This window comes from Peribacillus tepidiphilus (genome assembly GCF_009466385.1).
In the GTDB taxonomy this organism is placed as follows: Bacteria; Bacillota; Bacilli; order Bacillales; family DSM-1321; genus Bacillus_BN; species Bacillus_BN tepidiphilus.
This window is the reverse complement of record NZ_WIAQ01000022.1, coordinates 1-47,222: the sequence shown is the minus strand read 5'-3', so window position 1 is coordinate 47,222 and position 47,222 is coordinate 1. Positions and strand designations below refer to the sequence as shown.

Genomic DNA, 47,222 nt, shown 5'->3' with positions numbered 1-47,222 from the left:
TGTTCCCTTCGCCCTTGATGGCCGTATCGCAACCTTTTTCGACTGTTTGTCAAGAGCGATTGCGGACTTGGCTATTCCTGAAATCCTGGCGGAGATGCCTAGAACTAGTTTTTCATAGAACTTTTGACACTACCTTTTTTAACAATTCTTTGATTTAGATGACGGATCACTAAGCATCACAAAAAGACTAAACAATCGTAAAAAGCTCGTTTATTTAACTCCACATATTTTTTTGTACCTGCAAAATTACCCCTTAGATGAACTACTCGTTTTACAATCACATATACATAAACACTTTGGAATCAAATTTAAGATTAATAGAAGACCGGACGGATTTGGTTATGTTTTGAGACTTACAACTGTTCTAGAAAGTCTGGATTTTCTTCAACTAATTCTTCCCATAGCAAACAGTTGTCCAAATATGGAGTATAAATATGACTGGGATAAGAGATTTCAAATAGAGAAGGGAAAATTAGAAAAACAGTTTCCTAATTATCGAATAGTGTCTTCCGATTCAAGTCGATGGAGTAATTATACAGATGAAGAAATAGCAAAGTTAATTCATTACAAAAGAGAAGGAAAAACAGATAAACAAATAGCACTTGAATTAAACCGTACCTACTGGTCCATTGTTTACAAATTAAGAGAATTAAGAAAGGATGGCCTCCTGTAAGGAGAACCATCCTTTTTTGGACAGATTAACGAAGAAGTTGAAGAACTCCTTGTGGTTGTTGGTTGGCTTGCTTTGCCGCTGTACCTTTCGGTGACAGAATAGACTATATCTTCATCCTTAAATTATAAGGAGCCGGGCACTTCGAACGGCTGAGCCGCCCTACGGATTTCATCGTCATAGCGGTTGCCTTAGACGGTATATCCTAGTCGTTGAACCTTCTCCACTCTTTCGAGACAGGAGCTTGGCTGCTGATTATCCATTGTAAAATCTTCTTTATTTTTCACCTTCACGCCTACCGTTTCCAGTTACGTTGTGGTTAAAGAAGCTTTAGGAAGTTCCAGCAATTCACCCGGTTATACTCTTATCCGTTACCAGATAAGACGCCCTTCAAAATCAATTTATCTCAAGAGTTGCAAAACTCCCTGAGGCAATTGATTTGATTGAGCCAACATAGATTGTGCTGCTTGAGAAAGAATGTTGTTCTTCGTGAACTCCATCATTTCCTTCGCCATATCTACGTCACGGATACGAGACTCAGCAGCAGTTAAGTTCTCAGCAGATGTACCTAAGTTGTTGATTGTGTGCTCTAAACGGTTTTGAACAGCACCTAGTTTAGAACGCTCAGATGAAACAGTTTTGATTGCTGAATCAAGGGATTTTAATGCATTTTGTGCACCTGCAGCTGTTGAAATATCTACACCAGAAATTCCTAGAGCAGCAGAACGCATGTCATTAATACCAAAAGTTATTGTTTGGCCCTTATTAGCACCAATTTGGAAAGTCATTCCACCATTTCCTGATGCTTCTGTTTGAGCCTGGCTTAAGCCTAAGTCAGAAACAAATGTATTACCAGGTAAGTCACTTAAAGTAATTGGCCCAGTTTCACTAACAATTTCTAAACGTCCATCTTTTAAGGCATTTACTTTAACATCTGCAATAAACCCTGGGTCAGCTGATGTTGTTGCCCCAGCTGTTGAGTTTGCGCTATTAATAGCTGAATTAATATCAGTCTGTAACTGTGTAGCAACATCTGACATATCATCACCATTTGTTATATCTGCAGAAAGAGTAACTTCCATTGTCACTCCATTAATATTGGCAATAAATTTACTACCATTTGCTATTGTAGTACCATTATAAGTACTTGTACCTGTTGTTTCAGTAGCTCCTGCACCCATTACTTTATTATAAATACCAGTACCAGATGTTAGTGCAATTTTTGAATCCGTTCCAGTAGTACCACTTTGAAGTGTAATAACCCCTGCAGTATGGTAACCTGAAATATGAGCTACATTCTTACCTGATTGATCAATTGCTTCATTAATTTTGCTAACAATTAAATCAACTGCTTTTTGTCTAGAAGTATCATCTGTAGTTGCACCAATAATAATATTCTGTTCTTCAGAACTTAAGTTTTGCCAGTTAACCGTAATATCAGTACCATCAATGTTAATTACCTCTTGTTGGAAATCTGCAGCTGCTGTTCCTGCTGCATCAATAGCTGCCGCAGCTACTGAAGTACCTGCTGCTAATTTACCAACTATAGCACCTGTAGTAGTATTTTGACCAACTGAAGCACCTGCAGCAGATTTTAGATTTCCATTCAACAGCTTCTGAGTATTGAATTCAGTAGTATTACCAATACGATCAATCTCATCTTTTAATTGTTTTACTTCATCTTGTAATGCTTTACGGTCGTCTGCAGTGTTAGTTCCGTTTGCTGATTGGTCAGCTAGTTCACGCATACGTTGAAGGATTGCATGGGTCTCGTTCAATGCACCTTCAGCAGTTTGAATTAAAGAGATACCATCTTGTGCATTACGAGAAGCTTGCTCTAATCCGCGAACTTGTGCACGCATTTTTTCAGAGATTGCTAGACCTGCAGCGTCATCTCCTGCTCGGTTGATGCGAAGACCAGAAGATAATTTTTCTAAGTTTTTAGAAGCTGCGCCAGCGTTAGCGCCTAATTGGCGGTAAGTGTTTAGCGCTGAGATATTGTGATTAATTCTCATTGTCTTTTCCTCCTTGAGTATAAACCCACATCCATGTGGTTTTTCAATTTCGAATGGTTCCAAAGTCGGCCGCCGTTGTTACCAATTCGACTTACACTTTTAATATCGTCTATGCTTACAAATGTTTAATAGTTTTGGAGGAAATTTTTATTATTTAGTTTGTATGGTTTTTAAATAACTTCGATAGTTCTGAAAGGGAAGATTTTTTGGAATGAATCGCCTCATTGTTTTCCTTTTGAATAGTCAAATAAATCTCTTTTCGATGAATGTCCATAGTTCGAGGCGCGTTAATTCCTATTTTTACTTGTTCCCCATCAATTTCTAAAATCGTAATCTCAATATCGTCATTGATCATGATCGATTGATTTACTTTCCGACTAAGCACAAGCATGATTACCCCTCCTGTCCTATGGAGGATATTACTTTGTAAATTCGTTCTTTTGTTTTATATTCTGTTTTATTTAAAATAATTTGCTTGCCAATTTTTTTATTATGATTAATAACAACTGGAGCTTTTAAATTTGCTGTTGTGTTCTGGATGTTACTTTCAACGGTCAATATAACAAAGACAGCAATATCTTCTGCTTTTTGAACCTGTAGCTTTTCTTGTTCCTCTTTTTCTAAAATAAATTCATAATCAGGAAAAAAAGTAAAAGGATCTGCTATTATAAAGGCAATTTCAGCTTCTTTTGTAGATTGTAATATATAAAAAAAGCTGTTTTCAAAAGGCAATATTACGAATTGTTTATGTTCATTAAACCCTGGTATCCCTAAAGGAAATTCAACTATTTCCCACTCTTGTATTTCTAGTTCCCCGAAATACTTTGTTTGTAATTTCATATTTTCACCACTTTAATTAGTTAGATTTACATAATCTATTTTCAAGTCATTCCAACGTTCAATGTGTCCTGTTACCATTCCAGGATGGTATTCATGGATTGGTTTATTTAATCGTACATCTATATTAGGCTTATTTAGTTTCCAATCAATTTTGACTTCAGCAGGCCGATAGTTCGTTTTCACACTAAAATAGGATGGGATCCAACCAATATTAAATTGTTTTTCTGGTCTTTCGCCATTAATCTTTGCTTGAGAAGCAATCACATTTCCTTTGTTTTCAATTTTCATTAACTCTTGACCTTGTTGAGCTCTTCTTTCTAATCCAGCTAACCAGCTTTCATAACCATAATCTGCAAACTCTTCTGTTCTTTTAAATATACTTTTCAAATCCATATCTTCCCATGCTTTTGACTGGTCGATTGTAAGCTTCGCTGGAATCGTTTCTATGTTTAGTTCAGGCCTTGGCTGTTCAATAGTTTGTTGAGCCTTTGGCTGCTCGATTGTTTGTACTGGCTTTTGAATGTTCAATCCCAATTTTATAAAGGTAGATTCCATTCTAATTTGAGGAAGCTTCATATGTTGCACCTCTTTAATACTTCAATTTAGTAAAAAGGGGCTATCCAATAAGTCAAATTTTCGGCTTTTGGATGCCCCTTTTTATGTTCAAGAATATTGGTATATCAACATTCTTGAATTTCAATTTTTAATGAAGTTGCCCTTTTCGGACAGCCCCTTATCTTAAGAAATCCATTAACGTAGGCTGCATAATTCTAGCCCCTATACCTAACGCTGCACGATGTATGCTTTCTTGAGTCGTCATTTCGACTATTACTTTTTCAATGTCTATGTCTTCATTATCTGAAAGAATACGAGAAGAAAAAACTTCTTGACTCGACAATCTTTCTTCCATAAGTTCTACTCGGTTCTGTCTAGCACCAATATTTGCTCTAGCGGTAATAAAGTTATCTATATGCTTTTCCATTGAGGCAATGCTATCACCTAGTGAAGATGTATTATTGCTATTTAAATCATTTAATAGTTTGTCAATATCGGACATTAAGCCAGAATCCTGGAAGAGTGCTTTACCGGAAGTGTTTACTTGAATTTTAATTCCTTGGAATACTTCTAATTGAATATCTCCGTCTTGAAATCCAACTTCAGAAGGAGCTTGATTGGTTTCCAATCCATTAAAAATATATTTCCCTCCAACTTTAGTATCGCCTATGTTGGACAAATGTTCTTTTAGCTGAGCAACCTCAGTTGCAATATATTTTCTTTGATTTTCTTCAAGAGTACCGTTATTTCCTTGCACCACTAGCTCTCTTATTTTCTGTAGAGCTTGTATTCCTTTATCCAAAGCGTCATCTGTACTATCAATCCAGTTTTTCACTTCACCAATATTTCTTTGATATTGCTGAATTCTATTTAAATCTGTACGATATCCCATACCTTTCATAGCTACAACAGGATCATCGGAAGGTCTGTTAATCTTTTTTCCTGTCGATAGCTGATCCTGAAGCTTTCCAAGTCTACTAAAGCTACTGCTTAAATTTCGCAAAGTATTATTAGATAACATCGATTGAGTGACTCGCATAATCTCACCACTTTATTCTAGTTTATCTTCCTACTACACCCATACCGTTGATAATCTTATCAAGCATTTCATCTACTACCGTAATATTTCGGGCCGCTGCATTATAGGCATGTTGAAACTTAATCATATTCGTCATTTCTTCGTCTAAAGATACCGCACTAATTGATTGACGGTTATACTCTACTGATTCTCTTAATGTCGTAGAGTTCGCAGCATCCTTGGCAGCTGCTTGGGAATTCACACCGAGTTTTCCGATGATTCCGGAATAATAGGTGTCCATATTGCCTGTTAAATCTTTAGGGAAATTCGGATCTGCAATTTTCGATAAATAGTTATCGAAATTCTTTGTTTTTATCGATGCAAGTAATAAAGCATTCTCATTATCTCCAGACTTTCCGCCAGGCTGCAGAGCAGCTGCAATTAATGAAGGATCATTAATAATATTCTTGTTAACCTTAATTAATTGAGCATAATTTACACTTGAATCGTAATTAGCGTTAATATCTGCTGGTGGATCAATAACAAAGAAATTATCTGTTGATTGAGTGGCAGAGCCTAATGCGTATCCTTGTTTATGTATGGTGTTAAATTCCTTTGCAAACGCATACGTCATTTTATTCAATTGATCCACCATCGTTGGATAATATCCAAAATCATCCGTACCATCAGTATAACCATAGCTTTCAATTAATCCAGCTAGTTCTCCACCAAAGGAATAGTCCGTAATTGCTTTCCAAGTACCGTTGTTTTGACCGACTTCAAGAGCAGTTACAAGACCTTCCATGGTCTCGTAATCCTGGGTAGCCGCTTCATCTTTTATTCGAAGATGATTTGTTCCAATAATCCCCGAACCTTTTGTAACCGAGATTAATTGAACCGGTGGCGAGTAAGGGCTGCCATCCTTCTTGGCTAATTCAATGTTATAAAGTCCTTCGGCAATATCAGAAGGTTTACCGTAATTATTTGGAATAACCTTTGTTACTTTTATATTTATAATCTTGGAAAGGTCATCCACGAGCTTATCTCTTTCATCATACAAATCATTAGGCAGATATCCATGAGGTTCCACATCGGCTATTTGTGCATTTATACTGGAAATCTTATCAAGGATCGCATTAGCTTCCTTAACCTTCACATTAATTTCTTGGCCTATATCGTTTTGAATACGTGTTAATGAATTGTAATAGTAATTAAGGGTATCAGCGACCATTTGACCACTTGCAGCTACCACGTCGCGTGCCCCTGTGTTTTCAGTATGGGACGCTAAATCCTGCAATGAGTTCCAGAACTTTTCCATTGTACTATGTAGACCGCTGTCAGAAGGCTCATTCAGTACTTCTTCCATTTTTCTTAATGACTCGCTCAGTGATCCGTAGTAGCCCACTTTATTGTGTTCTCCGCGATACTGTATATCTAAAAAACTTTCTCTAATTCTTTGAATGCTACCTGCTTTTACCCCTGTTCCAATTTGACCCGGTATTTGCGGCCTATTTATAGAACCTGTTGGAAATTTTTCGGTTTGCTCAAAATTCACACGCTGACGAGAATACCCAGGTGTATTGGCGTTCGCAATATTATGTCCCGTAACGTAAAGAGCAGCTTGCTGGGTACTCATACCTCGGCGAGCTGTTTCTAATCCATGAAAGGTAGAAATCATTTTTGTTTCCCCCGATTTAATTTTCGTTTCATCTTATGCTTTCGAATCAAACATACTTTTCCCCGGCTTATTAGCGTTTAGAGTATGATTAGGTTTTTCGTAGTTATAAGCCTGTTCTTGAGGTCTCAGCATATCAAGCGTTACATTCACAAACTGCAGCGACTGATAAATCAGCTGCTGGTTAAGTTGATTGCGATTTTTTAAAATAAATAGCTCTTCGATCAGCTGCTCTCTCAACGAGATGAGCTTGTCTTTTAGGTCTTTAGGAGCGACTTCAATGCACTCTAGTAATGTGTAAGAGTCTTGCTCATAGCCACGTTCCTTCATATATTCCGCTACTTGTTTTTCACGTTCATTTTCTATCAGCTCAATGGCTTTTACATGCTTTTGTTCATCGTTTAAGAGGCTGTTGAGCCCTTCCATGTCGCCTACTTTCACAACCTCTGTTTTTCTGACTGCCAGTTCGTTCAGGCTTTTGTGCAGCTTAATTAATTTTTCAAGTGACGTGATTAGTTTTTCTGCAGACATGGCGGCTCCTCCTTGTTAAGTTGAATCTATATACGGCTTTTTATCGTCCTATATGCCTCTCAAAACGAGGGGCTGTCCAATAAGTCGAATTTTCGGCTTTTGGATGCCCCTTTTTATGTTCAAGATATGGATAGATCATCATTCTTGATTTTCAATTTTTAATGAAGTTACTTCTTAAAATAAAAATCGATAATCCCTTTTGCCGTTTCTTTTGGATTTAGCTTATACGTTCCGTTTTCGACTTGAAGCTTTAGTTCTTCTACTTTTGCTTGTCTCTGAGCTGGAATTTGTGAAGATTGCTGAAGCTCTTTTGCGGTTGAGGAGATTTCCACTTTATCAGATACGTTAAAAGAAGATTTCTTTGCCTCATCCAATTTGTTCATATGACGCTTATACGGATTTATTCCGGAAGATCCAATATTATTAATTTTCATATACATCCCTCACTTTCAACCGTCACCATTGTTCTTATTATTTATATCGGCAAGGTTGAGATTATTTTTATTTTTTCCCACAAAAAATTATTGACACATCTATCATAAAAATAAAACTGCATGGAATTTATATTCCACACAGTCCATACATTTAATCTCTCTCATCTTTTGTATAATACGTCGCTTTTCTCTCTCTTTCAAGTAATTCACGCTTTCTTGCTTCTTCCTTTTGAAAGCTGCTCAACTCGCTTCTAAGCAGTTCTGCACAGCTACCACAAAGCTTTCCTTCTTTAATGGTTGCCCCGCATTTTTCACATGGGTATCCGAGATTCGGAAACTGGGCAAGCTTTAAACGTCCGGTTTTAACAAACTTAATTAAAAGTTCCTCATCCACTCCAGTATCTTCTACAACCTGAGCCATAGTAGCGGTGCGGTTTTCTTTTTTACGAATATACTTATATACCATTTCGAAAATCTTTTCTTCCTCTTTAAAGCATGTATCGCAAACGTCACGAAATTTTGTTTGAACAAAAAGCTTGTCGCATTTTGGGCAGTTTGTCAGTTCACCCATATTTGTTCCCCCTTATTTTAATAGGAAAAAAGCGCCTGCTTAGCTCTAACGAAGAAATGTTCTTCTTCCGAAGAAGGTTTCATAGGAGAAGAATATTTTACACCACGAGCTGACGCTTAGATCAAGACATTTTTAACTCTTTTAAAATGTTTATTTTAGAAAAGAGTTTTTCTATACTATTCATTATATTATAGCAAGGGGTAAATTTTGGATGATTTTTTGAAACTTTTCTTAAAGTCTTGTCTTACCCACGCGCAATGGTGATGGATATAACTTTTTCAGCACCGGCAAGCTTTAAAACCTTTGCAGCATGGTGCAAGGTAGAGCCTGTTGTATAGATGTCGTCTAGAAGCAGGATTTTTTTTGCTGGGAGGGTTTCTGTCATTTCAAAGACTGCTGCATTTTGAAGCCGCTCTTGTCTTGTTTTTTTGGATTGCTTTTCAGAGTGTGTTCTTTTTAGCAAGACTTTATAGGGAAGATTTGCAACTTGGAGAAGCGCCTCTGTTTGGTTAAACCCACGTTCTTGAAGCCTTTCTTCGCTAAGTGGAATCGGAATGATTACATCATAATCAACCGTTTTTATGAATTGTCTTATTTTCTCTGAAAAAATTTCAGCTAGGGCATAATCACCGCGGTATTTGAATTTGGCCAATAGTTCTTGTAAGAAATCGTTATATTCATAAAATGAGTGGTTTTGATCAAGTACTCCTTTCCATGCTGGATCCTTCTCCCATCGCTGGCAGTCCGCACACATCCCATGATCGATATATTCTTTGGCAAGCTTTCGTAAAGACCTGCTGCATTTGAAGCATGTTTCTCCTTCGATTTGGACTAGCTTGCTTTGACAGCTTTCGCATATCGTTTGCTTTTGATCTGTGTAAAGTAGAGTTTCCCATGTGATTCTAGAAACCACATCGGACAAGCAAACATAACATCGTTCATTACTAAACATCGATCAACCCCCTCTTTTTTGCTTCAAGATTCATGGATTTTATATGCGATATGGCCTCTAGCATCGCTTCTGTTTTCCCATAATGAAAAAAAGTCACGTCTCCAATCGGGTGTCCGGCACTTCTGCCGACACGTCCTGCAATTTGCACAAGAGCACTCTCCGTAAAAATGTCCTCTTCCGCTCCAATGACAGCTACAGCTAGCTTTGGAATGGTAACGCCCCTTTCCAAAATGGTCGTAGTTAGCAGACCTAAAACCTTTCCCATCCGCAAGGCTTGGACCTTTTCTTTGCGTTTAGGATCTTCAGCGTGAACAGACAGTAGTTCAGGATACAGCTTTTGAAAAAGTGGAAGGTATTTTTCCATCTGCTCAATATTGCCAAAGAAGAGCAAGAAAGGTGTTTTGTTTTGAAGCCTTGTTTGGATCCAGTGGAAGATTGGTTTTGGGATTTTTCCTGTCGCGAGGGACTTTTTCCAATTGCCTGTCCATTTTAATGTAGGAACTGGGATCGGATGGCGATGGTAACGGGCTGGAATTTTAACACACTCAATGATTCCTTTTCTAGCTTGGTGTTGGATTTTTTGGGACGGTGTGGCTGTCAGATAAATGGTGGTGGAATGAGTTTTTTTTGCTTTCTCTACAGCAAATTGCAGTGACGCGTCTGAGGAAAAAGGAAAGGCATCTACTTCATCAATGATGACAACGTCGAAGGCTTGATAAAATCTTAAAAGCTGGTGAGTAGTCGTAATGACAAGCTGGGCAGGTAGGTGCTTTTCTTCGCTTCCACCGTATAGGGCAGCGATAGCTGTGTGTGGAAAAGCTTTTTTAATGCGGGGAGCTAGTTCGAGCACGACATCTGTTCGTGGTGTTGCAATGCATACTGTTTTGCCATTTTGAAGGGCTTGGTCCATTCCTTGGAACAATACCTCTGTTTTACCCGCACCGCATACAGCCCAAACAAGGAGTGTCTTCTTGCTATGCACAACATCTAAAACTGCCTGCGACGCGCTTTGTTGCCCCTCAGATAGCTTACCATCCCATGAAAGCGGGTTTTGCTGTGGCTTATGGTGCAGGGGTGGCCCTGTCCAAACGTAGAGCTTGGAACATAGGGTTATTTTTCCCATCATGATACAGTTTCTGCAGTACACACATTGCTTTCCGCAGCGTGCGCAAGGGAAGGAATAAAAATGATGTTTTCTGCTGGTTCCACAGCGGCTACATTGGAATTGTTTTTTTGATGATAAAGTTTTTTCTGTTAGACCAGGTATGAAGCCTACATATCCATGTTCGAAATGTTCGTCAATCTCTTTTGAGGAAAAGGGAATTTCGTCCATCAATAATTTTTTACCATAAAGAATCTGCTGGAGTTCCTGAGAAAAAGAGAATTGGGGGTTAAATTCTTTGGTGATCGCGATTGGGGTGATCCATTTATCGTCTGAAAGCAAAGAAGAAATGTATGGAAGCAAGCGTGTACCTCCTTTTTAGGTTTGTTGAGGAAAAAATGTTAATGGGCATATGAAAACCCAAAGTGATTCAGTAAGACCTTACTCCCCCTTTTATGGAGTCTTTTGTTCAAGCTTTGTTTTGACATCAAACAGACGTTTATTCAAAACTTGAATTTGAGAGTCTTTTACATCCATTTGTTTTATTATGTTGCATGCTCGTCATGTCTCTCGGCTTTTTCTTGTCCTTGAAGCAGTTTCATTAAATTTTCTTCCATGTTTATCACCTCCTTTTGAAGATTGTATCATGAAAATACCCAATAACTTAACTACTTCTTTGCTCTAAATCAAGAGTTTTTACTTCATGCACTATAAAGGGTTATTCGAGTGGGGACAGATCCAAATAGTTTGGCAAATTTTTATTAGGTTGCGTCACAAATTTTTTAATACTCCGATAAAAAACTTTAATTTTTCCGGGGCGCTCTTTATCACCTCATAATAATCCCGCCAGTTTCAATTATAATCCCGCGAGTCTTGGCAAGAATCCCACGAGTTTCGGGAATAATCCCGCCGATTCTTGCAAGAATCCCGCCAAACGTTACTTTTTACATTTTTTTGAAAGGGATAAGAGATTAAGCTGGAGGCAGAGACAAAAAAGCCTTCCCGTCAAGACATCCTACCTCAAATAAAAAAGCCTGACCCCGGCGCATTAAAGCATTAATCCAGCGAGGGTCAGGCACATAATTAACATTATTTCTTATACCAGCCCATTCCCATCGCACCTTCACCTAGGTGGGTGCCGATGACAGGGCCAAAGTAGCTGATGGAGAATTTCACATTTGGAAATTGAGGTTGGAGCTCAGACATCCATTCTTTCGCTTCGTCTTCACGGTTTGCATGGATGATGACGGCTTCCATTTGATCTCCGCTTTTTGCGTCTTGCTCCAGGAATTCTACGATTCGTTTCATCGCTTTTTTCTTGGTGCGGATTTTTTCGAAAGGAACGATGACTTTGTTTTCAAAGTGTAGCAGTGGCTTTACCTGAAGAAGGCTTCCAATGATGGCTTGCGCACTGCTCAAGCGTCCCCCGCGCTGCAAATGGGAAAGGTCGTCCACCATAAAATAAGCGCGAACCGTTTTCTTCATTTCATTAAGGCGTGCTAGGATTTCGTCAGGTGTTTTGCCTTCCTGCGCCATTTTTGCCGCTTCCAACACATAAAAGCCTTGGACGTAGCAGCTAATTTCTGAATCGAAAGGAAATACTTGAATTCCTTCAACCATTTCACCAGCTGAAACTGCGCCTTGGTACGTACCGCTGATCCCGCTTGATAGATGAATGCTGATCACAGCATCATATTCTTTCGCCAGCTCCTCATATTTAGAAATGAACTCACCAATTGGTGGCTGTGATGTGGTAGGAAGCTTGTCTGACTTTCTTACTTCCTCATAAAACTCGTCTACTTTAATATCGATTTCCTCTCGATATGCTTCTTCTCCAAAAATCACATTTAAGGAAACCATATGTATATTGAACTTTTCCCGCAATTCCTTCGGTAAGTACGCTGTACTATCCGTGACAACTGCCGTTTTCATATGATGTATACCTGCCTTATTTTTTTCTTGTCTACATTATATTAACCATTTTATATGAAAATGAATGGGAATGCATTAAATTGTTATTGTACGCTAATTTCTGACAAAGTTCGAGCATTTAATTAGGCTCTTTTCGCACAGATTGTTGTTATTAGACGATAAAGTTTCCGTTGATCGCAGCGAGAGGCACTTGCTTTCCGCGGGGAGGGAAGTCACTCCTCGACGTTACCGCCTGTGGGGTCTCCCACTTCCCTCTTTTCCCGCAGGACGTTGAATAAGCTTCCTCGAATAAACACCGCACGAAGGAAATGCGAATGCATTTTCGAGGAGTCAAGTATCCTCCGCTACAATCATCTCAGATCGTGTCGTTACATTACACTAAAAAAGCAACAAACTTTACGAAAACAGCCTTTAATTAGAAACCAGAACTCTTAGTTTTACTAGAACAATGGAGGTGAAGAGTGGTAATCTAAAATTACCGCTTGATCTTGAGGATCGATGGACAAACTCTTTGAACAACTTTTTGAAATAACAATTCAAAACGAATATCTTTTGTTACCATCCCAATCTTAGGATTATACAAACACCGTTCATTGAAATAATTCAACCCATTCCCACGATAATTCAACCCGTTCTCGCGATAATTCAACCCGTTCTCAAAATAATTCAACCCGTCCTCAAAATATTTCAACCCGTCCTCGAAATTATTCAACCCATTCTCGCAATTATTCAACCCGTCCTCAAAATATTTCAACCCATTCCCACGATAATTCAACCCGTTCTTGAAATTATTCAACCCATTCCCGCGATAATTCAACCCGTCCTCGAAATTATTCAACCCATTCTCAAAATAATTCAACCCGTCCTTCAGATTATTCAACCCATTCCCAAAATAATTCAACCCGTCTTAAAAACAGGCCAAGCGCACTTCCAAATACCAAAAAATCAACACTTTAGCAGACTAAAAAAATCCCCAAACAAAAACCCAGCCCCTCCAATTGGAGAAGCCGGGCGTGAATAAATACCGTTATCTATTTTAATTGTTCCTAATTCAGCTTTAACAGAAACACCTTTAAAACCAATAACCCCAGAAGTTCCAGCTGGACAGCGTATCCAAAACGTCAGCTAGTTTTATCTCACTTCTACCCAACCGTTTTTGATGGCCATAACAACGGCTTGAGTGCGGTCATTTACGTTCATTTTTTGCAGGATGTTGCTGACGTGGTTTTTTACCGTTTTTTCGCTGATGAATAGTGTTTCGCCGATTCCGCGGTTGCTTTGTCCGTCTGCTAATAGCTGCAGAACCTCGCATTCACGGCGCGTCAGCAAATGAAGCGGTCTTCTAATTTCTGGTGCAAATTGACCGCCACCTTCAGAAGCATTTTCACAAGCCAATCTTCTATATTCTTTTACTAAGTTGTGAGTAACCTTTGGATGCAAATAGGAGCCGCCGTCGGCTACCACTTTTACAGCCTCAATCAATGCGTCTGCGTCCATTTCCTTTAATAGATAGCCTGTTGCACCTGTCTTTAAGGCATGTGTTACGTAGTTTTCGTCATCATGGATGGATAAAATGATGACCTTGGAGTCCGGATATTTGTCCACGAGTTCTTTTGTCGCTTCGACTCCGTTCATGTTTGGCATGTTGATGTCCATAATAATGACATCAGGATTATATTTTTCAACAAGCTCAACGGCATCTGCACCGTCATCGCCCTCTGCTACTACTTCAAAAGATGGTTCAAAATCAAGTATTCGCTTTACCCCTTCGCGAAATAGTTGATGATCATCTATAATTACGATGCTTGTTTTCAACGCCTTCGCCTCCCTTGTTCAACATTTCGTTTCATACTTTTCAGCGTTTCATTAGTAATGCGTCCACATTTATTATAGCTTGTCCGATATAACAAACTCCATCATAAACAGATGGAAATCCATTTTTTTCCTCAACCCTTTATAGGAACTTGAATCATGATGATTGTCCCGCTTCCCGGCTTGGAATCGATCGTTATTTCCCCTTCAAGAAGCTCAACACGTTCCTTCATGCCCATCAATCCAAAAGTGCCTTCCTTTTTTACCGCAACATCGAAGCCTTTGCCATTATCTTTTACGACGGCAAGTACATGAGTTTTCTTAATTTCAAGCTTTACTTGGATTTCACTTGCACCTGAATGCTTCAAGGCATTTTGGACAGATTCCTGGATGAGCCTGAATAAAGCGACCTCCAGATTAGTAGAGAGTCTTTTTTCCTCCCCAAGGTTAAAGAAAGTAATCTTTGTAGACCTATTATACTCTTCGACAGTCTGTAAATATTTTCTGAGGGTCGGAACAAGACCTAAGTCATCTAAAGCCATAGGTCTTAAATCGTATATGATCCGACGAACCTCGTATAAAGCATTCCGAACCATGCGCTTTAAGTCTTTGATTTCCTTCAATGCCTCTTCAGAGCCTCTTTCTCGATACACTCGATCAATTAGGTCTGATCTCATCATGACATTAGCAAGCATTTGAGCAGGTCCATCATGAATTTCACGCGAAAGCTTCTTTCTCTCTTCTTCCTGGGCCTCAATAATTTTAAAGCCAAACTCCTGCTTTCTTTTTGCATCTTCCAAAGCTTCGCCGACAAAGGCTAAATCACTTTTTAAAAAGTTTAAAACAATGCTGATTTGCGATACAAGGTGTTCTGCTCGTTCAATGGTTGCCTGTAAGCCATAGATCCTTCGTTCAAGATCATCTCGGCGATTGCGAAGCTGCTTTTCCATTTGACGGTTCATTTGAAGCTCCACCTGTAAGGCATGAGCTTTTTCATACGCCTCGCGAATTTGTTCTTCTGAAAAGCGATTAAACTGCATGCTGACTTCGGATAATCTTTTTCTCGCAAGCCTTGCATTTATTTCAAGCCGATCCCCTTTTTCTATCACTTGAACGACCAATTGTTTAACATGCTTAAGCTCCTCTGATAAAGTTTCGAACTCACGACGACTTTGTTCCCCAATTTGAAAAATTTCTTTCTTACTGCTATCAACCGTATCTACCATTTTTTCGAGGATTTTATCTAATGCTTTTATGTCAACCTTTTTCATTGTACCTAGTTCCTCCGCTTAAGAAAATAATTAGGTAGATTCGAGATTATGCTAAACTTAGGTCTTCCATCATGCCAGAATCGCGTAAGTTATTCTTAATACCCATCTGTTTTATATTTGTCTTCCTTTAATTTTATAGCTTTTCTCTGAGCATATCCAACCTAAGTAAGTAAATCCATATGTCTTTTATCCTGTTCTATTTCACACATATCTTTTCATAAATGCTCCTAATACGGAAAAATATTCCGAAAATGAGAACGAGAAATGAAATCCATTAAAAACTATGTAAGGGCTATAGCTCGGACTTTTATTATGTTAAAATAATATTTTCCTGCCGTTAGAGCCTTCCCTATTATATCATGCAATAACCTATTCTATATTAAAGTTTCATTACAGAACCTTCACGATTCGTTACAATATCGCTATTGTTAAATAATTTTATCAAACGAATAAACAATGAGTAAATCCTCACAGTACCGATTGCCTACAAACCCCTCCTTCATTGATACATTCACCGATTACCGATATAATAAATATTCGGGAAATAGCCCTAAGAAAATGGGTAATACCCTGCGAAAAGGAGAGATCATATGCTTCCAGAGTATTTAACAGTGAAGGGATATGGAGAGCATGAGATTGTAATCCAGAAATCCCGTTTTATTGCCTATATAGATCGAGCTGAGACAGAGGAAGAAGCTCAGGAGTTTATTCAAAAGATCAAGAAAAAGCATTGGGATGCAACGCATAATTGCTCAGCTTATCTAATTGGCGAGCATGACCAAATTCAAAAAGCAAACGACGACGGGGAACCAAGTGGAACAGCCGGCGTTCCGATGCTAGAAGTGCTTAAGAAAAAAGGCTTAAAGGATACAGTTGTTGTGGTGACACGCTACTTTGGAGGAATTAAGCTTGGTGGCGGCGGTCTTATCCGTGCCTATGGGAAAGCTACCTCTGAAGGGCTTGCAGCAACAGGCATTGTTCGCCGAAAGCTGATGCGTGTCATGCATACTAAAATCGACTACACCTGGCTCGGTAAAATCGAAAACGAACTTCGCTCCTCTGTCTATACGATTAAAGACATCCATTATCTTGACACCGTCGAAATAGAAACATACGTGGAAGAAGGGCAAAAAGACAACTTCCGCGCGTGGATGACGGAGCTGACGAATGGACAAGCTTCTATTAAAGAAGGTACACAGCTTTATAAAGAAATTTTATTAACATAAATGTTTAAATTGACTACAAAAAGAAAAAGAAGATAAAATTCTTTTATGTTAAAATGTTTGTGGATAATTTTTTATTAATAAAGAGGATGGCTTAGTTAATGAATAACAATAATAAATCGATGACAAGGATTGTCTATAAAAAGAAAAAGAAAAAAACTAAAAAACGCATACTAACATTTTTATTCCTTGTTCTCCTGACCGCTGTAACGTATTTCAGTTACATGGGAATTAAAACGTATCAAGCTCTTAACAATAGTTATAATGAAGAACGTAAAACCTCGGCATTAAGAGAAGAACCTGTTTATGTATCAAATGATCCCTTCTCTGTTTTAATTATGGGAATTGAAGATTACTCAGGAGAACACGATACTGGAAGAGCGGACACACTTTTAGTTGCTACGTTCAACCCCACAAAACAGACCATGAAGCTACTCAGTATCCCTCGAGATACGATGGTAACAATAGCTGATCTCGATAAAAAGGATAAAATCAATCATTCTTATGCAACTGGCGGCAAAGATAGGGTAATTCGTACGGTAGAGAACTTTTTAAATATTCCTATTGACTATTACGTTTCCGTCAATTTTAAGGGGTTTGTGAATATCGTTGATGAACTCGGCGGTGTTGAAGTAGAAGTACCTTTTAGTTTTAATGATATTAATAGTAAATGGGAAAGATTTTATTTTAAAAAGGGTTTACAAGAGCTAAACGGTGAAGAAGCTTTAGTTTATGCGAGGATGAGGAAGAAAGATCCTAGAGGAGATTTCGGTCGAAACGAAAGACAAAGGCAAATTGTGATAGGTCTTATTGATCGTCTTTCTTCTCCTAAAATCTTATGGAAAATAGATGATCTTGCTGAAGTAGTAGGAGAAAATGTAGAAACAAACATGTCAATCAAAGAAGCCATCGCCTTCCGGAAAAAATACTCTGAATTTAACACTTCAAAAATAAAACAATTGGAGTTAAAAGGTGAAGATTATTACTCTAAACGAAACATCTATTATTTTATTCCGGATGAAGAAGAGCTAGAAATGGTGAAATCAGAGCTAAGAAGCCACTTAGACCTTCCTACAGATGAATCAGACGATAATTCTCAGGAAGACGAACAATAAATTAAAAGGGACAGAGATACATTAAGGTATTTCTGTCCCTTTTTTCTTTCTCTTACGATCTTAAACGTGTAGACAAAGTATATTTCACACTCAATCCAACTGATTTAAACGCCTATCAGTCGGATAGATCGGTTACCATGTATCACATATCGGGCGTATGCGGTAAAATATCGGTTGTCAGATCCATTATATCGGTCGTCAGATTCATTATATCGGTCGTCAGCCCAATATATCGGTCGTCAGCCCAATATATCGGTCGTCAGCTCACACATATCGGTCATCAGCTTCAATTTATCGGTCGTCAGTCGAATATATCGGTCGTCAGATCCATTATATCGGTCATCAGCTGCAATATATCGGTCGTCAGCTCACACATATCGGTCATCAGATCCAATTTATCGGTCGTCAGCCCACACATATCGGTCGTCAGATCCAATATTTCGGTCATCAGATCCAATTTTTTTGGCATCAGGAGCGGTAAATCGTTCACGAAACTGTGTATTTTTATTAGAAAAAATGGAATAAAATCTTCAGATTAAAGAGGTTTGGAGCTAAAACGTTTATTATACAGATTCTATTTATTTTACTGCGTATAAAGGTTTTTACGGATATTTAATTATTGGTAGTAAACTTTAGATAACTGATGAAGGAGCTCAGGCTGTGCAAAAAAATTTTCGGGAAGACAGTATATTCGGCCTTTATTTGACCCTTTAAAAGGAAGATTCATCGACTTGAGTATTTTTTTGGCGATATCGGAAGATTGTAAATGAAGAAACCAACATAATTGCTTGTTTGTAATGGTGCGGTGCCCTAAGAGGAAATAATCCATGAGGGCCTGTACGTGGGAATTTTTAGAGCGGGTTTTGCAAATCGGACATTGCCAGGCTCTTTTTATTCTTTTCATCGAAAATCGAGAGCAGTTCGGACATTGAATACCAGTAAGCAGCTCTGATCTGTCTATATTATAGGATTCAAGTATATTTATCTCTTCAGAAATGTGGTTCTTTAATAGAAGACGAGCAGCTTTTTTTAACTCTTTTGGGGGTAGGATTTCTTTTTCAAATTGATCTTGAAATGATTGAAGTCTTTTCAATAGTTCAGAGACATGAAATACACATTGGTGTACATTCTTGGTATGGGGCGAAGTTTTTATAATGCTGGCAGGATTACTGATGATTACTGAATATTTAACTGGAAGCTCTACAATTTGCTGTTTTGCGAGCCATTTAATTAGATTGGATTTTTGATATTGAACTTGGGAAAGAGGATCTTGAAAGCCGTGCTCTTCGCCGTTTAAAGTACGGATCAGTTGATTAAATTGAGTATCAAAAAACAATGTACCGGAGATATTTTTCACTTCCAAAATGAGTGCAAAGCGAGAGGATATAATCAGAGTGTCTATTTGGAAAGGATTTTCTTCATTTATTAAACGAAGGTCATTGAGTATAAGGTACTCTTTTTGAGGAAGTTTTTTTAAATAGTAGTCCAAAGATTCTTCTCCATGAAATCCAGCTTTTCTTTTCGCCAAGTCTTCTTTAATTTTCCCCGTTTTTGAATGATTTAAGGGTAACCGCCTTTCTAATGCTTCAAGCATTAAAATCCTAATTGGAATTTTTCTCTCTTTTATTATCAAAAAAATCTACTCCTTTCATAATTCTATATAAAATTTCTTCATGTTTATGAACTTTCCTTCTAAAATTTCTTATTTTTTTAATTAATAGGTAATTAGAGGGAAGATACCCAGTCATCAGGATCGATATATTGGTCGTCTGCCCATTATTTCGGTCGTCAGATCAATATATCGGTCGTCAATCGAATATATCGGTCGTCAGCTCAATATATCGGTCGTCAGCAGCAATATATCGGTCGTCAGATCCATTATATCGGTCGTCAGCAGCAATATATCGGTCGTCAGTAGCAATATATCGGTCGTCAGCCCAATATATCGGTCATCAGCTTCAATTTATCGGTCGTCAGCCCAATATTTCGGTCGTCAGCTCACACATATCGGTCGTCAGCAGCAATATATCGGTCGTCAGATCCATTATATCGGTCGTCAGCAGCAATATATCGGTCGTCAGTAGCAATATATCGGTCGTCAGCCCAATATTTCGGTCGTCAGCTCACACATATCGGTCGTCAGCTCACACATATCGGTCGTCAGCAGGAATTAACCTGTGCGAGGAGCAGCCTTACCCCAAATGGTAATGAGCTCAAGAGTAGATTGAAATGTGAATACGACTATTATGTACAGAATTAAGTCCCAATTAAATGCGTTTTTTGTATATTTTTCCCTTTTATCAAAATAAATCACCCCTTTAAAGCAATGTTGCCCGAATAGGGTTTTTTCAACATCTACTTTAAGGGGTGCAGTTCATTACCCGAATAGGGATTTTCGACTCTACTTTAATAGGTGCTGTTCACTTACCCAAATAGAATTCCAACTTCTTCATTGCTCAATGTTTCCATATTAATCTCTATTCACAAATAGCTCAGGTACTATTACCAAAAAGGCACTTACCATTAAACCCATAATCAAGCCAAAGATTCCTCTTTTTAGAGGGTTTTTATAACCTTCTGATACAGTTACTGGTTCTAACACTTGAGTCTCTCTTAAATTAATTAGGGTCATTTCAAGGTCAAACAAAAACTCTTGTTTTTTAACACTTTCTTCAGGAGATTCAAGTTTTTCAGTTTTTGCAATCTTATCTTCAATAAGGTTTTTCTTTCGATCATAAAGCGATTTTGATTCAGTCATGAAAGCGTCCACTATTTTAGTTAGAACATGATCCGCTTTTTCTTTATCATTAGAAGTGTAATGGATTTGAAGGATGTCTTTATTATTTTGCGTGATTTCTAACTTGCCTTTAATTTCTTCAATTGATATTTCTTCATCTTTGAAAACTTTCCCAAGAAAATCGGACGACTTTATATAGGAATCAACCCAGCTTTGACTTGTAAGGCGTTCATTTTCCATATTACCGAGTCTTATTTCTGATTTTGCAGTATAAACTACCGGGGTTTTTAATTCCAAATAATACGATATAGCAGCAGTTAAAAGAGGGATTGCAATTAATAATAATGCAAGTTTTCTTATTCTATTCTTCATACGGTGAAAAGCTTCAGTTAGCATTGTTTCCTCCCGTTATTTTTTACATAATGATAATAAATATTGACATATCCAATCGCAAAAGCAACTAGCAGCCAATTATAATTCAACGCCATAAAAGAGTTAGGGCTGATGCTTGCAAAAATAAAAACAACCAAACTGCACAATAGGGCTTCACTAATCATGGATTGTTTTTCCTTTTGCAATGCCCGATTGATTTTTATCAAACAATAAATGAGATAGACAAAAATTAGAACATATCCGCCAAACACGATAAATCCATAATGAACAAATATTTCAGCCCACCAATTATGAATATTAAAGTCATTATGGGTATTAAAAACGCTATATTCCTTCATATATCGCTCTACAGTACCTGGGCTGATCCCAAAACCAAATGTATTCTCAATAAAAACCTTTGCATTTTTTAATAGATTCTGACGAATATTGACTGAAGCGCCTTCATCTCCTCCACCGGGCAACAAACTCAACACTTGCGTGGCAATCATGCCAAACAGGCTTTTCAATTGATTATAAAAGAGGTATACAACGGCAAGGACAGCAGGAATCCCAAGGTATGTTAAAATACGTCTTTCTCTTCCTTTTAACACAAACAGGAACCAAAATACTGCTCCCATTGCAATGGCAATGTAATTAGCCCTTGATGAAGTCACTAGGATTAGATAAAGGGAAAGTAAAACTCCTACTATTCCGATTATAGAATAAATGTATTTTTTCCCGTTTTTGATCAACGATACGTAAAAGAAAAAACTAATCGCAAGAAAGCTTGCAAAATCATTTTCATTCACAAAGACAGAAGTCGGAATCGTCTTCTGATAGAGTGGTGCTGAATATATTCGCGAGATAGGAAGATGGATTTGCAAAAGATTGTTTATGAGTCCGATCCCCATTAAAAACAGCCCCATCAGAATCCATATGACAAAAAACTCCCGATAGTTATTTTCTTCAGAATAAAGATGCAATACATAGAAAATGATTAAGATGCCAGTAATCAAATAAACAAGCTCTTTTATACTATCCATAGGGGATATGGACCAGCTTACCGCAAAAATGCCGTACATCATCCAAAAAAAGAAAAAACCTAGAATCGGCTTTACTTGCAAGTTTTGAAAAGAAATCATTCTTCTTGTTTTCAAAACTTGAATCATGTATATCCCAGCCAATGCTACTATCAATATTCTATAAGGAAATAGTGAAAATGAGCTGACCTTTACAGAAATGATGGATGGACCTATAAACGAAGAAAAAATTGTCAAACTTAAGAGTATTTTTGGAATGTCACTGCCCTTCCAAAACTCGTCCTTATAAAACTTTAAAAAAAGCGTACAGCATAGAACTAAGAATCCTGCACATGCAAATAGCAAAAGCCGATGATCCTGGATGCGAGCAAGAATTAATGCTAAGGTTAAGGAGATTCCGCAACCTAAAATAGCTTGAAGTATATTTCTCGGTACTGCCGCCACTAATCTCACTCCTAAAAGTAAGGAAGGCTGCATTCAAACAGCCTCCTATTTAAAAAATCATTGATTTCTCAAAAGTTGTTCTGGTGGAACATCCCTAATCTTCCTAGCAGGGAAACCAAGCACTAGTTCTTCCTTCTTTACATCCTTTGTAACGATACTTCCAGCCGCAACCGTTCCATCTTCCTCAATCGTTTTTCCTGGAAGAATGATGGCATTAGCTCCAATTCTTCCGCCGTCTTTCACTGTCACACCTTTAAATTTATCAAAGCGCTCTTTTGTTCTTGCCATATAGTTGTCGTTTGTCGTTACTACACAAGGAGCGACAAAGACATAATCACCAAGCTCGGAATAGGCAGTAATATAACAATTTGTTTCTAACTTACATTTTTTACCGATTTTACAATCATTTTCGATTGCTACTCCTCTTCCAACAATCGTTTGTGGCCCAACAGTAACTCTTTCTCTGATTGTCGCTAAATCAGCAACAAATACATCCTCTGCTAACGTAGCATTGGCGTAAATGATAGAAGAAGTACCTATTGTACAGCCCGATCCAATGATGGTAGGAGGGAGCTTTTTGACTTCTGGAAGAATGGAGTTTTTAGCTCTGGAAGGTTGCTTTCCAATGACAACATTATCTTGGATGAGAACATTGTCACCAATTTGAACGCCTTCATATATGATAACATTGTTCCCGATCACAACGTTTTCCCCAAATGTAACATTTTCTTTAATAATCACGTTTTGACCTATTGAATAAGGTTTCATAGTACCCTTCCCTTTAAAAGTATTATTTTGCAGAATAAAATTCTTTAATTTTCTCTACTACATATTGCTGTTGTTCCTCTTTTAGTTCAGGGAACATTGGTAGAGAAATGGCTTCCTTCGCTGCTTTTTCTGTCTCAGGCAGATCTCCCTCTTTGTATCCAAGGTAAGAGAACACTGGCTGAAGGTGCAGCGGCTGCGGATAGTAAACCATTGTTGATACTCCATTTTCCTTCAAGAAGGCTTGCAGCTCGTCTCTTCTTTCAACACGAATGGTGTATTGATGGTACACATGATAGTTAAATTCTTCTTCAAATGGAGTTACTACTTGATCACCAAGAGCTTCTTTTAGTAATGTTGTATAGGTTTTTGCTCTCTCTTTTCTTTGTTTGCTCCAATCATTTAGATGAGGGAATTTAACATTTAAGATAGCAGCTTGCATTTCATCCAAACGGCTGTTATATCCAAGAATGTGATGGTAATATTTTGGCTTGCTTCCATGTACGCGAATCACACGGCATTTTTCTGCAAGCTCGTCATCGCTTGTGATGATCATTCCTGCATCGCCATATGCTCCAAGGTTTTTAGTTGGGAAGAAGCTGTAGCAAGCTAATGTGCCTAACTCTCCAACCTTTTTGCCTTTATATTCAGCACCAATTGCTTGTGCAGCATCTTCGATGATATAAAGATTATGCTGATCTGCAATAGCTTTAATTGCATCCATATCAGCCATTTGACCATATAAATGTACTGGTATAATGGCTTTTGTCTTAGGAGTAATGGCTTTTTCAATTGACTCAGGGCAAATATTGAAAGTTTTTGGATTAATATCAACAAATACAGGAGTTGCACCAGTACGAGCTACTGCCCCAGCAGTCGCAAAGAAAGTAAAGGAAGGGACGATTACTTCATCTCCAGGTCCTACACCGCATGCCATTAAAGCGATATTTAATGCATCGCTTCCGTTTGCTACGCCGATTCCATGAGAAGCATTACTATATTCAGCAACATCTCTTTCAAGCTTCTTAACATTTTCCCCTAAAATGAAATGTGCTTTAGACATAACTTGATCAAGGGAAGTAAGAATCTCTTCTTTTAAGTTCGCATATTGTTCTGTTAAATCTAACATTGGAATTTGCTTCATCATTCATTACCTCTTTCTTTATGCGTTAATAGGTTCTGGCAAATATGTAAAAATTTATTTGACAGCATTTCCATATCGTGATTTTCTTTAAGGTACGCAAAGCCATTACGCTGGATCGAGATTTTTTCTTCCTCTGTTAAGTTCAGCAGCTTGTCCAGTCCCTCAGCAAATTCACGAGGATTTTCAGGTGCAACAGTAATACCTGCCTTCGCCATTTCCACAATGTTATTATACACCTTTCCAGCAAAAAGAATTGGCTTCCCTGATAACAAGTAATCATTCAACTTGTTTAAACTAATACCAAATCGATACAATGGTGTATCTAACATCGATACAGCAAGGACATCAGCAAGTCTTAAAGTAGAAAGCACTTCCTGTTTTGGTATGGCATTAAAGAAGAAAACATTCTCTTTTTTAGAAGCCTTCTTCATTAAAGCAGGTTTTTCTGGACCTTCACCAACAAATATATAGGCTGTATCTTGCCTTTGTAAATAATCCGATGAATCTAAAATGGTATCGAGCGAGTTGGCTATTCCATGGGATCCTACATACATCACAATGTTTTTATACTTTTCTCTGATCTTTAAGATATCCTCTTCAAGAGAAGACTTGTTCTCGAACTCTTTTACCTTTGATAAATCTATACCGTTAGGAATATACTCAATTTTCTCCATTGGTACACCAAGGCTTGTAATGTATTTATAAGCACCTGGTAAAGTTACGATGATTTTTTCAGCTTTCTTGTATACAAATTTTTCAATGATGCCGAACATAACAGCAACAGGATGGTATTCACTCATGGCTCCAAATTCTATTAAGGTTCTAGGCCATAAATCTCGAATTTCCACTACATAATGGCTTCTCTTGATTTTGCTTAAAATATAGCCTGCTAAACATGCAAACAGATGAACGGAAGAACCAACTATAACATCCGGCTTTTCTTTCTTCTTCCAGCCTCTATAGGTAGCTGTGAACAAATAGCTGATCATGTTTAGGATTCGTCTCGGTCCATTTCCCTTATATGGCAATGTCCAAACCCACTCAAAAGAAACTCCGTTTACATCTTCATGATAATTTTTCTTTTTCGGATTTCTCCATTCAAATAAATAGGCTAAGAAGCTGCTAGCAAAAATCGTGATGCTATGACCTTTTTCCACCATGAATTTCGCTAAATCATAATGTCGAGTAATTCCTTTTTCATTCGGTTTTAAAGCAACATGGTTTAGTATCCAGATTTTCAAAACTGTCCCTCTTTCCGGCTAGTTTGCTAACCTGTCATACAGCTGTAACAGCGTTTCGCTCTCTTTTTCCCAATTATATTTTTCCGCAATGGCTTTCTGCCCGTTTTTCCCCATTTCAATTGCTTCTTCTGGATGAGTTAATATCCATTTCATCGCTTCAGCAATCTCTTTTGGATTCATAGGATCTGCCGTTAATCCGCATTGTGCACCCTCTACAATGCTTTTCCAAAGTGGAAAATTAGCTGCTACAACCGGGATGCCAGCTGCCATATATTCAAACATTTTTATTGGATAAGATACCATATATCTCGGCTCAGGATGAAGCAATACTAATCCTAGTTTGGCCTGTGACAAATATTCCTTGACTTGACTTCTATTCAAGAAGCCAAGATATTCAGTATCGTTCCAGCCTTGCTTTTTTTCTACTTCTCGTTGTAATTCCGCAGGTGCGAAGGCCCCTGCTAGATACAGCTTTGTACGGGGGTTATGTACAGCATTCAATTCAGAAATGGCATCCACCATTTCCAAAACCCCTCGTATTTTTGTCAATCCGCCTACATAAATGACATAAGGTTCTTTACTATTTTGATCATTCTCTAAACTTGCATTTAATTCGTTCTCAGTATTCCCCATTAACTCGCTCATGATCGGAAAATTATGAACGATGACACTATTCGGTGTATAGGTTTTAAAACGATCATTAATTGTTGGAGTAGCAGTTACAACTGCATCATACCGTTTAGAAGCAAACCTTTCAACTTGCTTTACCACATTTGAAACGAACTTTCTTAACGGTCCAGGAATCCATTGTTTAGAAAGAACCTGCTCCGGAACGTCTTCATGAACGTCGTAGACTACTTTTTTCCCCTTTCGTTTGAGGAGTAGTCCAACAGGTATAAGCTCCGGATCATGGAAATGATAGACGTCAGCATCTACTTCCAAGGCTTTTTTGTATACTGCCATTGGTCCTTTCACCATTCGGATAAATCGGTTGGAGGCATTAGCAGTTACGCCTATTATTTTGACTCCATCTTTTTCATATGTCTCACTGTTTCTTACAATAAGCGAGACATCATGCCCCCCTTTGTACAAAGAAACACATTCTTTAACAAAAATACGAATATCTTCAGGAGGATGAACGGATGTTAAGTGACATACCTTCATTGTTTAGCCTCTCTTTTTCATAATAGAACCAGACCATTACTGTGGCCTGGTTCTTTAAAGATTATAAACGGTAGTATTTTTTTGCTTTGTCGGTATGACCCTTCAATGCATTTCTTGTATCAAAAATAACAGAAGATTTAGTAGCAATTAGGTCATAGTCAAAGTTAGAATGATCCGTTGTAATAAGAACAAGGTCTGCTTGTTCAAGCTCTTCAGGTGTTAATTCAACCGTTTTAATAATTTCTCCATTCAGCTTAAACTGACTTACATATGGATCGACTGCCTTCCAGTCTGCTCCAGCTTTCGTTAATAAAGTCATAATATCAAGAGCTGGGGATTCTCTCATGTCATCGATATCTTTCTTGTATGCAACTCCAAGAACTAATACCTTTGCTCCATTTAAGGATTTCTTATCTTCGTTCAAAATTTTCATACAGCGGTCAACAACGAACTCAGGCATAGCATTATTGATTTCACCAGCAAGCTCAATTAAGCGAGTATGATAATTGTACTCTCTTGCTTTCCATGTTAAATAGAATGGGTCAATTGGGATACAATGGCCACCGAGTCCTGGACCTGGATAGAATGGCATAAATCCATATGGCTTCGTTGCTGCAGCATCAATTACTTCCCATACATCGATATTCATTCTGTTGCATAGGATCGCCATTTCGTTTGCTAATGCAATATTAATATGACGGAAAGTGTTTTCAAGAATTTTTTCCATTTCTGCTACAGCAGGGCTTGATACTGTGTGAACATCTCCCTCAAGGACATTTTTATAAAGTTGAGCTGCAATGTCCGTACAAGCTGGAGTAACCCCACCAACGACCTTTGGAGTGTTCTTTGTATTAAAGTGTTTGTTACCTGGATCTACGCGTTCTGGAGAGTAGGCTAAGAAGAAGTCTTGTCCTACTTTTAAGCCAGTACTTTCTAAAATCGGCTTCAGAACCTCTTCCGTCGTTCCAGGATAGGTAGTGCTTTCTAAAACGATCAGCATGCCCTTATGCATGTATTTAGAAATTTCTTTTCCTGAATTTTCAACATAGGATGTATCTGGTTGCTGATAAGTATCAAGTGGAGTAGGAACGCAAATAGCAACAGCGTCGACTTCTTTAATGAGAGAGTAATCTGTTGTTGCTTTGAGTTGTCCAGATTCTGTGATGGCTTTTAAATCCTCGTCCACAACGTCCCCGATGTAGTTAATCCCATTGTTCACTTGGTCAACTCTGCTTTGCTGAACATCAAAACCAATCACTTTATAGCCTGCTTTTGCCTTTTCAACAGCAAGAGGAAGTCCCACATAACCAAGTCCGACAACACCAATGGTTGCTTCTTTTGTTTCAATTTTATTCAATAATTCTTTAGCAGTTTGATTTAGCTCAGTAGCCATATGATTAACCTCTTTCCTTTCAAATTTAACCTAGGATGACTGGTTTTCGTGACTCAGCAGATTCATATAGTGAAACCACAAGCTGAAGTGCACGTTTTCCATCCTCACCTGTCACAACAGGCTCTCGATCCTCTTTGATTGCCTCAACCATATCTTCAATAATACATTGATGTCCTGGTTTGCCAAATGGATTCTCTTTGATTTCAGCTTTCAAAGCCTCCACTTCTTCTTCCGAAAGGCCTTCCATCACGAGATGTTCGATGAAATTAGCGGTTTGCCCACCAATTTTTATCGTTCCTTTTTCTCCAAAAATACTGATGGATTCCTCGAAGTTTTTCGGATAGATGGTTACAGCTGCTTCAATTACACCTAATGCACCGCTTTTAAAACGAGCAACGCCTGCAGAAACATCTTCTGCTTCAATATTTCGAAGTCGAGTAGCGTCCATGCTATATACTTCTTCCACATCACCCATTAGCCAAATCAACAAATCTAAATTATGTATGGCTTGGTTCATGAGAACTCCGCCATCTAAAGATTTTGTACCTCTCCAAGGTGCTTGGTCGTAATAGGCTTGGTTTCGATTCCAACGAACTGTACAATTAGCATGGCTTAATTTACCAAAACGACCTTCCTCCATCCACTTTTTCAACTTAATAAAAGCTGGACGGAATCGATTTGGATGTACAACAGCTAACTTCACATTATTTCTCTTACATGCATCCATTATTTTATCAGTATCTTCAAGCGTTAACGCGATAGGTTTTTCTACCACTACATGCTTCTTTGCCTCTGCAGCCTGAACAGCAATATTGGCATGGAAGCCGCTAGGAGTACAAATGTTCACAACATCTACCTCAGGATCATTTAACAAATCCTCTAGGCTATTATATCCTTTAACTCCATATTCCTCTATATAAGGCTTCATTTTGTCTTCCACTGTATCACATACTGCATAAAAGTGAGCTCCTTCACTATTCTTAATAGCTTCTGCGTGCTTCTTTGCAATATGACCGCAGCCTACGATCGCAAAACGAATCATGATCTTTCACCTTTGCTTTCATTGTTATCAATTTTCCTACAGCATTATATTACACGAAAAATATTATAAATAAAGATTTGAGATGTTGCAGTACTGTTACATTATTACTTTTAAGCTGAAATTATTGGCTATTTTTCTCAATAAAGGCATCAAATGTCTTTTTTAACCCTTCTTCTAATGAGTACTTTGGCTTCCATGAAAAACATTTGGTAATTCGCTCGTTATCTAAACAGCTTCGGTATATATCCCCTTTTCTAGGCTCAGTATACTCGAGTGGAAAATTTTCACCAGAAATGACCTTTAGAATTTCAACTAGCTGATTAACTGATACTTCTGTGTTTGTACTGACATTATAGACACCGCCGGGATTTTTCAAGGCCAGTAAATGGGCTTCCGCAATATCTTCAACATAAATGAAATCCCTTGTTTGACCGCCATCACCGAAAATATGCAGAGTTTCATTTTTTATTATTTTATCTATAAAAATCTTAATTACTCCGCCTTCTCCATCATTTGATTGCTTCGGACCAAATACATTGGCATAACGAAGAATCGTGTACTCTATTCCATACTGTTTACATAAAAGTTGAATATAGTGCTCCCCTGTCATTTTCGATAATCCGTATGGAGAGGTAGGTGCCATCATTTCAGTTTCTTTTAAAGGGCATGCTGGATTATCTCCATAAACAGCTGCAGAAGATGCGAACAGGAATCGCTTTGCTCCTAGTTTCTTTGCCAGCTGTAGCATTTTGACTGTTCCTTCTATATTCTCACTTACATCATAAATCGGATCCTCCACAGAATCTGGAACACTGGTTTGAGCTGCCAAGTGAATAATAGATTCTATTTTATAATCCTTTAAATAATCGTATAAATCATCGTCCCTTATGTCTTTTTCGATGAGAATGTCATCATGATCAATATTGTTACGATCACCTGTTACAAAATTGTCTACCAATATTACTTCGTAGCCATGATCTTTCAATGCTTTTTTGGTGAATGTTCCTATAAATCCCGCACCACCGGTTATTAAAACAGACATCCTTATTCACCTCAACAACTTTATTTACGCTATTTTTCTTTTGAGACTCTTTAAAATGCTCATGAACATTTTTATATCCGATTTTTTTACTAACAAAAACTCTTTGGCAGCTTGTTTTGTCACACTTCCGTAAATGAACACTTTCATCATAAAACTAATGATATATGTTATAGACGATGCTAGGGCTGCACCTGTTACACCAAATTTAGGAATGAATAAAAGATTCAATAAAAGGTTGATTCCGACATTAGCAAACGAAACATACATGTTTAAATCAGGTCTTCCTCGGCCGGCAAGATCATTCGATAAAATCTTCTCAACTGCTAATACAGTAAGCCCAGGCAATAACCATTTTAATATAAAAGAACTTTCAGCGTATTCTTTACCAAATAATAGCAAGATAATATCGGAAAAAAGAAAGATTCCAGCACTCACACAAATAATAAAAGCAAAAATGGAGCGACTCACAAGTGCTGTAATTTTGTTACGATCTTCTTCTTTGTTAGAAGAGGCAATCCTCGGTAACAAAACTTGAGAAAAAGATTGGGAAAAAATAGAGATCTTTTCTCCTAAATTAACCGCTACAGTGTAAATTCCTACAGCTGCCGGTGAAAGAAACGCCCCAAGTATGAGAACCCCCATTCTATAATTTAAGAAGGTCATCATATTGCTTATGTGAGCTTTTAACCCATATGATATAGCTTGTTTTACATAGCTCCAAGAAAAATAACGTAATGAAAACTCAACCTTATACCATTTAAACAGCATAACTATACTATACAATACTGATAAGGTATACCCTAATACAAAGGATAAAACGGCACCTATCAGCTCAAATTTAAAAATATAGAGGAACAGCACCATGCAGAAAAGAGTTCCAAATTGCTGAATCACTAAAACCGTGTTATACAAACGGAAATTTTGGATTCCTTGAAAAATCGTTTGCAAAAAGATCATTAAAAACATAAACGGTAGTGCACAAAGGCTTAATAATAATATGGTCGAATCCACACTAGAGAATTTACTATCGCCCCATATTAAAATGATCATAAGTCCTATTACGATGCTTATGAAAGATAGGAGGAGAGCTGATAAAACACTTGTAACAAATGCTTCTCTAAGCTCAATTTCCTTCTTACTGACAAAGTAAATGGTTGAAGTGTTGAGACCTAAGTTTAGAAATGTCATTAACATGAGCGGCAAGTAAGTAATTAAAGTATATTTACCTTGTCCACTCGGACCAAGGGCCCTAGCAATAACAATAAGTAATAGCATGCCAATTATTATGCTGACCACCTGGCGTGTTAACGTAATGATACTATTCAAAAGGAATGAATTCTTCTTTTTTTCCATTACAGAAAAACCTCTAATCTTTTAGCAATGTTGCAAACTCTTTGTAATTCTTAGCTGCATTGTATTTTTGGTTCCAAGTATCATAAGCACAACGGCTTTTTTTAGCTTTTTCCTCGTCCGTTAAGCCATAAAAATACGCGAGGTTTGATGCAATATCTAAAGCCTGAAGATCTTTCTTAAGAAGAATTCCGTTTTCGGAATTAACAATTTCTGATGTCCCTCCAACATCAGTAGCCATAGCTGGTATTCCAAAACTAAACGCTTCCATAATTGTAACAGGAATTCCTTCACTTTCGCTCACATTGACGAATAAATCAAACTCGTTCGTTCGATAAATCTCCATTATTTCATCATTCTTCTTATTTCCCAAAAGGTTCACTTTCATTTGTTCTGGTAATTCCTTAATCGTTTCCTCAATCTTTCCACGCTCAGGACCATCACCAATATGTGTCCATTCAATTGGGAACTGGCAATGCTTTAACGCTTCTGCAAGCAAATGTATTCTTTTGACTGGTTTCAAATACGAACAACTTACAATTCTTAAGACAGAAGAATGTTTATTCCCCTTGATATGATCTGCAGATCTAGTTGTTTTCGTACCAAGTCTTTGAACAGAAAGCTTATTTTCCAATCCAGAATATTTTTTGGTTAAGTAAGACAATCCATTTTCTGAAATCGTGTAAGTATGGTCTAATCCTAAGAGAATTTTTTCTTGAAACGGAATATAGGCAGGCTGATGACGTTCAGCATATAAATCGCCTCCGTGAACACGAGAAACACATTTAGCATTCAATCCCTCTTCCTTAAGCATGGTCAAAGCTAAGGCAGAAGGCGTGAGCCAATAGGAATAGAATATGTGTTGATCAAGGTGATCTAGAGCCAATTGAAGTTTGTCTTTTATTTCACAAGCTATGGAAAGCCAATTTAACATAACAAGAGGCGCTTTCCATCCATAGTTCAAAGATTGTGATAGCTCTTTAAAGAACCATTTCCTATTCCTGCGATTTGTAAAAACATGTAGTACTCTAAAAAAAACGGATGTACGGTCATTCTCAAAAATATGAATCACTTCAACGTTATTAGGGACTTCCCTACCCCATTGTTTTTTATTAGCAGTATCTCGATTAGTAGGTATCAAAATAATTTTTTCAAATTCTTTTGACAGAACTTCCAATTCTGCTTGTAAAAATTCTTCTCCAGGAGGATAGGGATATCTGTTTGAAAGAATCACAAGGGTTGATTTCATGATGATCTCCTCAGGGATATTTTAGAAATAATTTAATTCAAAAAGCTGTAGGTATCAATCCCTACAGCTCAATTGTTTCTGTCTCCGAATTTCTTGTGTACATTCAAAAAAGGCTTGTACTTTTCATTTACTAACCCAATGGTCTCAGCTATGAAGGAAGTTACCAGTAACAAACCAACAATTATTGCTATTGAGCCCCACAAAGTCGCCTTTGAAAACACAAGAGCACTTATGCTAAAGAAAATCCCCAATGCATAAATGATGAGGACAGTAGCCCTATGAGAGAAACCAAGTGCTAGGATCCGGTGGTGTAAATGGGATTTATCCGGAGCTGAGATTGGCTTTTTATTCACAATTCTTCTAATAATGGCAAATGTTGTATCAAAAACCGGTACTCCGAGAATAATAATGGGTACAACAAAACTAAATAAAGTGACACTTTTATACAATCCTAACAAAGAAAGGATGGATATAATATATCCAAGGAATAACGAACCAGTATCCCCCATAAAAATTTTCGCAGGGTGAAAATTATAAAAAAGAAATCCAATTGTGCTAGCTAAGACAATGATTGCAATGGTAAAAATCAGAGTATTGCCATTCACTCCAGCCATAAAAGCAATCGTTGCTATACAAATGGATGAAATCCCGGCTGCAAGGCCATCTAATCCATCAATTAAATTAATGGCATTTGTAATCCCTATAATCCAAAGAACCGTAATCGGATAGGATAATATACCAATATCAATCCGATCCACAAACGGGATATAGATAAAATCAATGGTAAGTCCTGAATGAACAATTAATATAGCAACCATTATTTGTCCAAACAGCTTTGTTTTAGCAGAAAGCTCGAATTTATCATCCAAAACGCCAAGAGTCACAATAATGATTGCTCCTAGGGTAATGGTAAAAATGTGTTGATTGTGTAGTCCTGTAATAAAATATCCAACTATTACACCAATGAATATAGCTAATCCACCTAAGCGTGGCATAATTTTTGTATGAACTTTTCTGGAGTTAGGCTGATCAGTAGCTCCAACTTTCACTGCTAATTTCATTACAAGTGGAGTTACAAGAAGGACAGTGATAAAAGATGCAAAAGCAGCAATTAATAAATTCTTGTCCATGCGAAAGCTCCTTATTTCATTAATATTACATCCTTTATCAGTTTAACACAAAACCAGCAACATTCAACTAATTTATGAAGGATTGCTGATTCCTAATAGTGTGTGCATTAAGTGCCATATTCATAAGAACTGGCAAGAAGAGGCCAGCTACAATGCTTCATCACAAAGTATGTACTTTCTAAGACCTATCAAAATTTTTCAGTTTACTCAATAATTACCGATGAAATCTCAACCTTTTCATCTTACTATTTTTTGTATAAATCACTGATTTTTCCAATAGGCTGATATACCCTGAAAAATAGCCTGCGCTGCCTTTTCTCTAAACGTAGAAGTTTTTAAAAGCTTTGCATCGTTGCTATTAGAAATAAAAGCTAACTCCGTTAGTACACTAGCCATTTTACTGTTTTTAATTACATAGAAATTAGCTTCTTTGACACCTCTGTCCTTTGTACCCAGCTCATCAATCAGCTCTCGCTGGATATAAGTAGCAAGCTCCTTACTTTCCGCAGCTGCATACGTTCTGTTCCAATAGGTTTCCGTCCCGGATGCGGAAGGAGAAGTGGAAGAATTTATATGAATACTGACGAATACATCTGCACCGATGGAATTGGCCATTTCCACTCTCTCTGTTAAAGTTGGATACGTATCAGAGGTTCTAGTCATGACTACTTTTGCACCTTGTGCTGAAAGCTTGCTTTGCAGTCTTTTTGCAACATCGAGAGTAATATCCTTTTCTTTTAGCCCATTGCCTATAGCTCCTGTATCCGATCCTCCGTGACCAGCATCAACTACAATCGTAAGACCTAGTAAGCTTAATGCTGTCTGGTTGACGACTTTCGCAGGAACAGAAGCCAAACCGCCTAGAACCGTGAAATGAATAATGGATTTTTCAATAATGATTTTTTTTGTCGCTTCAGGCAAATAATTAGAATGCGTAAGCAAGATCGGTGCATTTTGCTTTGCTGCTAACACAGAACCGGTTAGAGCATCTGCAAATGATAAGCCAGTGGCAAGAAAAACTTTATCCGTTTTCATATTCAACTGCCTAATAATGTTTGCCGCAACCTCGTACCGGTCACTCCCCCCAATTCTTTGCGGAGCAGGAAGCTGGCTGGCAACTTGAGAACTCACACTAGCCAGACCACCTACCACGATGGAGCTTTGAGCATTTCTTGCCTTAACAGCATTTTGAATTTTACTTGGAAGACTGTTAGGCAAGGTTAATAAAATTGGGTATCCATTTCTCGCTGCATATGGAGCAATCGCCAATGCATCAGGAAATTTTGTCCCATCAGCAATGACAATTTTAGATGATGCCGGCAGTTCAGCAGCAATGGCAGCCGATACTTCAAATCGATCACTACCAGCTATTCTTCGAACATTATGAATGCCTATGCTTTTTATTTCAGAAATGACTTGATCAGATATACTACCTTTTCCACCAACCAGGATGACTTCACTCGGTGAAAGCCTAATCATTTCTTGCTTTGTGATTGCCGTGAGCTGATCCTTTTGAGTAAGTAGAATCGGCGCATTTTTATAATAAGCTAATGGGGCTGCAGATAAGGCGTCTGCAAAAGCATTAGCATTTGCCAATACAACTGTATTTCCAGTTGTTGACCAGCCTTTCTTAGAAATATTAACTGCCACCTCAAATCTGTTAGCGCCATCGATTCTTTCAATTGTTCCTCCGGCGGCTGTTGAATAAGGGACATTCATCAAAAACAGCGGCAACAAAAGAACAATGATTAATAACTTTTTCATTTTTCGCTCCTTTAAATCTTTTAATCTTTTTTTCTAGATTAATAGTTTTCTGTACTCAGAATAGATGTAGGATAATAGAATTGAAGGATTTGCTCATACGTATGGCCTGCTTTGGCACGATTCTGCGCACCGTTCTGGCTCATTCCAATTCCATGTCCATACCCTTTTCCTTGAATAGTAAAGGAGTCCTGAGATTGAACAACGTTAGTTAATAAAGTGCTTTTAAAGCGTGTGCCTCCAAACATCGACCTAATCTGTACACCTGTACGGTTCATATCAACGCTGTATTTCTTTAGCGGACTTGTGCCATTACAATTACTATTTTCACAGCTGTATTGGTTGGTCGATTTGTCTTTTATGTAAAAGTCGACTTTTAAAGTAGCACTGGCAATTCGATTTGCCGGATTTTTTGGTCCCATCACAAAATTATTGATACCAATGATTTTAATATCCTTATTCGCATAACCAGCAGTAGCCAAATAGTTTTTAACGGCAGTGGCTAAAACTGAATCCTTTTCAACGGCAGAATCCCACCACCAACCTGGATTGTACAAAATTTTTGCTGGATCAAGGTTAAGTTCAGTTGCTAATTTTCCTAAATCTATTTGAACCTTATCAACCTTTACACTCCAACCGTTACTCGGGTCACTTGGGTTAGCACTTGCATCAAACGAATCTGCTTTATTATCAAGATACGGTAGCTTAGTCGTGTTCCACTCATCTTTATTTGTTGCAGTATATCCACCATTGCTTGATGAGAAGAATGTTTGGACTAACTCTAAATTTCCTTTAGAGTTTTTAAATTTAAGCACTTTTCCTTTTGTAGCATTCACAGCCTGGTTCGTCCGATCATCCCATTGGTAACCGCCATATACTTGATAGCTTTGGGTATCCACAACCGTTTTACCAATATCATCAACAGAATAGGTTCTAGCTGCTACAGCTTGAGCTTTTAATGCCTCTATTTCCCAGCTTGCTGGCATTTCCCTTGGTACTACACCCTTTAAATAATCTTCAAATGGAATATCTCTATTAATCGGTCTAACATAGCCATTTTCAATCGTAAAATCCATTGTACCAAGATATGGTTTGTTATTGATTAAAATTTGATTAGAAGAGGAGTAATTCGCCGGTACTAATCTGAAATGATTGGAATCAAAAGATTTTACAACGGTAGTCCCTTGATAAAGTACCAGTGAGTTATTCACTGCTTTTACTGAATAAGAAACACCAGGTTCTAGCGTATATTCGTTAGGTAAGCTATTCACTAATGTGTCTGAAACAGATGCTGTACCACCAAGAATATGGAAGTTTGATGTTCCCTTACTACTAATGACAGCCGATACTGAGGCAGGTAATTTGGTTGATGGCGTCAGCAGTAAAGGAGCGTCTAATTTTGCAGCAAGCACAGAACCTGAAAGAGCATCAGCAAAAGAAGCCCCGTTTGAGAGAAAAGCAGTTTCTGCATTCATATTCAACTCTTTAATGATATTAGCAGAAACTTCATATCGATCCTTCCCGCCAATTCGAACAGGAGCTGCCAGTTGATTTTCAACATTTTTACTTACACTGCTTTCTCCGCCGATAATCAGTGTACTTGTTTTCCCCACCAATGCCTGTGTAGTACTTTCTGGCAAAGAAGAAGGAGTCGTCAAAAGAATAGGAATTCCATTTTTCGCAGCATAAGGTGCGATTGCTAAAGCATCAGCAAATGTAAGTCCGTTTGTAACTATGGCTTTCTGTGCAGTTGGAAAATTTTCTGAAACCAGCTTAGCCACTTCAAAACGACTTTTCCCGCCAATTCGTGTAACATTTGGAGCGAGGGTTTTTAGCTTTGCTTCAACTTCAGTAGATACACTCCCCGAACCACCGATAATAATAATATTGGAAGGACGAAGAGCTTTCATTCGATTTTCCATTACTGCAGGTAATGCGGTTGAGCTTGTCATTAAGATCGGGGCATTATATTTGTATGCCAATGGTGCTGCAGATAAGGCGTCAGCGAACGCCTCAGAATTTACAACTATGACTGTGCTGGCAGACTGCCATCCGGCAGCTGCTACCCGGTCAGCTACTTCATAACGATTCGATCCTGAATAACGCGTGTTGTTGTTGGAGAATTTATAAATTCCTTTTGTTGACATATCGAGACTTTGTTTATTTCCAATATAGTTTTGCAGCTTAACTGATATTGTAGAAGCAGCTGATGCTGCAAAAGGAGATACAAAGGAGCCAAAGAATAAAACAATAGACAGCAGCAATACAAAGACATGTTTTCTCCTCATTTTCTCATCCCTTTCTTTATGTATTTTATTTATAAGTCTACTTTTTGCTTTATTCTTCATTGAAACTAGAAGACTACCAAAAAATTATAAGACAAAAAGTGATCTTAAACATCCAACGAATAGAATATGGTAAGTGTAAAACTTAACTCCCTATTTTTCTATTATATTCCAATTCATATAAAAATTTCTACAAAACCAGAGCTAAAGTTCCACTGCTTCGACAATATTTTAAAAAACTTCTCCTAGAATCGTAACATACTTTTTACCTCTTTTTCATTAAAAGGCAAATATTGTTACTAGAACAAATAAATAGTACATATGATATAATTTAACTAGTTTTGAATTATTTCATAATAACAGGAGCGAACATAATGATATCCAAGGTGAAAAAAATCTTTGATGATAGTGCCAAAGATTTAAAACGATTCACTAAATTAACAAATCAAGTAAATAAACTAGAAGAAAAGTTTGAAAGACTATCAGATGAAGAATTAAGAAGTATGACCCTTTCCTTTAAGGAGCGTTTAAAAAAAGGAGAGTCTCTGAGTGATTTGTCTGTAGAAGCATTTGCTACAGTTCGTGAAGCAGCTAAACGAGTGCTGGGATTAAGACATTACGATGTTCAGCTGATTGGTGGATTCGTCCTTTTCGAAGGAAGCATTGCACAAATGCAGACCGGGGAAGGAAAAACTCTTGTCGCAACACTTCCAAGCTATCTTCATGCCCTTGAAGGTAAGGGAGTTCACATCATCACAGCAAACGAATATTTAGCAAGACGCGACAAAGAACAAATGGGAAAAGTTCATGAGTTTCTAGGACTGACAGTTGGCCTAAATATTTCTAATATGGATCCAGCACAGAAGCAAGAGGCCTATCAAGCAGATATCACATACGGTACCGGTACAGAATTCGGATTTGATTATTTACGTGACAATATGGTTGATTCCAAGAAGAAGAAAGTACAAAGAGGTCATCACTATGCCATCGTAGATGAAATTGACAGCATACTAATTGATGAAGCAAGAACTCCTCTTATCATTGCTAACAAGTCCAGCCAGGGAGCCGAACTGTACGAGATTACTGCTCATATTATGAAGAGTTTTGTTGCTGGTGAAGACTATGAAGTGTTCCAAGAGACTAGACAGGTTCACCTTACAGACAATGGAGCTTACAAGATCGAAAAAGCATTTGGTATAGATAATTTGTACGCAGCAGAATACCAAGTATTGCTTCATAATGTCACCCAGGCTTTAAGGGCACACACGATCATGACAAGAGATGTCGATTACATTGTTAAAGGAGGAAAGATCCTTCTTATTGACAAATTTACTGGACGTGTCATGGAAGGAAGAACATTCAGTGACGGCTTGCATCAGGCCATCGAAGCAAAGGAAGGCGTAGAAATTACCGAAGAAAATGAAACGCAGGCTACGATTACTATTCAAAACTACTTCAGAATGTATCACAAGCTTGCTGGAATGACAGGCAGTGCTACACCGTCTAAGCAGGAATTCCTTGACACTTATCGACTTCCTGTCATCACTGTCCCAACAAATCGACCTGTACAAAGAATCGATTACAAAGATCTTGTATTTTTGGATTATGCTTCAAAAATTAAACGTATAGTAGAAGAAGTAAAAAAGGAACACGAAAAAGGACGACCAATCCTAATCGGAACAACCTCCATAGAACAATCCGAAAAGATTTCTTCCTATTTATTAGAGGCTAGGATTAAACATCAAATCCTTAATGCTAAAACAGAAGAAGATGAAGCGCGGATTATTTCAATGGCGGGTCAAAAGGGACAAGTTATGCTCGCAACAAACATGGCGGGCCGCGGGACAGACATTCTCTTAGGTGAGGGTGTTCGTGAACTAGGAGGACTCCATATCATTGGAACTGAAAGACATGAAAGCAACAGAATTGATATGCAATTAAGAGGCCGTGCAGGACGTCAAGGTGACCCAGGTTCCTCTCAATTCATCATTTCTCTTGAAGATGATTTATTTACATATTATGACGAAGAAGAATTAGAACGATTCAAGAAAAAAGTAAAGACTGATGAAAATGGTCTCATTGTGAGCCCGGATCCTGCTAAATTTGTTGCGAAGGTACAAGAAACAGTGGAATCCAATCACTTCTCTTTAAGGAATCATCTGCTAAAGCTGGACAATACACTCGATCAGCAAAGTAAAATCATCTATAACATGAGAGATCGTTTGTTGGATTTGGAGAGCAGTAGCCTATTTGATGAACTATTAGACTATATGAACCAATTCTTGACTAAAGCCATTGAGAAATATTGTCCAGAGACTGAGGAAAATGTCAATGTAAAAGGGCTGCTGGAAGAACTTTCTCTCCTCTTTTATCCAACTGAATGGAAGGAAAAAGATTTTCTGGAATTAGAGCCATTTGAAATCAAAGAGAAAGTTTTCAAAGAATTTGAGAACGTCAAGTCCTTTATCCTTAATTTCCAAAATGATGAAAGCTTAGCTGATGAATTAAAAAGAATTATGCTACAACAATTGGATAGCCAATGGATTCAGCATCTTGATATGATGACAGAAGTTAAAAACGGAATCTCCTTGAGAGGATATGGTCAGGAAGATCCGTATCGACAATTTGAGTTTGAGGCTTTACACGAATTCAATGAACTGCTATACAGGATCTATTCAAGCGTTAGTATACGATTTATCAATTACGTGAAAAGTCTTTACGAACTAGACGGTTCAGAGGAAGAGAGGGAATTAGTGTATGATGGCCCTATTTCGTAAGAAGAAAAGGAAGCTGATCGAGGACGAAACAGCTGTTACAGTCGAACAAGAGCAACAAGAGAAATCCGATGAAGAGACAGTAAGTACGACTCTTTCTTTTCATGAAGACTGGATTATGGAGCCTGAAGAAAGATTTGTATATCAGTATTATCACCAGCAGCTCCCAAAACTGAAGCCAAATCAAATTTCCATAAGCGGAAATAAATTAATTGAGTATGAAGAAGGCTTTGTTGTTGTTGCCTTTTTAAGAAATACTCTTCCTAAACCGATTAAATTTGAGAAAGTGAATTTACTGCTCATTGATGAAAACGGTACTCCTTTTGCCAAAAAGCAATTTGAGATGGATGATTTCGGCGAACTGCCGCCAAACTCTTGCAGACCATGGCGTTTCCTATTCTCAAAAGAGGATAGGCTAACAGATACGATTCCATCAACTAAAAATTGGAAGATTGCTTTCGAGCTGCAATCCCATAATAATGGAAGTAACAATCATAAACTTGAATTAGAGTCTAGTTGGGAAAACCAAATATCTCCCGCTCAAAAAGAACATCTTCTACAACTTTTGAAAAAGCTTCCTCCTCTTAAAACAGGAGAAGTTAACTTTGTCGGGATTGAAGCTAAATTCGTCCAAGAAGGTTCGTTTGCTGTAACAGTATTGATCAGAAATGGAAGTACAAAAAATATAAGGCTGGAACAAATCCCATTAGTGGTTGAGGACGGGGACGGAGACATCATTTGCCAGGGTGGATTTACCTTGAATCTTGAGGTTCAGGCAAACACCAGCAAGCCGTGGACATTTATTTTCCCAAAACAACTCGTTTTAAAAACGAATCCAAATTTAACAGGATGGAAAGTATATCCTCCAACTAGCCAATCATAAGGAATAAATAGAGCTTCTTAGAAAAAGGGGCTTACCGAAAGTCAAATTGAACTTTCGGTAAGCCCCTCTTTTTTATTTATGTATATATAAATGGCGTTCCTTTTATGGCTCCCTTTCAATCAAGTAAAATCAGGCCAATTTTTCTGCATTTCATCTCCGTTTAATTTCTCAAGCGTACGATATTTGAACGGAACCAATTCATTCTCTGGTTTTGCAATCAGCTCTTTTGCGATCTCAAAAGGAATCAGGTTAAATTGTTCCTCTTCTTCCGCAAGAAGATATATGCCAGCGATTTGCCCTTTATTTTTCATATCCAATGATAAAAACGCAGGATAATAGGTCCCGTCCTTAGCTTCAAGAACAGCCTTCACTGTTACAACCTCTTGATCCTCTTCCAATAATTCATCCATTATTTTATCGAGGACTTTGATCGCCCAACCTTGCTTTTTATAACCTCCAATAAACTTCGGGGGATTCTTTTTAAGATTTTCAATAATTTCTTTCACATCTGCTTGCGTAACCATGTCCCTACAGACTCCCTCCAACCAGTTAATAGCCGAATAATAATAACAACTCTAAAAATCTATTCATTCATCCATGTAAATATTATGATTCTCCTAGTTTAAGTTACCATAAAGTTTATTATTTCTGCAAATATCGACTTGTAGAATAATTTAGCATGAATGTAAATAACTTAAAAAACCTTAGGTATATGTTCCTTAAACAAACGTCATACAACCTATGAGTTTTTTACTAAGGCTCTTTCCGTATAGATTGTTATTTTGGATTAAAAAGTTTGTCCGTTGATTGCAGCGAGAGGCACTTGCTTTTTGCGATAGATGAGTACATACATTTTTATAATCATGATAGATACCAAAAACATTAAACGGCCTTAGCCCTATGGAATATAGAGCTAAAGCCGCTTAAATCATTTTTATTTTTTCCACTGTCTACTTGACTGGGTGCAATTCATTTACGCCTGTGGGTATTATCACTTATTTTTTCTCAATTGTTAGTAAATATGGTTTAATTGTTGCATTTCCCAATGAATCTTTTACTTTGATAAAATATTTCCCTTTTCTTAATTGGATTGGCATGACTTCTGATTGGGAAAGCGGATAGTAATCTGCATGACTTACTTGCTTGCCATTTTGGTAAATCGTGATCACTCCATCCAGCTCATGTCCTCCTTGAAGCGTTATATAACCATTGAATGCATCCTTGACCTCAAACATATACCAATCCTCATCTCCATATGGGACGCCTGTGTTGAAATGCCCTTGAGCTTTCCAAAGTTTAGCATTTTGTTTTTTCAGACTTAACGGCTTAGAAGGGGTATAATGTTTTACGCTTGAGCCTTGATCTTCATCCTTATTCACAGTTGGCGCAACAGTTAATTGGTATGGTACTAACGAAAGCGGTGTTTGACCATCAATCATACCCAATATCACAATGATGTAATTCTTCCCTTTTTCAACCTTAAAAGAACCATAGTTACTTTTATTCGAACCATTTTCAAGCCCTTTTACAATGATAGAGGCGCGTTCACTATCGGCTTCATCCATTTTTCGATTTTTATTTATATCTTCTACAACAATAGCAATCCCATTAATAGGAGATAATAAAGCCTTTGGATATTTGGATTCCCAGCCTTTTTGAATCTCTCCATTTTCTAACAATAAGCTATAGATCCCCGTTGTCTTACCTTCTAGGTAAAACGCGTCAACATCATTTGGCATAGCAAAATTGCCTTGAATGGACGGGGATGGAAGATTTTTGATTTTTTCCAAGGAGTCATTATTTTCATATCGATCTCCAGGATTTTCGACAATCAATTGTCCATGTAGACTATATGCATCCATACTAAGACCTTGATATGGGTTAGGCATATAGTGGATGAAATAGGTTTTTCCTTTTGTTAAGCCTGTAAAAAGTCGATTATTAAATTGATCGTAAAACCAATTATATGAAACGTTATGCCCAATTGGATTTAAGTAATGGACGAGTTTTCCATCTTGATCCTCAGCCTCTTCTACACTTAACACTTCCACATAAGGGTTTACATCTGATTTGACTGAAAGGTTGAATTGGTAAATACCTGTTTGAGTAGGTTTTAAAATATACCAATCTTCATCTCCAAGGGTTTGGATATACCCCGTTTTCTTTTGACCTATCTCATAAGGAACCGCATTATTGCTTATATATTGATAGAATTGTTCCGGGTCTTCATACATATCCGGAATTTGTACTTCTTTGTCTTCAAGGCTAGCAAACACCCGTTGTGCAGCGGTTTCTGCAGCTTTTACCATATCACTCGCAGGAGGAGCTTCTCCGCCTTCACCTTTAGGCATGTCTTCATCCTGAGGGAACACCTTACCTTCAAGCTTTAATTGATATGGAAACAAGGAGGATTGTCCTTCTCGATTCATTCGATTCATATAGGAAATATAACTCCAAAAATCGTTCTCATTAAAAAAGTTATCTCGCTTACTCGAAATTCTCAGTATATATTCTGTATTCGCACTAACAGGAAAGACAGCAGTTTCTCCTTCTCCAACACCACCAGAATTCTTATGGAAATCAGGGCCCATCTCTTCAAAATTAGGAGATACTGCCGGAATTTCTTCAGCTGGAATTCCTAAACTTTCTTTATTATAAACAGATAGATGAGAGTCAACTCCCGGAACCCCATTTATGGAAATTTTCATAATTTGCTCGTCATTGGTTTTAAATATGAAGAAGTCATCATCTCCTTTTTCCCCAATGAATTGCATGTTGTTTGACATATAAGGAAAGCTACTGATCCTAACGGGAGCATCAAAGGTAGAATCATCAACTGGAAGTTCCTTGCTTTTACTTATAGTCAAACGATAATAAGACTGCTTCCTGCTGCTATCATCATAGCTTCCATTCACATCCTTAACCCCAATGGCAACCATTCCGCTGAATGGAGCCTGTATAAGCTTCCCTTCTTCAACACCAGCAGAAACATCATTTAATTCGGTAAGCTGTACACCTTCATCCGAATAGAAATGAATCATCATTTTATAATCGTATTGGGAAGCTCCTAATAGATTTAGTTGAAGGTACTCACCTTTTTCTACGTATGCCTTATACCAATCCTGTTGATAAGGCTTCGTAATAAAACCTTGCTTGGTGAACGTTTTTCCTAGGTTAAAATCTTCTGCATATTCAACAATTTCCTTCTGTGTCCAGTTGCCTTTCACAAGTGAAGGAACTTTTTTCAAATCGAACTTTAATGCTGCAATCGGATTAATAAGACCATGGCCAAACTTCGTATCAAACCCTAAACTACCTAAATCGGTTGCTGTATGCTCCAATATGTATTCAACCTGTGCAGGCTTTAAGTTAGGATATTTTGAAAGCAGCAAAGAAACCACTCCGGCCACTACAGGAGATGCCATGGATGTTCCACTTATTGCTTCAAAGCTTGATTTTTTCTCGTAATGATAGATCGGACCGTATATATCTTCTCCTGGAGCAACAAGATCTACAGAAGGACCAAAAGAAGAAAAAGAACTTAATTGCTTTTCCTTATTGATTGATCCAACACCAATAACTCCTTCGTAACTCGCTGGATAGTTCGGAGAAGCATTGCCTTCGTTCCCTGCTGCCGCTACAATTGTCACACCTTTATCGATGGCCGTTTGAACAGCTTCCTCTAGTATCTTCGATGGTACAGGGGATCCTAAACTCATATTAATGACTTTCGCGCCATGATCCACTGCATATAGAATAGCTTGGGCAATGGTAAAATCGGAAGTAAACCAGCTTCTATCAAATACATCAATTGGAAGAACCTTTACTTTAGGATTGATCCCGTATCCCCCAATCCCGTTATCTTTGCGGGCACCAATGATCCCTGTAACATGAGTGCCATGTTCGTCAGGTGTACCTTGGTTCATTGGATTCAATACATTATATCCTGGTAAAAACAGTCCTTGTAAATCAGGATGCTTTTGGTCAATGCCTGTATCTATGACAGCAACCGTTACCTTATTCTTTCCAGCAAGCTTTTGGGCTTCAGCCATTTTTAATAGAGAAAGATGATATTGTTCTTTTACTTTTGGATCAGCTAATGCTGTATAGGTTTGATAGTTTGCACTCCTTGTGACTGATTCTACTTTTTTATTTTTTTGATAATAGGACAAAGCTTTTTGTAGTCCTTTTTTGTTTGTCACCTTTACGATGGAATATTTCAGTTTTGACACTTGCTGAATCACAACAGCTCCCGCGCTTCTATGCTCAAGAGAAGAAAGAGGCTGTTTGTATTTGATCACCAACGTGTCTTCACTAAATAAGGGTGGTTTGGTGGATTCGTTTTTTTCCTCCATAAAAGTTTGTTTTATGACGTCTGTATTCAACTTGGCTGTAAGGTTACTGGCAGAGGCGGATGTTGCAGAAATCGTCGGTGAGACCAGAAGAGAAAATCCTAAACCTAGTGCTATGATCTTTTTAGTAAGTAATTTCAAGTAGCTTCCTCCTATTCTATCTTAATAACTCTATCATACTTTACTTGTGATAAATTGGAAATAATTTCTTTTCTACATTTTTTTCTCTTTTATTTGATTCAACCTACATCCTTTTTTGTTCATAGTTGAATGTTTTTTTCTTATTCATAGGTTTTATTACAGAAAAATTATTTTGACATAACAATAAATTTTTAAAATGAGGAAAAGAGAAAAATAGAATGTAATCCAAAAGAGGAAGTTACAATTACGAAGTACCCTAAAACTAAAAAAGCCCAGTGGAGATTATTTGGACTGACCCACCTATTTGAGACACAGAAAAAACACCTATGCTGCCTGTTTCCTGAACTCAATAGGAGACAGGTAGTTTAATTTGGCCTGAATTCGAATTTGATTATAATAATAGATGTAATTCTGAACCATTTGTTTTACACTAGAATTAGTGAGATTTTGTTTTTCTTGTGAATAGAATGTTTCAGCCTTTAATGAAGAATGAAACGATTCTATTACGGCATTATCATGGCAGTTTCCTTTGCGGGACATGCTCGTGGTAATGCCTTTTTCTTTGGCTAAATGTTGAAAAGCATAAGACGTATAGACCGCCCCTTGATCGCTATGGAGTAACACTTGTTTTGGTTGTCGCTCTTTTACGGCCATTTCTAGTGTCTTTAACACTAGCTGAACATCCTGTCGGTCGCTGATTTGATAGGCAATAATCTCATTATTGTATAAATCCATAATGGTTGACAAGTAAAGCATCGAAGTACCAAACGTCAAATAAGTGATATCCGTTACCCACTTTTCATTTGGTTGAGAAGCCGTAAAATCACGGTTTAAACGATTCGGTACGATGATTTTACTTTCTCCATTGATCCAGTTTTGACGTTTTTTCTTCACACGGCATTGAAGATTCCGTTTTTGCATGATTTTTTGTACGGTTTTGCGATTCAACTTGATTCCATATTTAAGCCGTAGGACTTCTCTTACCTTGAGATGACCATAACGATAATGATTCTTTACACAAATTTCTTGAATCAACCGTTCTAACTCTGATTCCATCATGAACTCTTCCCATTTCTTTTCCCATCGATAATATGTCGATCTTGGAATTCCTAAACAAGAACAGATAAGGGTAACAGGATATCTGTCTTTTAACTCTCTTACAACTTGGACCACTACTTCTGGCACCATCTCCTCTCG

At 37.7% G+C, this 47,222-nt stretch carries 38 protein-coding genes; 6 read left to right on the top strand and 32 right to left on the bottom strand.

All coding sequences use genetic code 11. The features are described 5' to 3' along the window. Window positions 1-1,071: 1,071 nt before the first annotated feature. From GD441_RS17565 to GD441_RS11990, 14 genes are all read right to left on the bottom strand, one after another. Window positions 1,072-2,685 carry a flagellin N-terminal helical domain-containing protein gene (locus GD441_RS17565; protein ID WP_153126688.1) on the bottom strand — a complete coding sequence of 538 codons (1,614 nt, stop codon included), beginning with the start codon at window positions 2,683-2,685 and terminating at the stop codon, window positions 1,072-1,074. 154 nt (window positions 2,686-2,839) lie between these two features. Further along, window positions 2,840-3,076 carry a carbon storage regulator CsrA gene (csrA, locus tag GD441_RS12050; RefSeq protein ID WP_153126687.1) on the bottom strand — a complete coding sequence of 79 codons (237 nt, stop codon included), beginning with the start codon at window positions 3,074-3,076 and terminating at the stop codon, window positions 2,840-2,842. Window positions 3,077-3,078: 2 nt separating this feature from the next. After that, window positions 3,079-3,525 carry a flagellar assembly protein FliW gene (gene fliW / locus GD441_RS12045; protein ID WP_153126686.1) on the bottom strand — a complete coding sequence of 149 codons (447 nt, stop codon included), beginning with the start codon at window positions 3,523-3,525 and terminating at the stop codon, window positions 3,079-3,081. A 12-nt stretch (window positions 3,526-3,537) separates the two neighbouring features. Next, a complete protein-coding gene (locus GD441_RS12040; protein WP_153126685.1) occupies window positions 3,538-4,101 on the bottom strand; it encodes a DUF6470 family protein in 564 nt (187 codons plus the stop codon). Window positions 4,102-4,258: 157 nt separating this feature from the next. After that, window positions 4,259-5,119 (bottom strand): flagellar hook-associated protein FlgL, encoded by an 861-nt coding sequence (flgL, locus tag GD441_RS12035; RefSeq protein ID WP_153126684.1) that lies wholly within the window; start codon window positions 5,117-5,119, stop codon window positions 4,259-4,261. Window positions 5,120-5,141: 22 nt separating this feature from the next. Continuing rightward, complete coding sequence (gene flgK / locus GD441_RS12030) at window positions 5,142-6,776, bottom strand: flagellar hook-associated protein FlgK (RefSeq protein WP_153126683.1); 1,635 nt, start codon at window positions 6,774-6,776, stop codon at window positions 5,142-5,144. A 33-nt stretch (window positions 6,777-6,809) separates the two neighbouring features. Beyond that, complete coding sequence (locus GD441_RS12025) at window positions 6,810-7,304, bottom strand: flagellar protein FlgN (RefSeq protein WP_153126682.1); 495 nt, start codon at window positions 7,302-7,304, stop codon at window positions 6,810-6,812. A gap of 167 nt (window positions 7,305-7,471) precedes the next feature. Beyond that, window positions 7,472-7,738 (bottom strand): flagellar biosynthesis anti-sigma factor FlgM, encoded by a 267-nt coding sequence (gene flgM, locus GD441_RS12020; protein ID WP_153126681.1) that lies wholly within the window; start codon window positions 7,736-7,738, stop codon window positions 7,472-7,474. A 151-nt stretch (window positions 7,739-7,889) separates the two neighbouring features. Then, complete coding sequence (locus GD441_RS12015; protein WP_153126680.1) at window positions 7,890-8,309, bottom strand: TIGR03826 family flagellar region protein; 420 nt, start codon at window positions 8,307-8,309, stop codon at window positions 7,890-7,892. A 244-nt stretch (window positions 8,310-8,553) separates the two neighbouring features. Then, window positions 8,554-9,261 (bottom strand): ComF family protein, encoded by a 708-nt coding sequence (locus GD441_RS12010; RefSeq protein WP_153126679.1) that lies wholly within the window; start codon window positions 9,259-9,261, stop codon window positions 8,554-8,556. Continuing rightward, complete coding sequence (locus GD441_RS12005; protein WP_276567790.1) at window positions 9,254-10,726, bottom strand: ATP-dependent helicase ComFA; 1,473 nt, start codon at window positions 10,724-10,726, stop codon at window positions 9,254-9,256. Before GD441_RS12005 ends, GD441_RS12010 begins: the two co-directional genes overlap by 8 nt. A 726-nt stretch (window positions 10,727-11,452) precedes the next feature. Continuing rightward, window positions 11,453-12,295: a DegV family protein gene (locus GD441_RS12000; protein WP_153126678.1), complete on the bottom strand. Its 843-nt coding sequence runs from the start codon at window positions 12,293-12,295 to the stop codon at window positions 11,453-11,455. Between the two features lie 1,131 nt (window positions 12,296-13,426). Further along, window positions 13,427-14,110: a response regulator gene (locus GD441_RS11995; protein ID WP_153126677.1), complete on the bottom strand. Its 684-nt coding sequence runs from the start codon at window positions 14,108-14,110 to the stop codon at window positions 13,427-13,429. A 131-nt stretch (window positions 14,111-14,241) separates the two neighbouring features. Further along, on the bottom strand, window positions 14,242-15,378 hold the full coding sequence (locus GD441_RS11990) for a sensor histidine kinase (RefSeq protein WP_153126676.1): 1,137 nt from the start codon (window positions 15,376-15,378) through the stop codon (window positions 14,242-14,244). Window positions 15,379-15,968: 590 nt separating this feature from the next. On the opposite strand from GD441_RS11990, the gene GD441_RS11985 reads away from it, so the two are divergent. The 3 genes from GD441_RS11985 to GD441_RS11975 all read left to right on the top strand — a co-directional run bounded on the left by GD441_RS11985 (window position 15,969) and on the right by GD441_RS11975 (window position 18,241). Continuing rightward, the gene (locus GD441_RS11985) at window positions 15,969-16,604 is read left to right on the top strand and encodes a YigZ family protein (RefSeq protein WP_153126675.1); all 636 of its coding nucleotides are present in this window, start codon (window positions 15,969-15,971) and stop codon (window positions 16,602-16,604) included. 98 nt (window positions 16,605-16,702) lie between these two features. Continuing rightward, the gene (locus tag GD441_RS11980; RefSeq protein ID WP_225434216.1) at window positions 16,703-17,716 is read left to right on the top strand and encodes an LCP family protein; all 1,014 of its coding nucleotides are present in this window, start codon (window positions 16,703-16,705) and stop codon (window positions 17,714-17,716) included. Between the two features lie 174 nt (window positions 17,717-17,890). Continuing rightward, a complete protein-coding gene (locus GD441_RS11975; protein ID WP_153126674.1) occupies window positions 17,891-18,241 on the top strand; it encodes a hypothetical protein in 351 nt (116 codons plus the stop codon). 91 nt (window positions 18,242-18,332) lie between these two features. Here GD441_RS11975 and GD441_RS11970 read toward each other — a convergent pair whose 3' ends face one another. Then, window positions 18,333-19,349, bottom strand: coding sequence for a nuclease-related domain-containing protein (locus GD441_RS11970; protein ID WP_153126673.1), 1,017 nt, complete (start codon window positions 19,347-19,349; stop codon window positions 18,333-18,335). Between the two features lie 128 nt (window positions 19,350-19,477). On the opposite strand from GD441_RS11970, the gene GD441_RS11965 reads away from it, so the two are divergent. After that, window positions 19,478-19,924: a hypothetical protein gene (locus GD441_RS11965; protein ID WP_153126672.1), complete on the top strand. Its 447-nt coding sequence runs from the start codon at window positions 19,478-19,480 to the stop codon at window positions 19,922-19,924. A 262-nt stretch (window positions 19,925-20,186) separates the two neighbouring features. On the opposite strand, the gene GD441_RS11960 is transcribed toward GD441_RS11965, so the two are convergent. From GD441_RS11960 to GD441_RS11895, 14 genes are all read right to left on the bottom strand, one after another. Further along, window positions 20,187-20,849 (bottom strand): YveK family protein, encoded by a 663-nt coding sequence (locus GD441_RS11960; protein WP_153126671.1) that lies wholly within the window; start codon window positions 20,847-20,849, stop codon window positions 20,187-20,189. After that, complete coding sequence (locus GD441_RS11955; protein WP_153126670.1) at window positions 20,843-22,342, bottom strand: O-antigen ligase family protein; 1,500 nt, start codon at window positions 22,340-22,342, stop codon at window positions 20,843-20,845. The genes GD441_RS11960 and GD441_RS11955 overlap by 7 nt, the downstream gene beginning before the upstream one ends. Before the next feature lie 24 nt (window positions 22,343-22,366). Further along, on the bottom strand, window positions 22,367-23,077 hold the full coding sequence (locus GD441_RS11950; RefSeq protein ID WP_153126669.1) for an N-acetyltransferase: 711 nt from the start codon (window positions 23,075-23,077) through the stop codon (window positions 22,367-22,369). 22 nt (window positions 23,078-23,099) lie between these two features. Further along, on the bottom strand, window positions 23,100-24,221 hold the full coding sequence (locus GD441_RS11945; RefSeq protein WP_276567789.1) for a DegT/DnrJ/EryC1/StrS family aminotransferase: 1,122 nt from the start codon (window positions 24,219-24,221) through the stop codon (window positions 23,100-23,102). Continuing rightward, window positions 24,218-25,459, bottom strand: coding sequence for a glycosyltransferase family 4 protein (locus tag GD441_RS11940; RefSeq protein ID WP_153126668.1), 1,242 nt, complete (start codon window positions 25,457-25,459; stop codon window positions 24,218-24,220). Before GD441_RS11940 ends, GD441_RS11945 begins: the two co-directional genes overlap by 4 nt. 18 nt (window positions 25,460-25,477) lie before the next feature. After that, a complete protein-coding gene (locus GD441_RS11935; RefSeq protein WP_153126667.1) occupies window positions 25,478-26,623 on the bottom strand; it encodes a glycosyltransferase family 4 protein in 1,146 nt (381 codons plus the stop codon). Between the two features lie 61 nt (window positions 26,624-26,684). Beyond that, on the bottom strand, window positions 26,685-28,016 hold the full coding sequence (locus GD441_RS11930; protein WP_153126666.1) for a nucleotide sugar dehydrogenase: 1,332 nt from the start codon (window positions 28,014-28,016) through the stop codon (window positions 26,685-26,687). 25 nt (window positions 28,017-28,041) lie between these two features. Next, complete coding sequence (locus GD441_RS11925) at window positions 28,042-29,058, bottom strand: Gfo/Idh/MocA family protein (protein WP_153126665.1); 1,017 nt, start codon at window positions 29,056-29,058, stop codon at window positions 28,042-28,044. A 121-nt stretch (window positions 29,059-29,179) separates the two neighbouring features. After that, window positions 29,180-30,100, bottom strand: coding sequence for an NAD-dependent epimerase/dehydratase family protein (locus tag GD441_RS11920; protein ID WP_153126664.1), 921 nt, complete (start codon window positions 30,098-30,100; stop codon window positions 29,180-29,182). 24 nt (window positions 30,101-30,124) lie between these two features. Beyond that, window positions 30,125-31,453 carry a flippase gene (locus GD441_RS11915; protein WP_153126663.1) on the bottom strand — a complete coding sequence of 443 codons (1,329 nt, stop codon included), beginning with the start codon at window positions 31,451-31,453 and terminating at the stop codon, window positions 30,125-30,127. A gap of 13 nt (window positions 31,454-31,466) precedes the next feature. Then, a complete protein-coding gene (locus GD441_RS11910; RefSeq protein ID WP_153126662.1) occupies window positions 31,467-32,699 on the bottom strand; it encodes a glycosyltransferase in 1,233 nt (410 codons plus the stop codon). 68 nt (window positions 32,700-32,767) lie between these two features. Next, complete coding sequence (locus GD441_RS11905) at window positions 32,768-33,829, bottom strand: glycosyltransferase family 4 protein (protein ID WP_153126661.1); 1,062 nt, start codon at window positions 33,827-33,829, stop codon at window positions 32,768-32,770. Between the two features lie 261 nt (window positions 33,830-34,090). Next, window positions 34,091-35,593 carry an N-acetylmuramoyl-L-alanine amidase gene (locus GD441_RS11900; protein WP_153126660.1) on the bottom strand — a complete coding sequence of 501 codons (1,503 nt, stop codon included), beginning with the start codon at window positions 35,591-35,593 and terminating at the stop codon, window positions 34,091-34,093. Between the two features lie 38 nt (window positions 35,594-35,631). Next, on the bottom strand, window positions 35,632-37,878 hold the full coding sequence (locus GD441_RS11895) for a SpoIID/LytB domain-containing protein (RefSeq protein ID WP_191992176.1): 2,247 nt from the start codon (window positions 37,876-37,878) through the stop codon (window positions 35,632-35,634). 371 nt (window positions 37,879-38,249) lie between these two features. Here GD441_RS11895 and secA2 point away from each other — a divergent pair, with 371 nt between their 5' ends. Together secA2 and GD441_RS11880 are read left to right on the top strand one after the other, a co-directional pair. Continuing rightward, window positions 38,250-40,652, top strand: coding sequence for an accessory Sec system translocase SecA2 (gene secA2, locus GD441_RS11885; protein WP_153126658.1), 2,403 nt, complete (start codon window positions 38,250-38,252; stop codon window positions 40,650-40,652). Next, window positions 40,633-41,532 (top strand): accessory Sec system S-layer assembly protein, encoded by a 900-nt coding sequence (locus GD441_RS11880; RefSeq protein ID WP_225434215.1) that lies wholly within the window; start codon window positions 40,633-40,635, stop codon window positions 41,530-41,532. The genes secA2 and GD441_RS11880 overlap by 20 nt, the downstream gene beginning before the upstream one ends. A 119-nt stretch (window positions 41,533-41,651) precedes the next feature. Here the strand turns inward: GD441_RS11880 and GD441_RS11875 are convergent, their stop codons facing one another. From GD441_RS11875 to GD441_RS11865, 3 genes are all read right to left on the bottom strand, one after another. Then, window positions 41,652-42,056 (bottom strand): hypothetical protein, encoded by a 405-nt coding sequence (locus tag GD441_RS11875; RefSeq protein ID WP_153126657.1) that lies wholly within the window; start codon window positions 42,054-42,056, stop codon window positions 41,652-41,654. Between the two features lie 471 nt (window positions 42,057-42,527). Beyond that, complete coding sequence (locus GD441_RS11870; RefSeq protein WP_153126656.1) at window positions 42,528-46,025, bottom strand: S8 family serine peptidase; 3,498 nt, start codon at window positions 46,023-46,025, stop codon at window positions 42,528-42,530. A gap of 324 nt (window positions 46,026-46,349) precedes the next feature. Beyond that, the coding region (locus tag GD441_RS11865; protein ID WP_153126655.1) for an IS3 family transposase at window positions 46,350-47,222 on the bottom strand (873 nt) is incomplete at its 5' end.

Coding starts and splice junctions, on each gene's coding strand:
- GD441_RS17565 (WP_153126688.1), bottom strand. CDS start 2,685: ATGAGAATTAATCACAATATCTCAGCGCTAAACACTTACCGCCAATTA.
- csrA (WP_153126687.1), bottom strand. CDS start 3,076: ATGCTTGTGCTTAGTCGGAAAGTAAATCAATCGATCATGATCAATGAC.
- fliW (WP_153126686.1), bottom strand. CDS start 3,525: ATGAAATTACAAACAAAGTATTTCGGGGAACTAGAAATACAAGAGTGG.
- GD441_RS12040 (WP_153126685.1), bottom strand. CDS start 4,101: ATGAAGCTTCCTCAAATTAGAATGGAATCTACCTTTATAAAATTGGGA.
- flgL (WP_153126684.1), bottom strand. CDS start 5,119: ATGCGAGTCACTCAATCGATGTTATCTAATAATACTTTGCGAAATTTA.
- flgK (WP_153126683.1), bottom strand. CDS start 6,776: ATGATTTCTACCTTTCATGGATTAGAAACAGCTCGCCGAGGTATGAGT.
- GD441_RS12025 (WP_153126682.1), bottom strand. CDS start 7,304: ATGTCTGCAGAAAAACTAATCACGTCACTTGAAAAATTAATTAAGCTG.
- flgM (WP_153126681.1), bottom strand. CDS start 7,738: ATGAAAATTAATAATATTGGATCTTCCGGAATAAATCCGTATAAGCGT.
- GD441_RS12015 (WP_153126680.1), bottom strand. CDS start 8,309: ATGGGTGAACTGACAAACTGCCCAAAATGCGACAAGCTTTTTGTTCAA.
- GD441_RS12010 (WP_153126679.1), bottom strand. CDS start 9,261: ATGTTTAGTAATGAACGATGTTATGTTTGCTTGTCCGATGTGGTTTCT.
- GD441_RS12000 (WP_153126678.1), bottom strand. CDS start 12,295: ATGAAAACGGCAGTTGTCACGGATAGTACAGCGTACTTACCGAAGGAA.
- GD441_RS11990 (WP_153126676.1), bottom strand. CDS start 15,378: ATGAAAAAGGTTGACATAAAAGCATTAGATAAAATCCTCGAAAAAATG.
- GD441_RS11985 (WP_153126675.1), top strand. CDS start 15,969: ATGCTTCCAGAGTATTTAACAGTGAAGGGATATGGAGAGCATGAGATT.
- GD441_RS11980 (WP_225434216.1), top strand. CDS start 16,703: ATGAATAACAATAATAAATCGATGACAAGGATTGTCTATAAAAAGAAA.
- GD441_RS11960 (WP_153126671.1), bottom strand. CDS start 20,849: ATGCTAACTGAAGCTTTTCACCGTATGAAGAATAGAATAAGAAAACTT.
- GD441_RS11955 (WP_153126670.1), bottom strand. CDS start 22,342: ATGCAGCCTTCCTTACTTTTAGGAGTGAGATTAGTGGCGGCAGTACCG.
- GD441_RS11950 (WP_153126669.1), bottom strand. CDS start 23,077: ATGAAACCTTATTCAATAGGTCAAAACGTGATTATTAAAGAAAATGTT.
- GD441_RS11945 (WP_276567789.1), bottom strand. CDS start 24,221: ATGATGAAGCAAATTCCAATGTTAGATTTAACAGAACAATATGCGAAC.
- GD441_RS11935 (WP_153126667.1), bottom strand. CDS start 26,623: ATGAAGGTATGTCACTTAACATCCGTTCATCCTCCTGAAGATATTCGT.
- GD441_RS11930 (WP_153126666.1), bottom strand. CDS start 28,016: ATGGCTACTGAGCTAAATCAAACTGCTAAAGAATTATTGAATAAAATT.
- GD441_RS11925 (WP_153126665.1), bottom strand. CDS start 29,058: ATGATTCGTTTTGCGATCGTAGGCTGCGGTCATATTGCAAAGAAGCAC.
- GD441_RS11920 (WP_153126664.1), bottom strand. CDS start 30,100: ATGTCTGTTTTAATAACCGGTGGTGCGGGATTTATAGGAACATTCACC.
- GD441_RS11915 (WP_153126663.1), bottom strand. CDS start 31,453: ATGGAAAAAAAGAAGAATTCATTCCTTTTGAATAGTATCATTACGTTA.
- GD441_RS11910 (WP_153126662.1), bottom strand. CDS start 32,699: ATGAAATCAACCCTTGTGATTCTTTCAAACAGATATCCCTATCCTCCT.
- GD441_RS11905 (WP_153126661.1), bottom strand. CDS start 33,829: ATGGACAAGAATTTATTAATTGCTGCTTTTGCATCTTTTATCACTGTC.
- GD441_RS11900 (WP_153126660.1), bottom strand. CDS start 35,593: ATGAAAAAGTTATTAATCATTGTTCTTTTGTTGCCGCTGTTTTTGATG.
- GD441_RS11895 (WP_191992176.1), bottom strand. CDS start 37,878: ATGAGGAGAAAACATGTCTTTGTATTGCTGCTGTCTATTGTTTTATTC.
- secA2 (WP_153126658.1), top strand. CDS start 38,250: ATGATATCCAAGGTGAAAAAAATCTTTGATGATAGTGCCAAAGATTTA.
- GD441_RS11880 (WP_225434215.1), top strand. CDS start 40,633: ATGATGGCCCTATTTCGTAAGAAGAAAAGGAAGCTGATCGAGGACGAA.
- GD441_RS11875 (WP_153126657.1), bottom strand. CDS start 42,056: ATGGTTACGCAAGCAGATGTGAAAGAAATTATTGAAAATCTTAAAAAG.